We start from the raw sequence: 52,963 nt of genomic DNA, 5'->3' as shown, positions 1-52,963 counted from the left end.
ACCGGCGGAGCGGCCTGATCCGATGCCGTTGTCGTTCGGGCAGCAGCGGATGTGGTTCCTGCACAGCTTGGAAGGGCCGAGTCCGACCAACAACATTCCCCTCGCTATTCGTCTGACCGGGGAATTGAACGTCGCGGCGTTGGAGGCGGCCTGGGGCGATGTGGTGGGGCGGCACGAAACCCTGCGCACCCGCTACCCCGACGACGGCGGCAGCGCCCACCAGGAAATCCTGGCCGCCGTACCAGCACGGATCGAAACGGCCGCTGTCAGTGACGATGCGCTGGACGCCGCCATGGCCGCCGAAGCCGCCCGCGGTTTCCGTCTCGAAACGGAACTGCCCTGGCGGGCCACGCTTTACGAGATATCACCGACCGAGCATGTGCTGCTGATCATCGTGCACCACATCGCCGCCGACGGCTGGTCCATGGGCGTCCTCATGCGTGACCTGTCGGCCGCCTACACGGCGCGGGCCGAGGACCGTGCGCCCGACTGGGCGCCGCTGCCCGTCCAGTACGCCGACTTCACCCTCTGGCAGCGCGACCTCCTCGCCCAGGACACCGAGGACGGCCTCTTCGGCCGGCAGCTCGACTTCTGGACCCGTACCCTCGCCGGCCTGCCGGAACAGCTGGAGCTGCCCTTCGACCGGCCCCGGCCCGCGGCCGCCAGCCACCGGGGAGCGATGCTGCCGTTCACCGTGGACGCCGCCGTGCACCGGCGGTTCCAGGAGATCGCGCGGGAGTGCGACGCGACACTGTTCATGGTCGCGCAGGCCGCCGTCGTCGCGCTGCTGTCCCGGCTCGCCGGCGCGGAGGACATACCGCTGGGCACGCCCATCGCGGGCCGTACGGACGAGACGCTGGACGGGCTGGTCGGCAACTTCCTCAACACGCTGGTGCTGCGCACCGACGCCGGGGGCAACCCCTCCTTCACCGAGCTGGTCCGGCGGGTACGCGAGGCCGATCTCGCCGCCTACGCCCACCAGGACCTGCCGTTCGAGCACCTGGTGGACGTACTGAACCCGGTCCGCTCGCTGGCCCGGCACCCGCTGTTCCAGGTCGCCTTCGCCCTCCAGAACGCGCCGGGCACCGACTTCGCGGCCCCCGGCCTGGGCGCCGAGGTCGTCCCGGTGGGGCTGACCAGCTCGAAGTTCGACCTGTCGGTGGTGCTGCGCGAGCGGCCGGACGGCGGCGGCCTCGACGGGCTGCTGGAGTTCGCCACCGACCTGTTCGACCCGGCCACCGCGCAGGCGCTGACCGAGCGCCTGGTGGCGGTGTTCGGCCGGTTCGCCGACGACGCGCGGGCCCGGGTGGGAGACCTCGACCTCCTGCTGGACGGTGAGCGGGAGCGGCTGGTGTCCGGGGTGAACGTCGGTCCGTCCGGCGCCGGTGCCGCGGGACGGACGGTGCCCGGCCTGTTCGAGCAGGCCGCGGCCCGTCACCCGGACGCGGCGGCCGTGGTGTCCGGCGCGCTGACTCTCACGTACGGGGAACTCGACGCGCGGGCGAACCGGTTCGCGCACCACCTGCACGCCCAGGGGGTCGGCGCGGGGGACCGGGTGGCGGTGCTGCTGCCCAGGACCGCCGAGCTGGTGACCGTCCTGCTCGGGATCGCCAAGGCGGGCGCCGTGTTCGTGCCGGTGGACACCGCGTATCCGGCCGAGCGGGTGCGGTACCTGCTGGAGGACGCCGCCCCCGCGCTGGTGGTGACCGAGGTGCCGGCGGCGGACGTGCTCGACGGCTTCCCCGCGTCGCCGCCCCCGGTACGGGTGTCCCCGGACTCCGGCCTGTACGTGATGTACACCTCCGGCTCGACCGGAACGCCCAAGGGCGTCATGGTCACCCACGGCGGTGCGGCGGCGCTCGCGCGCGACGCGTGCTGGGGGGACATCGGAACGGGCCGGGTGCTGTTCCACGCGCCGCACGCCTTCGACGCGTCGGCCTTCGAACTGTGGGTGCCGCTGCTCGGCGGCGGCTGCGTCGTGGTCGCGCCCGCCGTGGACATGGACGGCGGGACGCTCGCCGGACTCGTCGCGGAGCACGAGATCACGGCGGTGCATGTCACGGCCGGACTGTTCCGGGCGCTGGCGCAGGAGACGCCCGAGTGCTTCGCGGGCCTGCGGCACGTGCTGACCGGCGGCGACGTGGTGCCGCCCGAGGCGGTCGCCCGGGTCGCCGAGGCGTGCTCCGGCGTCACGCTGCACCACCTGTACGGACCGACCGAAACCACCCTCTGCGCCACCACCCACACCCTCCCGCCCGGCGCGGAAGCCCCGCCCGTCCTGCCGATCGGCCGTCCGCGCGACGGCACCCGGGTCTACGCCCTGGACCGGTTCCTGCGCCCCGTCCCGGTGGGCATGCCCGGCGAGCTGTACATCGCCGGGACCGCCGAACGGTTCGTGGCCTGCCCGTACGGCGGCGGGCGCATGTACCGCACCGGGGACCTGGTGCGCTGGGACCGGGACGGGAACCTCGTCTTCCTGGGCCGCGCCGACGACCAGGTGAAGGTCCGGGGCTTCCGGATCGAGCTCGCGGAGGTCGAGGCGGTGCTCGCGCGCTGCCCGGGCGTCGAGCAGGTGGCGGTGCTGGCGCGGGAGGACCGGCCGGGCGACAAGCGGCTGGTGGCGTACGTGGTCGGGAACTCCGTACACATACGGGACTTCGCGGCCGAGCGGCTGCCGGACTACATGGTGCCGTCGGCGACGGTGGTGCTGGACGAGCTGCCGCTGACCGTCAACAGCAAGGTCGACCGGGCCGCCCTGCCGGCTCCCGACTACGCGGCGGCGTCGGCGGGGCGGGCTCCGCGCACCCCGCTGGAGACGCTGTTCTGCCACCTCTTCGCGGAACTCCTCGGCATCGGGACGCCGGACGACGCCACGCAACCGTCCGTTCCCGTCGCCGCGGACGCGAGCTTCTTCGAGCTCGGCGGCGACAGCATCATCTCCCTGCTGCTCGTCGCCCGCGCCGCCAAGGCCGGATACCGGATCACCGCGGCCGAGGTCTTCCAGCACAAGACACCGGAAGCGCTCGCCCTGGTCGCCCGGCCCGTCACGGAGGACGACATCCGGCACGACGACGGCCACGGTGTCGTCCCCCTCACCCCGATCATGCGGGAGCTGGCGGCGCGCGGCGGACCGGAGGTGCTGGCCGCCCGCTTCGCACAGTGGACCGTCGTACGGGTCCCCGCGCGGGCCGGGCTCGACCGGCTGACCCGGGCCGTCGAGAAGGCCGTGGACCACCACGCCATGCTGCGGGCCCGCCTGGTCGTTCCGGACGGTGCGGAACCGTACCTCGAAGTCGGCGACGCGGCACCCGTACCGGACCGGGTCCGGCGCGTCGATGCCACGGGACTGACGGGCGAGGCGTTCGAGGACCTGATCGACGCCGAGGCACGGGCCACGTCCGGCCGGCTCGACCCGCGTACCGGCACCACCCTGCGAGCGGTCTGGTTCGACCGGGGGAGCGGGCGGTCCGGACGGCTCGTGATCGTCGTGCACCACCTGGTCTTCGACGCGGTTTCCTGGCGCATCCTGCTGCCGGACCTCGCGGCGGCCTGGGCCGAGCCGGACGCGGAACTCGCGCCGGTCGCGGCCGCGTTCCGTACGTACGCCGGTCAAGCGGCGGCGGCCTACCGGCCACGGCCCGCCGGGCCGCTCCAGGGCACCGAAGGGCAGATGCGGCAGCGCACGTTCACCGTGCCCGCGCGGACGGCCGAAGCGGTGCTGACCACCGTGCCCGCCGCCTTCCACGCCACCACCGGCGACGTGCTGCTCGCCGCGCTCACCGCGGCCCTCACCGAGGACCGGCCCGGCCCGGTCGTCCTGGACGTGGAAGGGCACGGCCGCGACGGCGACCTGGACCTGTCGCGGACGGTGGGCTGGTTCACCACCCTGCGCCCGGTCCGCCTGGACGCGGGCGTCACCGACTTCGACGAGGTGCGCGCGGGCGGCCCGGCCGCTGGCCGGCTGCTCAAACGCGTCAAGGAACAGGCCGCGCAGGCATCCGGAGACCTGCCCACCCCCGCGGCCGGATTCAACTACCTGGGCCGGTTCGCCGTCGCCGGCCCGGACACCGGTGACTGGCAGCCGGCCGGCCCCCGCGCCATGGGCGCCGACGCCGACCCGGAGCTGCCCGCCCTGCACGCGCTGGAGTTCGGCGGCCTGGTCCGCGACGGCGACACCGGCCCCGAGCTGGTGCTGCTGGTGTCGTGGCTGGACGGGGCCCTGACCGAGAACGGGGCCGAGCACCTGGCGGACCGCTGGACCGCCCTGCTGGCCGGGCTGGCCGCGCTCGGCGAGGCCCCGCACGCGGGCGGCCTGACCCCCTCGGACCTGCCGCTGGTCGACCTGACGCTCGGCCAGCTGGAGGCCCTGGAGGACGACTTCAATGAAATACCCGGTACGGGAGGTATGCCGTGGAACGCCGCATAGAAGATGTGTGGCCGCTGACGCCGCTCCAGGAGGGACTGCTCTTCCACTCCCTCTTCGACGAGCGGGCCGAGGACGCCTACGTGGTCCAGGACGCCGTGGACATCGAAGGGAACCTCGACGCGGCCGCGCTGCGCGCCTCCTGGCAGGCGCTGGTGGCCCGGCACGCCACCCTGCGGGCCTGCTTCCGCCAGCCGCCGGGCCTCGAACAGCCCGTCCAGGTCATCCCGGCCCGCGTGGAGCTGCCCTGGCGGGACGTCGACCTCAGTGACCGGTCGCCCGAAGCCGCCCTCGCGGAGGCGGAACGGCTGGCCCACGAGGACCGCGTACGGCGCTTCGACCTGGCCGTACCGCCGCTGCTCCGGCTGATGCTGCTGCGCCTCGGACCGGACCGGCACCGGCTGATCTGCACGAACCACCACATCCTGATGGACGGCTGGTCACTGCCCACGCTCCAGCACGAACTGTGGACCCTCTACGAGGCGGGTGGGGACCCGTCCGGCCTGCCGCCCGTACCGCCCTACCGCGACTACCTCGGATGGCTGGCCGCCCAGGACAAGGAAGCCTCCCGCGCCGCGTGGCGGGCCGACCTCGCCGGGCTGCGCGAACCGACGCTGCTGGCACCGTCGGCGAGCCGCCCGGCGCCCTCCGCCGGACACGAACAGATCTCCGCGAAGCTCGACCGGGCCGCCACCGAAGCGCTCACCGAACTGGCCCGCCGATCCGGCCTGACCCCCAACACCTTCGTCCAGGGCGCCTGGGCGCTCCTCCTCGGCCGCCTGCTGGGCCGGGACGACGTGGTGTTCGGCGCGACGGTCGCGGCCCGCCCCGCCGAACTGCGCGGCGTGGAGAGCATGCTCGGGCTGTTCATCAACACCATTCCCGTACGGGTGCCCCTGACGGCCGACCGGCCGGTGGCCGAACTTCTCACCGGCGTGCAGACCCGGCAGGGCGCCCTCATCTCCCACCAGTACCTGGGGCTGAGCGAAATCCAGCGCGCGGGCGGGCCAGGAGCCGAGTTCGACAGCCTGCTGGTCTACGAGAGCTTCCCGCGCGGTCCCCTGGCGGAGGAGGAGGGACCGCCGCTGAAGCTCACTCCCGTACGCGCCCACAACGTCAGCCACTACCCGCTCAGCCTGGCCGCCTTCCCGGGCCCCGAGCTGCTGTTCCTGCTCACCCACCGCCCGGAGCTGATCGACCGCCGCAGTGCGGAACTCCTGGCCGCCCGATTCGTCGGCATTCTTGGCCAGCTCGCGGCCGATCCGGACATCAAGGCCGGTGACATCGACATCCTCGTCGACGGCGAGGCCGACCGGCTCCTGCACGGCGTCAACACCGGCGCCGCGGGCCCCGCGCCCACGACCGTCCCGGAACTGTTCGCGCGGGCCGTACGACAGCACGCCGACGACATCGCGCTGGTGTCCGGCGAGACGACCCTGACGTACGCCTGCCTGGACGCGCGGGCCAACCAGGTCGCCCGCCACCTGCACGCCGCCGGCACCCGGCCGGGAGACCGGGTGGTGGTCACCCTCGCCCGCTCGCCCGAACTCGTCGTCGCGCTGCTGGGCGCGGCCAAGGCCGGGGCGGTGGCCGTACCGGTGGACACCGCCCTGCCCGCCAAGCGGGTACGGGCCCTGCTCGACGACGCCGCGCCCGCCGCCGTCCTGACGGAGACCGACGTCGAGGACGCCCTGCGGACCCGCGCCGACACCCCGTTCACGACCACCGTCACGCCGGACTCCGGCCTGTACGTGATGTACACCTCCGGCTCGACCGGCGAGCCCAAGGGCGTCGTCGCCACCCACGGCAACATCACCGCCCTCGCCCTCGACGCCTGCTGGGACGGCATCGCCACCGGACGCGTCCTCTTCCACGCCCCGCACACCTTCGACGCCTCCACCCTCGAACTGTGGGTCCCGCTCCTCAACGGCGGGCGGGTGGTGATCGCGCCACCGGACGACCTCACCGCGAAGGCGCTGGCCCGCCTGGTCACCGACCACGAGCTGACGGCCGTGCACCTGACGGCCGGGCTCTTCCGCGTCCTCGCGCAGGAGACGCCCGAGTGCTTCGCCGGTCTGCGGCACGTCCTGACCGGCGGCGACGCGGTACCGGCCGAGGCCGTCGCGAGCGTCCGGGACGCCTGCCCCGGACTCACCGTCAGCCACCTGTACGGGCCGACGGAAACCACCCTGTGCGCCACCACCTTCGCCGTCGGCCCCGGCGCACCGGCCCCGGCCGTCCTCCCGATCGGCGGCCCGCGCGACGCGGTACGGGTCTACGTGCTGGACGCCGCGCTCCGGCCGGTCCCGCCCGAGGTCACGGGGGAGCTGTACATCGCCGGGCAGGGCGTCGCCCGCGGCTACCTCGGCCGTCCGGCGCCGACCGCCGAACGGTTCGTGGCGTGCCCGTACGAGGGCGGCGCCCGGATGTACCGCACCGGCGACCTGGTCCGCTGGGACCACGACGGGCAACTGGTCTTCCTGGGGCGCGCCGACGACCAGGTGAAGATCCGGGGGTTCCGGATCGAGCCGGCCGAGATCGAGGCCGTCCTCGCCCGCTGCCCCGGGGTGACGCAGGTCGCGGTGCTGGCCAGGGAGGACAGGCCGGGCGACAAACGGCTGGTCGCGTACGTCGTGGGAGACGCGGCGGGCGTACGCAACTTCGCGGCCGAGCGGCTGCCCGACTACATGGTGCCGTCGGCGACGGTGGCCCTGGACGCGCTGCCGCTGACCGCCAACAGCAAGGTCGACCGGGCCGCCCTGCCCGCCCCGGACCTCCCGGCCGGATACCGCGGCCGCGGCCCGAACTCGCCGGTGGAGGAGATCCTGTGCTCCCTGTTCGCCGAGATCCTGGGCGTCGCCCGGGTCGGCGCCGAGGACGGGTTCTTCGATCTCGGCGGCGACTCGCTGCTGGCGGTCCGGCTCGCCGGACGCGTGCAGGCCGTCCTCGGCAAGGACCTGGAAGTGCGCGAGCTGTTCGAGGCGCCGTCCCCGGCCGACCTGGCCGCCCGCCTGGCCGACACCGCCGAGCAGCCCGTACCGGACGCGGGACCGCGCCCCGACACCATCCCGCTGACACCCGGTCAGCGCTCCATGCTCTCCGGCGAGAGCCGGTACAACATCCCGCTGACGGTACGGCTCGGCGGTCCGCTGCGGCCGCACGCCCTGGAAGCGGCCTGGAACGACGTACTCGCCCGCCACGAATCCCTGCGCACCCGCTTCACCGAGACGGCCGGGCAGGTGATCACCGAGCCCGCCCCGGTGGCCCTTCCCGTCGTACCCGTGACCGAGGACGAGCTGACCGCCGCCCTGGACACGGCCCACGCCCGTCCCTTCGACCTCGCCGCCGGACCGCCCTGCCGGGCCACCCTCTTGGCTCTCGCACCCGACGACCACGTGCTCCAGATCGTGGTGCACCACATCGCCGCGGACGGCTGGTCCACCGGGCTGATCGCCCGTGACCTGTCCACCGCGTACGCCGCACGCGCGGCCGGCGGCGAACCCGGGTGGGCGCCGCTGCCCCTTCAGTACGCCGACTTCGCCGTACGGCAGCACGAGCAGCTGGCCCGCCTCGACGACCCGGACAGCCCGTTCGGCCGCCGCCTCGCGTACTGGACCCGCGTCCTCGCCGATCTGCCGCAGCAACCTCTGCTGGCCCCGGACCGGACACCGCCGGACCCGCCCACCGGCGAGGGCGGCCAGGTCACCTTCGTGGTGGACGAGGCCGGGCACCGGGCCCTGCTGGAGACCGCGCGGCGCGAGCGGGCCACCCTGTTCATGGTGCTGCGGGCGGCCGTCGCCGCCCTGTGGGCGCGGCGCGGCGCCGAGAGCGTCCCGATGGGCACCGTCTCCGCCGGACGTGCCGACGACGCGACGAGCGACGTGGTCGGCCTGTTCGCCAACCATCTGGTGCTGCGCGCCGACGCGGGCGGCGACCCGGCGTTCGCCGAACTCGTCCGCCGGGTACGCAAGGCCGACCTCGCCGCGTACGCGCACGAGGACCTGCCGTCCCAGCCCGTTGAGGAACGCCTCGGACACCGGCCCTTCCAGATGATCATCGGGATGGAGAACCTGCCGGAAGCGCCCTGGGACCTGCCCGGCCTCACGGCCCGGCCGCTTCGGCCCGCCCACCGCAACCGCGGCGCGGCACGCAGCGAACTGGCCGTCACCCTACGGGAGTTGAGGTCGGACGGCGGCAGTCCGGCCGGCGTCGAGGGCGTCATCTGGTACAGCGCCGACCTGTATGAACGGCCGACCGTGGAAGCGCTGGCCGCCCAGCTGACCCGCGTACTGCGACAGGTCGCAGCGGAACCCGGGGCGAAACTCGGCCGCCTCCGGATCGACCCGCCCACGGCGGCGGACGGCCGCCCGCACCGGGACGCGAGCCCGGCGCCATGACCCATTCCACCGCAACACGTCCCGCACCGAGCGGGCGGCGACAACAGGAAGGTGCCCGGATGTCCGGCAATCTGGCGATCCACGCCGACGGCCTGCAGAAGAGCTATCCAGGGCCGGGCGGCGCGGTGGAGGCCGTGCGCGGCCTCTCCCTGAGCGTGCCGAAAGGAGAGTTCTTCGGACTGCTCGGCCCCAACGGCGCCGGCAAGTCCACCACCATCGGCATGCTCACGACCATGATCCGCCCCTCGGCGGGCCACGCCGGGATCTGCGGCCTGGACATGGCCGCCGACCCGGTGGCGGTCAAACGGCGCATCGGCGTGGTGGCGCAGGACAACACCCTCGACATCGAGCTGACCGTGGCCGAGAACCTGGAGTTCCGCGGCCGGTACTTCGGCCTCGGCCGCCGCGCCGCCCGCGCCAGGGCACAGGACCTCCTCGCGCTCTTCGGCCTGACCGACCGCGGCCGGGCCCGCGTCTTCGAACTCTCCGGCGGGCAGCTCAAACGCGTCATGATCGCGCGGGCCCTGGTCCACCGCCCCGACGTGCTCTTCCTCGACGAACCGACGGCCGGCCTCGACCCGCAGTCCCGCCTCCACCTGTGGGACATCCTGCGCGGCCTCCAGGCCGACGGGCAGACGATCCTGCTCACGACGCACCACATGGAAGAGGCCGAGACACTGTGCGACCGGCTGGCCGTGATCGACCACGGCCGGGTGCTGGCCTGCGACAGCGCCAAGGCGCTGCGCGACTCGATCGGCGCGGAGACCGTCGTCACCATCGTCCACGAAGGCGGCGACTTCGACCTCGCCGCGGTGCGCGCGATGGCGCGCGCCGACCGGGTGGAGGCAGCGGACGGACAGGTACGGGTCTTCGCCAAGGACGCCGACGGCGTGCTCAGCGACCTGGTCGCGCTGGCCACCAAGGCCGGGCTCACCGTCCTCGACGCGTCCCAGATCAGCCCCAGCCTGGAAACCGTGTTCCTGACGCTGACCGGACGGGAGTTCCGCGAATGACCACCACCGTACTGACCAAGGCACCCGCCGTCCGCAGCCGGACCCTGCACACCTTCGCGGCCATGATGGCGCGTGACGCCCGGGTGCTGCGCCGCAACTTCGTGATGAGCGCCGTACGCATCGTCATCCAGCCGCTGCTGTTCGTCTTCGTCTTCGCCTATGTGCTGCCGAAGGTGGGCGGCGGCGGGGCCGGACCCGGGGGAGAGGCGTTCTCCACCATCATGGTGCCCGGCCTGGTGGGCTCCTCCATGGTCCTCCAGGCGATGGCCGCGGTGACCTTCCCCCTGGTCATGGAGCTGTCCGGGCCCGGCGCCATCGAGGACCGGGCGCTCGCGCCGGTCCCGGTCCGGGTGCTCGGGCTCCAGAAGATCCTCTCCGCCGTCGTCGAGGGCCTGGTGGCGGGCGTCCTCGTCTTCCCCGTCGTGCTGCTGGTGCACGCCCAGGGACAGGGCCCCGCGGTATCGGTCGCCAACTGGCCGATGCTCGTCTTCGTCCTGCTCGCGGGCGCGGTGCTGGCCGCCGCGATCGGCATGTACCTGGCCACCCGGATCGACCCGCGCCAGATCCAGGTGCTGTTCACCCTGGTGATGTTCCCCGCGATGATGCTCGGCTGCGTCTACTTCCCGTGGTCGTCGCTGGACGGCACGCCCTGGCTGCAGATCGCCGTGCTCTTCAACCCGATGGTCTACATGAACGAGGGACTGCGCGCCGTCCTCACACCCCAGGTCGGCCACATGCCGACGTGGGCCTTCCTCACCGCCCTGGCCGTGGGCGCGGCCGGGTTCGTATGGCTCGCCATGCGCTCGTTCGCCCGCCGCGTCACGCAGTGACGCGGACACCACCGGCAGAGGCGCCTTTCCCGGCGCCACATATCCGGTACCGGCAATTCCCTCCCGCAACCGAAAAGGAGAACACCATGTCCGCTTCCCACGAGAACCACACACCCGAGGCCCGCGTTCCGGCTCCGCCCCAGCCGGCCGCACCCGAGGCCCCCGCCCCGCCGCCGGCCCCTTCGGTACCCGGCACCCCGGTCGCGCCGTCGGCTCCCGCCGCGCCGCGGCCGGCCCGCCCGAAGTCCTCGACGGCCGAGGAGCCGCCGCCGTTCGACGCCCCCGAAGCCCCGCCGGCTCCCGAGGCGCCCGCCCCGCCGGAGATCCGACACCCGTAACCGGTACGGGATTCATGCGGACCGCGGGTCGTCGCCCGCCGCCGTCCACTGCGCCGAATGGGACCCCGTGAACCGGGAACCCGGCCGGCATGGGATTGCTCACGCGCATGGAGAAGACGGTGGAGCACTGGGAAAGTGCGCTGGTCGACAAGGTGCTCGGGAACGACCCGGTCGAGCTGTGCGACGACCTGCGACGCGAGTGCGACGACCACGCCGTGGTGGCCGCCCACGACCGGGTGCTCGTCCCCAACGCCTACAAAGTGGAACTCGCCCCCGCCGTACACGAACAGCTCGGCGAGCGGGAAGCGCAGATCGGCCAGGAGCTGACCGACGTACTGGCCCGGCACGCCGCGGAGCACCACTACGAATGGGCCGGCCCGCTCACCGTCCACGTGACCCGGGCCGGGAAACCCCTCGACGGCCGCTACCGCATATCCAGCCAGGCCATGCCCAACATTCCGGCGGACGCGTTCAGCGGGACGCCTCCGGCGGCACCGCGGACGACAGCGCCCGGGACGTGAAGTCGACAGGAGGGGACGGACCTGCGCAGAGATTTGCCATGATCTGTCCAACTCGACGGCTCTTGCGGCCAATGCCCCAACACGCCGCCCAGCCTCCCGCCTTGGCTTGAACCCGGTGTCACGTCCGTCACCTGCGACGACTGTTTTTGATCTGTGAGGAATGACCGGTGCCGTTCGGGGAACCCGGTCCTACGCATCGTCGTCGACACTCAGGAAAGGGCGAGTCATGACAACGGCAGCAGTGCGGACTGTGGAGCTCGACCAGGCGACCGGCACCGACCGGCCGTCGGGCGGGGCAGCGGGCGTTGCCGAGGGACTGCCGTGGGTCGAGGACGCGGGCAAGATCGCCCCCAAGGACGCACGCGAGCTGTCGAAGCTGTTCTTCGACCGGCTCCAGGTCCTCGAAGAGGGCACACACGAATACCAATACGCGCGCAATACGCTCATCGAAATGAATCTGTCGCTGGTGCGGTTCGCCGCCGGCCGGTTCCGCAACCGCGGAAGCGGCGAGATGGAAGACATCATCCAGGTCGGCACGATCGGCCTCATCAAGGCCATCGACCGCTTCGACCTCTCCCGCGAGGTGGAATTCACCTCCTTCGCCGTCCCGTACATCGTCGGTGAGATCAAGCGCTTCTTCCGCGACACCAGCTGGGCGGTGCACGTGCCGCGCCGCCTCCAGGAACTGCGGGTCGAAATCGCCAAGGCCAAGGAACAGCTCGCCGGCACCCTCGACCGCGACCCCACGGTCAAGGACCTGGCCACCCATTTGAAGATCACCGAGGAAGAGGTCCTGGACGGCCTCATCGCCGCCAACGGCTACGCCGCCGGCTCCCTGGACTCGCCCAACGAGCAGTCCGACGACGGCCCGGCCAACGGCAAGGCCCGTACCGTCGCCGACACCATGGGCGACACGGACCCGGCCATGGAAACCGTCGAGAACCTGCACGCGCTCGCCCCGCTCATCCAGCAACTGGACGACCGGGAGCGCCAGATCATCGAAATGCGCTTCGGCCAGGAAATGACGCAGTCGAAGATAGGGGAGGCGCTCGGCATTTCCCAGATGCACGTTTCCCGGCTGCTGGCCCGTACCCTGCGCAAGTTGCGTACCGGCCTGTGCGTCGAAGCCTGACGCTTTTCCCGTTGCCGATATTCCTACGACGAGGAGAGGACAACACGTGCTGATGGCCCACCCCGCGGTCCTGCGGGATCTTGTCGAGCGTTACGAGACGGCGCGGGCCCACCACGCGGAGCAGGGCACCGACGCATCGCGCCGGCGGCTGGAGGACGTGACCTACACGCTGTGCGTCTCCACCGGGACCCGCAGACCCGAGGACGCCCTCGCCGCCGCCCGGCAGCAGCTCGCGACCGCGCCCCGTGTGGCGGACGCCACGCACCGGGTGAAGGACGCGGCACCGGCGTCCGGTGCCGACGTACAGCTGACCGCCTGAGCACGACGATGGCCCCGCTCCCCCTTCCGGGCCGCCGGGAGGGGGAGCGGCGTTTCGGCCGGTCAGAAGAGCTTGTCGTAGATCTGCCAGCCGCCCCCGACCAGCTCGCTGCGTTCCTCGGGGATCACCATGCCTTGGCTGCGCTCGCCTTGGTGCAGCCACAGCCGGCCGCCCCCCGACCCGCGGGCGACCATGTCGGCCAGGTTGTCGCCGTCCACGTCCCGGACACCGGTGATGTCGTGGTAGCTGCCCCAGCCCTCGCTCACCCGGACACGCGGATAGAACGGCTCCTCGTAGGAGGGGGACCCGGTGGCCTTGTAGGCCCACAGGACGCCGTCGAAATCGCGGGCCAGGACGCCGTCGCTGTAAGTGACCACATTCTTATAGGCGTTCCAGCCGCCGCCGACCTTCACCGGCGGCCTGAAAGGCTCGGTGGGCTCGCCCGTACCTGCGTAGAACCACAGCACGCCGTTGCGGTCGCGGGCCACCAGGTCGTTCTTTCCGTCGTGGTTGGTATCACTGGCACCGGCGATGCGGGAGTACCGGTCCCAGCCGAGTCCGATCTGGATGCGCGGTTCGAAGGGCTGGGAGGGGTCACCGCTGCCCTTGTAGAAGAACATCATTCCCGTCTTGTCGACGGCCACGACATCCCCCTTGCCGTCGGCGGTCGTGCCGTTGAGCGACGTGATGTCGGCATGGGCGTCCCACCCGCCGCCGATCTGCCGCCGGGGCTTGAACGGCGTGTACGAGTAACCGGTGCCCTCGTACTGCCACAGCTCGCCGTCGTGATCACGGGCGTACAGGGTCGGGCGCTCGGACGCGGGCCGTTCCTGCGCCTGTGCCGGGTGCGCCGCGGGCGCGGAGACGGGCGCGCCGGGCGTGGTGGCGGTGGCGGAGGCCGCCGGCAGCAGGGCCGCGGCGACGGCGACGGCCGCGACCGCCGCCGGACGGGAACGGCGGCGCGCTCGCTTCGTTCGGAACACAGATCCTCCCTATCGATGTGCCGCCTTTCCGGCAGGGCCGGAAAAGAGCGGCGTATTTCGTCTTCCGTGCGGGGGAGCGGTGTGCCCGCGACCGCGCGGCTTCACTGCCGGGGTTGTTGCCGGAAGGCGGTCGCTTTCCGCTGTCGCTGTACGCGTTCACCGACGTGGTGAGCGCCGGCCTCCGAGGCTCCCCCGGGTGGCATCCCCCCAGTACCACCCGCCTCATGAGGCCGGCCTGTGACAGCTCAGTCGATCAGTGGCCGGAGGGCCAGGGTTTCCCTGTTTCCTCCGCGGACCCGAGAGCGGGAAACAGCCTCCGACGTGCGGCTGCGCACCACAACCGACCGCCGCGGCAGTGCCTTCGCGGCAGCGGAACCTGCTCGTCCGCCCTACGGGCACGGTCCGCCAGGGCGCGAAGGGTGGGCCGGAATGTGCCGTTGTCCTGCCTCTGCGGGGCTGAAATGATCTTCGTGGGTGCCGGTCGGTGCCGATGCCCGTCCGGTCATACGAGAAGGGAACAGCCAGTGGGGGCCAAGTCCCTGAGCCCGGCACTTCGTACGGCGAGGCTCTGATGTCGCGACATGGCCGGCAGCTACGCCGGTTACGGCTGGAACGCGGTGTGTCATTGGTCCGGCTGGCCGGGCTCGCCTTTTACAGCAAGGGATATCTGAGCAAGGTCGAAAACGGTGAGAAACCCCTGACATGGGAGCTCGCCCGGGCTTGTGACCAAGCCCTGGACACCGGCGGAACACTGGAGCTGATGGTCAGGCCCCCCGGGAGAACCGATGGGGGAACCCGGTCGGAGAACCAGGAGGAATGCCCCTATCAGGGCCTGGCCGCTTTCGGCCCGGGAGATGCGGGTTGGTTCTTCGGACGCGACGAGGCCGCGGCCGGTCTGGTCACTCAGCTGACGGAGCGGCTTCGCCAGCCGGGTGTTCTGCTGGTCACGGCCCCGTCCGGGGCGGGGAAATCCTCGCTTCTGCGGGCCGGGCTGTTACCCGCGCTGGCCCGCGGCGCTTTACCCGTGAGCGGTTCCCGGGACTGGCCCGTCGTGGTATTCACCCCCGGTGAGCATCCGCTGGAGAAATTCCCGACGGAAGTGGCAAGGGTGACGGGAACCCCGCAGCATCTGCTCGCCGAGGCATTGCACGAAGGAGCGGAAGCCTTCGCGGTCGCGGTGGCCGCCGCCGCGGACGGATTCCGGTCGGCCGAGGCCGCGAAGGGTGAGGGAACGGCCGCGGTGGAAGGCGACAGCGACACCGGCAGGACGCGGACTGCCGCGCTCGTGCTGGTGGTCGACCAGTTCGAGGAGACGTTCACCCTCTGCCGGAGCGAACACGAGCGGACCGCCTTCGTGGAGACGCTTCTCGCCCTGACCGCGGCGCGGCCGCATGCCGGACTGCCGTACGCCCCCGTCGTACTCGGAGTACGCGCCGACTTCTACGACCGATGTCTGGCGTATCCCGGACTCAGGGCCGCCTTGCAGCGCGGGCATGTCGCCCTGGGTCCCATGACCGAGGCACAACTGCGGGAAACCATCACCAGGCCCGCCCGGCGAGCCGGTCTGGAGATGGAGCCGGGGCTCGTCGAAATCCTGGTACGCGACGCCGGCGTGAGCCCCGGTATCACGGCAGACCCGGGCCCCGCACGCGCCGGAGTCCTCCCCTTGCTCTCCTGAGTACCTGGCAGCATCGGCACAACGGTGTACTGACGGTGTCCGGCTACCAACTGACAGGCGGCATCTCGGGAGCCGTGGCCACCACCGCCGAGCGTGCCTTCGCCTCCCTGCCCCCGGACCGGCACATGCTGGCCCGGCAGCTGCTGTTACGTCTGGTCGTCATCGGCGAGGAACACGACACCAGCCGCCGCACCCTCCGCGAGAACCTGCTCGGCAGCGGCCCGGAGCGGGAGACGGCCCGAGCCGTCCTGGAGGTGTTCACCCGGGCGCGCATTCTGACCGCCGACACGGACCACATCGAGCTGGCGCACGAGATTCTCCTCCGCGCCTGGCCCCGCCTGCGCCAGTGGCTCGATGAAGACCGCGCCGCACTGCGGGCCCGGCAGCTCCTCACGGAAACCGCGTCGATGTGGGAGCGGGAGGGCCGGGACGAGAGCCTGCTGTACCGGGGAGCCCGGCTGGCCGCCACCCGCGGCCGGCTCACCGATCCCGGCGAGAAGGCGGCCCTCGGCCCTGCGACGCGAGCGTTCCTCGAAGCGAGCGCCGACCTGGAGGCCACGGAACGGCGCACCGAGCAGCGCCGTGTACGACGCCTGCGCATCCTTGCCCACAGCCTTGCCGTGCTGCTCGTCCTGTCCCTCCTGGCGGTGGCCGTCGTCGTACAACAGAGCCGGGCCGCGCTGGGCCAGCGCCGGGCCGCCCTCTCCCGGGAACTCGCCGCCCGGGCCGACGCGCTGATCCGTGACCGGCCGGAGGAAGCCGTACTCACCGCGCTCAACGCCTACCACCGGGACCCCACACCCCAGGCCCGGAGCAGCCTGCTCAGCGCCTACTCCGCATTCAGCCCGAACCCACTGGGCGGCCACACCGGCACGGTGACGGACATCGCGTATGCGCCGGACGGGCGCGTCCTGGCCACCGCGAGCACGGACCACACCGTCAAGGTGTGGAACACGTCCACACACCGGATGCCGGCCACCCTCGCCGGCCATGCGTCCGTGGTGCGCAGCGTCGCCTGTTCCCCCAACGGCCGGATGCTCGCCTCGGGCGGTGACGATTCCACCGTGAAGCTCTGGGACGCCGCCACTCACCGCGAAGTCGCCACCCTCACCGGGCACTCGGCCGCCGTCCGGTCGGTGGCCTTCAGTCCCGACGGCCGTACGCTGGCCACTGCGAGCAGCGACCACACGGCCCGCCTGTGGGACGTCGGCTCACACCGGCAGATCGCGGTGCTCTCCGGACATACGGGCGTGGTGCACCACCTCGCCTTCGCTCCGGACGGCCGTACGCTGGCCACCGCGGGCGCGGACAGAACGGTACGTCTGTGGCAGATGCGTACGCACCGCCCACTCGCCACTCTTGGCGCCGGAAACACCGGTGCCGTCAAAGCAGTCGCCTTCAGCCCCGACGGACGGACCCTCATCAGCGCCAACACCCGTGTGCATTCATGGGACACGGCAACCCATCGGCATACGGTCATCTTCGCCGACCATCCTGCTGCCGTGGCCGACCTGGCATTTTCCCCGGACGGCCGGCACCTGGCCATGGCGGGTGACGACCGCGCCATTCGCCTCTGGAACACGGCGACCCACCAGATCGATGCCACGCTGACCGGCCGTGGCGATATCACGAACGCTGTGGCCTTCGCCCCCGACGGGCACCGTCTCGCCAGTGGCGGCGACAGCCACGCCACACGCATGTGGGAACTCGATCCACGCGAGGTCATCGACCGGATGTGCCGTCTGAACGCCACGCGTCACTGGCCACAGCTCTCGGTCGGCGGGGCGTGCCCGTGAAATCTGTCGGCGGGCGGGTTTTCGCAGGGCGCGATGCCCGGGGCGGGCGCGACAGGAAGAGCATACGGCCCACCCTCCTTTGGGCCTTCGCCGTCTGGTCGTGCACCGGTTTCCTCATCACCTACGGTCTGGCCTGGCTCGGAGCGCATGCCGGCGCGATGGACGAGGAATGCGCCCTCGGCTTCTTCGGGCACAGCGCACCGCTTCAGGAGATCCGGGTAAAAGAGTGGCCGCCGGAAACCACCTGTATTTTCGCGGACGGCTCCATCGAAACCACGGCCGGTCCTTTCTGGTTCACCGTACTGTTCCACTGCTGCGCCGGTGGGACACTCGTGAGTTTGCTCGGAGCGGGAGTGCTGAAGGTGGTCCGGGCCCGCGACGGCCGTCGCCTGCACGGCGAGGACTGACGTGGCCGGTATGCGGCCGACCAGCAGGCGACGGCGTCACACCGCCATGCCCGGCATCGCACGGCCGCAGGGGGCATTTCCCGGAGAGGGGTGAGGACGGAGGGCCTTTTCGATGGCTGCGCCGAACTCGGCGGAATGCGTGGTCAGGCCGATGTGCCCGCCGGGGAAATGCCGGAGCTCCGTACCGAAGCGCTCGGCCATGAGCGCGGCCGGGCGGTAGGGCAGCTCGCCGCGCGAGTCCTGCCCGCAGGCCAGTACGAGCCGGTCCGACAGCGACGCGAGCCGGTCGAGGTCCGGGACGTACGACATGAAGGCGGGCACGATGCGGCTGACGAAGAACGGCAGGCCGGCCAGTGTTTGCTCGGCGCGCGCCGCCGCCTCCGGCGGGAGTTCGGGCGCGGGCGCGGGCTCGGCGGTGTCACCGTCCTTCTTCAGGCCCGCGGCGAACACCGCCATGGCCGGCATCGGCCCCTGCGTACGGAATGTCTCCTGTACGCGCGCGATGAGCGCGCGGTGCTCGGACGCGTCCGGCAGGACCTCCACCACCGGCGGCTCGTGCGCCACGACGCGTTCGACGCGCTCGGGGTGGGCGGTGAGCAGGTGCAGGGCGGCGATCGCGCCCGAACTGGAACCGAAGACCCGGGCGGGCTCACCCGGCGACAGCAACTCCAGCAGCCGGAACGCGTCCTCCGCGTGTTCCGCCACCCGCTGCTCGGCATCGGCGTCGTCCAGCGGGCTCCGGGACAGGCCGCGCGGATCGTAGGCCGCGACGGTGTACGTGGCGGCCAGCTCGTCGGCGATGCCGTCGAAGGATGCCGCGCCGCCCGTGCCGCCGGGGATCAGCAGCAGGAGCGGGCCCCGGCCGCGCACTTCGTAGTGCAGGGTCGCGCCGTTCACGCGCAGACTGCCGATGGTCGGACCGGTCATGAGGAGTCTCCTTCTCGGGACGAGGGCCAGTGCTCCAGGAGGGCGTGCAGGGCGTCGAGGGCGCGGTCCCAGGAACGCTGCGGCGAGCGCGCGTGCGCGAAACCGCCGGCGGCCTCCAGGGCGACAAAGCCGTGGAACGTGCTGCGCAACAGCCGCACCGCGTCGGTCAGGTCCGGCTCGGCCAGGCCGTAGCCGCGCAGCATGCCGTACGTCAGCTCGACCGCGCGCCGCGGGCCGGGCGCCTTCGCGGCCAGCTCGGGATCGATGTCGATCGGGATCTGCGTCGCCGTGTAGCGGCCCGGGTGCTGGTGGGCGTACTCCCGCCAGGCGTTGGCGAACGCGACGAGCGCCTCCTTGCCCGCGCGCCCGGCGGTCGCCTCCGCGATGCGGATGGTCTTCTCGTCCGCCGCCAGCAGCGCGATCCGCCCGCGCAGATCCTCCAGCCCGCGGACGTGCGAGTACAGGCTCGCGTCCTTCACACCGAGCCGCCGCGCCAGCCGCGACATGCTCAGCTGGTCGAGCCCGACCTCGTCCGCCAGCTCGGCCCCCGCCCGCGTCACCCGCTCCGCCGTCAGCCCGGCCCGCGCCATGTGTCCTCCGTACGTTCCTGTCTGCCTAGGGGTATTAGTTTTAGCCTAGGGGTCCTAGGAATAGCAAACAAAAAAGCGCCGCACTCCACCAAGGAGGCGGAATGCGGCGTCCAGAACGAAGAAAGTGCCCTCTAGGCGGGGACCGGCTGCGGCGTGCCGCGGTTGGCGCCTTCCTTGAGGACGAGGTCGAGCAGTCCGGGGAAGCGGCGCTCCAACTCCTGCGCGCGCAGGGAGTTGACCCGGCGGGTGCCTTCGTCCCGCTGGCTGATGACGCCCGCCTCGCGCAGCACGCGCAGATGGCGGCTGAGCGCGGACTTGGCGATGGGCAGGTCGAAGGTGCCGCAGGGCACCGCCGACTCGTCGGCGAGCCTGAGGACGATGCTCAGCCGGACCGGGTCGGTGAGCGCGTTCATGACGGCGAACAGGTCGAAGTCCCGCTCGTCGGGGTGGAGCAGCGGGGAGGACGTACGGCTGGCCATGCGCCCAGTATCCCTCACCCGCGGGCGGCGCCGAAGAAGCCCATGTTCACTTTCACGCGAACATGGGCTACTGTCGTGATCGCTCGCCCGGCGCGGCAGGCGGCCCGCCGCCGCGCCACCCACCACCTGCCATCACCGCCGAAAGGACTTCGTCATGCCTTCCCGCACCTCCTCCGCCCCCATCGGCGTCGGCATCATCGGCCTCAGCGCCTCCCGCGGCTGGGCCGCCCGCGCCCACCTGCCCGCGCTCGCCGCCGTACCGGGATTCGAGCTCCGCGCCCTGTCCGCCAGCACGCCGGGGTCGGCACGGGCCGCAGGGGAGAAGTACGGCATCCCGCTCGCCTTCGGCAGCGCCGAGGAACTCGTACGGCGCGACGAGGTGGACCTCGTGGTCGTCAACGTCAAGGTTCCGCACCACCGCGAACTGGCCCTGACCGCCCTGGAGGCCGGGAAGATGGTGCTCAGCGAATGGCCGCTGGGCAACGGCCTCGCGGAGGCCGAGGAACTGGCCGCCGTCGCCGAGGCCAAGGGCATCCGCACCTTCGTCGGCCTCCAGGCCCGCTCCGCGCCACAGATCCGGTACGCACGGGACCTGATCGCGGACGGGTACGTGGGCGAGGTTCTGTCCACCAGCGTCATCGCCTCCGGCCGCGGCTGGGGAGCGGAGTTCGAGCCGGGCAGCGCCTACCTCCTCGACCGCACCAACGGCGCCTCCCTGCTCACCATTCCCTTCGGCCACACCATCGACGCCGTGACCATGGCGCTCGGCGAGTTCACCGACCTCGACGCCACGCTGGCGACCCGCCGCCCGAAGGTGCGCAACGAGGTGACCGGGGAAGCCGCGCGGATGGACGTGCCGGACCAGATCGCCGTCAGCGGCGTACTCGAAGGCGGCGCGGTGGCCTCGGTCCACTTCCGCGGCGGCCTGTCCCGCGCCACCAACTTCCACTGGGAGATCAACGGCACCGACGGCGACCTGCTGCTCACCGGCGACTCCGGCCACCTGCAGTTCGGCCAGGTGACCGTGCACGGCGCCCGCGGCGAGGACACCGCGCTCGCCGAACTGCCGGTCCCCGCCGCGTACTCCACGCTGCCCGCGCTCGCCGGCCGCGGCACGGAGATGGCGTACACCGTGGCCCACGCCTACGAGCAGATCCGCACCGATCTCGCGGACGGCACCCACCACGCGCCGGACTTCGCCCACGCCGTACGCCGCCACCGGCTGCTCGACCGCATCGAGCGGGCCGCCGGATTCTGAGGACGGCCCTGCGGAGTGCGGCCGCGATCAGCGGCTCTCCAGCCTCCACCACTGACCCGCACGGTCCCGGTCCTCCCACTGCCGGACGTTGGCCCCCGGCTCCGCGCTGTCGTCCGCGACCTCCAGCAGCAGCCCGCTGGCGTAGTTGGTCAGCGTGAAGGTGCCGGGCGCGTCCACGTGCTGCTCCAGCAGCCATTCCTGCGCGCCGTAGTTGTTGGCCTTCCACTGCTGGACGTTGGCGCCGTTCTCGGTGGAGGCGCCGGTGACATCCAGGCGCTTGCCGCTGCCCACGTTGGTCAGATGCCGCAGCCCGCTGCCCGGGTGGACCTCGGTGATCCGCCACAACTGCCCCGGCGAGCCGTCGTCCTTCCCCTGCCGCACGTTCGCCCCACTGCCCTTGCGGCCGTCCTCGACCTCCAGCAGCAGCCCGCTGCCCACATTCCGCACCACATACGCCCCTTCAGCAACCGCCGCGAGCCCCTCCGCGCCACTCACGCCCCGCCCCTTCACCCGTCGAGGCGGCTCCACCGCCGCCAAGTCGCTCAAGTGTACGAAAAGCACTGTGGCGGCCGTGGCTGACGCGCCGAAAGACGAGTCGTGCGGCGATGTGCGCCGCAGCTCCGGGGCCCTCCGGCAAGACCGCTCGAAAACGGTCATGGCACAGCCCCTGCGTTGACTGGCCCGGAGCCAATATACTCGGCAGGGCTTCGGGAGCCCGTCCCGCACGGGACGGCCCCCGGTCGAGGCTGCCTGGGTCGGGTGATGCGGGGGATCGCCCGACCCGGGCCGGCCGCGATCCGGCCGCTCCTCCCGGCCCGCGTACGCGGGTGGTGGGGGGAAGGGAGGAGCGGCAGGCGGAAACGGCGCCGGGTCTGGGGGGCTTGGCGCCGTTTTCCTTGCGTTCGTGCGGGCCGTGCCGTGGCGTCGTCACCCGTCGAGCGCGATCGCATTCTTCGCCGCGTCGAGGGCCGCCTCTCCGGCGGCGCCGGACATATGCTCCGTGGCCAGGGCCTGATTGCGGGCCACGTACGGCCGCATCCGCTGCTCGTAGCGGGCGAACGCCGCGCCGTGGCCGCCGTCCGCCCGGCCCAGTTCCGCCGCCAGAACGTACGCGCCCACCAGCGCGAGACTGGTGCCCTGGCCGGACAGCGGGGAAGCGCAGTACCCCGCGTCGCCGACCAGCGTGACTCTGCCGTCCGCCCAGCGGTCCAGATGGATCTGGGCCATCGCGTCGCAGTGGAAGTCGGGCGCCTCGCGCATGGCCTTCAGCAGACGGGGTGTCTCCCAGCCCAGGTGGGCCAGCCGCTCGGTCATGACCGCCTGCTGCCGGGCGGTGTCCCGGTGGTCGAGGCCGATGGGCTCCGACCGGAATCCGACGGTGGCCCGGAGCTCGGTGTTGCCGCGCGCCGGATAGACGCACAGGCTCGCGCGGTCGTCGTCCTGGACCCATATCTGCCAGTCGTCCAGGCCGAGGAAGTTGTCCGTCGCAAACACGGCGACATACGCCCCGAGATGGCGGATGAACCGCTCTTCGGGCCCGAAGGCCAGAGTGCGCACCTTCGAGTGCAGTCCGTCGGCCCCGACCACCAGGTCGAAGTCCCGGGGTTCGGCGCGTTCGAAGGTCACACGGACGCCGTCCGGACGCTGGTCGAGGGCAGTGATCGAGTCCCCGAAGACATACTCGACCCCGTCCCGGGTCCGCTCGTACAACAGCCCCGTCAGATCGTCACGGAGCAGTTCGATGTCGTCACCGTCCAGCCGGCCCCCGCTGAGCGTCATCTCCGTCGAGCGCCACAGCTCGTTTCCGCCCGCGTCGAGCATCGACATCCCGCGCATCCGGGTGCGCGCCGCACGCGCTGCCGCCAGCAGGCCCATGCGGTCCAGAACGTCGAGCGCCGCGCCGCGCACGTCGATCGCCTGCCCGCCCGGCCGTATGGCCGGGGCCCGCTCGATCACCGTCGGCCTATGGCCGTGGCGGCGCAGCCAGTGGGCGAGGGCGAGCCCGGCGACGCTCGCGCCGGAGACGAGCACGGTCCGGGCGTGCGCGGGGTGGGTGGGAACGGTCTGCATCGCGACTCCTCTGTGCGGTGTACGCGCTGAATGTACGCCGTACGCGCAGCCTCGCCAAGTGGCGGACCTGGAGCTTTAGTTGCAGCTGTACTAGCTCAGCAATAGCTGCTCGCGGCCTCCTCCCTGCTAGCGTCTGTACTAGTACAGCTGGGATGTGCAGCTGGACATACAGCCGTGTAAGGAGGCACACACCGGTGACCGCACACCGCACCCCGCCCTACCAGCGCATCGTCAACGACATCCGGCAGCGCATCACCGAGGGCGAGCTGACCCCCGGGGACCGGATTCCGTCGACCCGGCAGATCGCCCGGGAGTGGAACGTCGCCCTCGCCACCGCGACCAAGGCGCTGACCGTCCTGCGGCAGGAGGGGACGGTGCGCACCCGAGCGCGCGTCGGCACCGTGGTGGCGCCCGTCCGGGGGCGCTCCGGTACGGCGGCCCGGCATACGGACAAGGGGCCCGCACCGGAGCGCGAGTTGAGCCGTGACGGCGTGGTGCGCGCGGCCATCGCCATCGCCGACGCGGAAGGGCTCGCCGCGCTGTCCATGCGGGGCGTCGCCGCGCGCCTGGGGACCGCCGCGATGTCGCCGTACCGCTATGTGAACGGCAAGGACGACCTGGTGCTGCTGATGGCCGACACGGCGTTCGGGGAACTGCCGCGTCCGGCCGAGGCCCCGGCCGACTGGCGGGCCCGGCTGGAGGCCGGCGCCCGGGCCTTGTGGGCGCTGCACCGGGCGCATCCCTGGCTGGCCCAGACCGGGTCGCTCACCAGGCCGCTGCTGCTGCCCAACATGCTCGCCTACTCCGAGTGGATGCTCAGCGCCCTCGACGGAAACGGCCTCGACCCGGCGACCATGCTCAACGTCAACGTGCTGCTGTACGGGCATGTACAGGGCCTGGCCGTCCACCTGGAACGCGAGGCGCAGGCCCTGGGCGCCACGGGACTGTCGGACGAGCAGTGGCTCGACACCCAGACCGCCGCGCTCACCCGGCTGATCGATTCCGGCGCCTACCCGACCTTCGCCCGGGTCATCGAGGGCTGCGGCGCGGACGGGTACGACCTGGACCTCGACGCCCTCTTCGAATTCGGGCTGCGGTCACACCTCGACGGCCTGTCGGTGCTCATCGAAACCGGCCGCACCAACCGCCGTCTCACCCCGTAACAGCCCCCACCACACACCCCGCCCCCTCAAGGCGCAGCAGCTGTTCCTTGCGCTGCAGCCCGCCCGCGTAGCCGGTGAGGGTGCCGTTGGCGCCGATGACGCGGTGGCAGGGGCGGATGATCAGGAGGGGGTTGCGGCCGATGGCGGTGCCCACGGCGCGGACCGCGGCGCGGGGGGCGCCGATGTGGGTGGCGATGTCGCCGTAGGTGAAGGTCTCGCCGTACGGGATCGTCTCCAGGGCCTGCCAGACGCGCTGCTGGAAGGGGGTGCCGCCGGGCACGTACTCGATGTCGAAGCGGGTGCGTGTGCCCTCGAAGTAGGCGGTGAGCTGGGCGGCGATCTCCGTGAAGGCCGCCGGGGCGTGGATCTGGCCCGGGCCGACCGTGGCGCCGCCCTTCTGGTCCGGTACGGACAGGGAGGCCAGTGCCGTGCCGCCGGGCGCGGTGGCGGACGGCTCACCCACCAGCAGCAGGTCGCCGAGCGGGCTGGCGAGTGTGGTGTGGACCGTCGTGGCCGTCATGGTCCGGCCCCTTTCTCTGTGCTCTCGTGCCGTTCACCGGCTCATCCGTCACCTTCCACTGTGTGGCCGCGCGGGCGCCGCGGCTGGCGGGAATCGGACGTCGCGTCCCCGCCGGTGCCGCGGGCCCCGCAGCGTACCCCGGTGGGGGGACGGGACGCCTGGTGCCCCGGTCCGCCGCCCGTTTCCGCTGTTCGCGGGCGCCATGAGCGGCTGCCGTCCTGGGCAGGATGACCAGGGAGGACTTCGGCCGGCCGGGCCGCGGCGCGCCGGGGGAGGCCGGGCGCGACCGGGTGGGGGACCGGTCGAGGGGCTCCGGCGCAGCCGTTACGATCGGCGGCATCGTGGCCGTCGCCGGGAGGAAGAGATGGGCCTGTTCCGCCGTGGACCGAAGCGGGATCCGCGCGAAGCCCCGCGCGACGGGGAGTTCTCCTTCTTCTCCGAGCGGGAGGGCGGCGTTTTCCGGTCACAGGTCCGCCAGGCGTTCGCCGAGCGCGGCCTGGAGGTCACGGTGTACGCCGGTGTGGTCGCCGATTCCGCAGGACGGCAGTTCGGGCTCGGCAACCTCGCCGCGGTCTGCCACCGCGACCGGCGCGGCGAGCGGGTGTGGCCCACCATGATCCGCGAACACGTGGGCAAGGTGCTGCGCACGATGGACGGACCGCAGCCGATGGAAACCCTGTCGGAGGACGAGATCAGGGCCCGGCTGTTCCCGCGGGTGGTCGCCGAGGAGACGCTGCCGCCCGCGGACTCCTTCCGGTACGGGCGCGCGCCCGCCCCCGGGCTGCGCGAGGTGCTCGCCCTGGACCTGCCCGAGGCGGTGCAGATGCTCAGCGAGGACTCGCTGACGGACCTCGGCGAGGTGGCCGAGCTGCGGATCAGGGCGCTGAACAACCTGCGCGCGCTGCCGGTCGAGGGCCACGAGACGGTACGGCGCGGCGACGGCTCGTCCTTCGAGGTGGTGCTGGGCGACTCGTTCTTCACCGCCAGCCGGGTGCTGGTCCTGGAGGACCTGGTGCAGCGGGTCATGGGTACGCCGCTGACCGCGGACGGCGCGCTGGTCGCCCTTCCCTTCCGCCACCAGCTGGCCTTCCACCGTATCCATGACTCGCAGGTCGTTCCGGCCCTCCAGGCGATGGCGCAGTTCGCCGCGGCCGGGCACGAGGACGCGGCGGGGGCGATCAGCCCCAACGTGTTCTGGTGGCGGCGCGGCGAGATGACGCGGCTGAGCGAGCCGGACGGCGACGGGCTGCGGGTGGTCGTGGACGTGGAGTTCCAGGACATGCTGGAACGGCTGGTGGACGACGAGGCGTGAGGAGGGGGAGGAACCGGGGGTGCGGCCGGGGCCGGGCCGGAGAGCGGCGTCGTGCGCCCGCGGAAAAATATTCGGGAAATTCCGCCCCGGTGGGGAACCCCGGGCCCCCTCCGCTCGTTCAACTGGATGAGGCCCCGCGTCATCCCCCGTGCGCGGGGCCTCACCAGCTACCTGGGCAACGTGCCCCGGCCGTGCCTCACTCGCCCAGCCGCGCCCGCTCCTCCTCGGTGAACAGCCGCGAGCGGATCAGGAAGCGCACGCCCTCCGGCGCTTCGAGCGAGAAGCCCCCGCCGCGTCCCGGCACGACATCCACCGTCAGATGCGTGTGCCGCCAGCGCGCGAACTGGTCCGCCGACATCCAGAAGTCCACCGCCTCCGCGACGCCGTCCACCGGCAGCCGCCCGAGCAGCACGTCCGACGCGCCCGTACGGAACTCGCCCGCCGGGTAGCACATCGGCGAGCTGCCGTCGCAGCAGCCGCCCGACTGGTGGAACATCAGCGGACCGTGCGCGGCGCGCAGCGTGCGGATCAGCTCCTCGGCCGCCGGCGTGAGCGCGATGCGCCCGGTGACGGGTTCCCGGCGGCCGGCGTGCGTGGTGTCCATGGCGTCCATCAGGAGGGTCCCGCCTTCCCGGGCGTGCGGCTGTCCATGTGCCACTCCTTTGCCGTCGGCCGTGGTCCTCACCGTACGCGCCGGGTCAGTGGACGGACAGGCCGCCGTCCACGAACAGCGACTGCCCGGTGACGTACGCCGAGGCGCGGCTCGCCAGGAAGACCGCGGCGCCCGCGAAGTCCCCGGCCAGGCCGTTGCGCCCGGCCATGGTGCGGGCGGCCAGCGCCGCCACCTGCTCCGGGTCGGACGACAGGCGGGTGTTCAGAGGGGTGGGGACGAAGCCGGGCACGAGCGTGTTGCAGGTGACGCCGTACGGGGACCACGCCTCGGCCTGGGAGCGGGCCAGCGACTCCAGCGCGCCCTTGGACACCCCGTACGCGCCGCTCCGGACGAACGCCCGGTGCGCCTGCTGGGACGTGACGTGGATGATCCGCCCGAAACCCCGCTCGGCCATGCCGGGGCCGAACCGCTGCCCGAGCACGAAGGGCGCCTCCAGGTTCACCGCCATCGTGGTGTCCCACACCGCGTCGTCCAGCTCGCTCATCGGCGGTCGCAGGTTGACCCCGGCGGAGTTGACGAGGATGTCGGGCTCGCCGAATATTGCGGCCGCCTCCTCGGCCGCCGCGCGCGTGGCCTCCCGGGTGCCGAGATCGGCGCTCACCCAGGCGGCCCGGCCGCCGTCGACCGTCAATTCGTCGACGGTGGCGGTGAGTTCGGCCTCCCTGCGGGCCACGATCACCACGCTCGCGCCGGCGCCGGTGAGGGCGCCGGCGATGGCCCGGCCGATGCCGGAGCTGCCGCCGGTCACCACGGCGACCAGTCCGTCCAGCGAGAACAGGGACGAGAGATAGCTTTCCGAAGTCATTTCCGCACCCTAAACGGCAGGTCACGGGCGGAGGCGACCGGGGGAGGGGGTGGTTATGAGGTGCCCGCCGGATCAGGGGGTGCCGCCTTCCGGAAGTGCCCGCCGTGGTCCCACGAGCGCGGCCAATCCGTCCAGTACGCGTCCGAGTCCGAACGTGAACGCGTGCTCCGGGTCGTACCCGCTCTGATGCGTCTCACCTGCGGCGCTGCCGATGCGGGCCGCGCGCGGGTAGCGGGACGGGTCGGAAACCGTGGCCAGGACCGGGGCGTGGGCGGCCCACCACTGATCGTCGGTCAGGGCGCTGTCCCGGGCCGCGGCGCGTGCGTGGAATTCCGCGCGGGCGACGGAGTCCACGAAGCCGAGCAGGTAGGTGAGCGCGGCGTCCGTCGTCACGTCGTCCAGGCCGAGCCCGTCGAAGGCGGCCAGTTCGTGTTCGTACTTGGCCATGACCCCGGGGCCGAGCGGCGGGCGGGAGACCGGCCGTTCCGCCACCCAGGGATGCCGCCGGTACAGCGCGCGGTTCTCGCGCGCGACCGTCTCCAGCCGGGCCCGCCACGGCACGCCGTCGTGCGCCTCGCGCGGCATCCGCAGATACGCGGCGTCCAGCATCAGGTCGAGGAGCGCCGACTTGCCCGGTACGTACGTGTAGAGCGTCATCGGCGTGACGCCGAGCCGCTGCGCCACGCTGCGCATGGTCAGCCCGTCCAGCCCGTCCGCGTCGGCGAGCGCGGTGGCAGCCTCGATGACGGCGTCGATGCTCAGCGCCTGTCTGGGGCCGCGCCGGGACGGTCCGCTGCCGGGCTCCCGCCACAGCAGACGCAGGGTGCGGGCCGCGTCGACTCCCGGTTCCTTGGCCACGTGTCCGTCCTGTTCCGTGTGCGGGCGCCCGGTCCGTCCGTCCGGCCGCCATCAACTCTGTACAACGTATAGAGTACGCCGTACGCGGAAAGTGTGGCAGAGTACGGGGACGTCGCCGGGGCCCGTGGCCGCCGCCCGCCCCGCCGCCGCTCCGTTTCCCGCCCGGCCGTCGCCGCCGGGCCGCCGTACGCGAGGAGAAGGAATCCGTATGCCCGCCGACCTCTCCGGCTTCCAGCCGTCCGCCGCGGACCTGCACCACGTCATCGAGGTACGCGGCGCGCGGGAGAACAACCTGGCCGACGTCTCCCTGGACCTGCCCAAGCGGCGGCTCACCGTCTTCACCGGGGTCTCCGGATCGGGCAAGTCCTCCCTCGTCTTCGGGACCATCGCCGCCGAGGCACAGCGGCTGATCAACGAGACGTACACCGCGTTCATCCAGTCGTTCATGCCCAGCATGGGCCGCCCGGACGTGGACGCGCTGCGCAACCTGAGCGCCGCGATCATCGTCGACCAGGAGCGGATGGGCGCCAACTCCCGCTCCACCGTGGGCACCGCGACCGACGCGTACACCATGCTGCGCATCGTCTTCAGCCGCCTCGGCACCCCGCACATCGGCACCTCCTCCGCCTTCAGCTTCAACAGCGCCGAGGGCATGTGCCCCGCGTGCGAGGGCCTGGGCCAGGTCTCGGAGATCGACGTGGACCAGCTCGTGGACCGCGAACGTTCCCTGGAGGAGGGCGCCATCACGGTGCCCAACTTCGCCATTGGCTCCTGGTACTGGCAGGTCATGGCGGGCTCCGGCTTCTTCCCCGCGGACAAGAAGCTCAAGGACTTCACCGAGCGGGAATGGCAGGACTTCCTGCACAAACCCGCGACCAAGGTGAAGGAGGCCACGCTCAACACGACGTACGAAGGGCTCGTCACCAAGGTCCAGCGGCTGTTCCTGAGCAAGGACCGGGACGCGCTCCAGCCGCACATCCGGGCCTTCGTCGACCGGGCCGTCGCCTTCACCGAATGCCGGGCCTGCGACGGCACCCGGCTGAGCGCCGCGGCCCGCTCCTCCACCATCGACGGCGTCAACATCGCTCAGTGCTCGGCGATGCAGATCAGCGACCTCGCCGCGTTCCTGCGCCGGGTCGAGGACCCCTCCGTGGCGCCGCTGCTCGCCAACCTGCGGCACCTGCTCGACTCCCTCGTGGAGATCGGCCTCGGCTACCTCTCGCTCGACCGCCCCGCGGGCACGCTGTCCGGTGGCGAGGCGCAGCGCGTGAAGATGGTGCGCCACCTCGGCTCCAGCCTCAGCGACGTCACGTACGTCTTCGACGAGCCGACCGTCGGACTGCATCCGCACGACATCCAGCGCATGAACGACCTGCTGCTGCGGCTGCGCGACAAGGGCAACACGGTCCTCGTCGTCGAGCACAAGCCCGAGGTCATCACCATCGCGGACCACGTGGTCGACCTGGGGCCGGGCGCCGGTACGGACGGCGGGCGGATCTGCTACTCGGGCGACGTGGACGGCCTTCGTACGTCCGGCACGCTGACCGGGCGCTACCTGGGACACCGCGCGCGACTGCGCGAGCAGGTGCGCACACCGCGCGGCACCCTGGCGATCGAAGGCGCGGACCGGCACAACCTGCGCGACGTGAGCGTGGACATACCCCTCGGTGTGCTGACCGTCGTCACCGGCGTCGCGGGCTCCGGGAAGAGTTCGCTCATCCACGGGTACGTCGCCGGGCGCGAGGGCGTCGCCGTCGCCGACCAGTCGCCGATCCGCGGCTCGCGCCGCTCCAACCCGGCCACCTACACCGGACTGCTCGGCCCGGTCCGCACCGCCTTCGCCAAGGCCAACGGCGTCAAGGCGGCCCTCTTCAGCGCCAATTCGGAAGGCGCCTGCCCGCACTGCAACGGCATCGGGCTGGTCTACACCGACCTCGCGATGATGGCCGGGGTGGCGTCGGTGTGCGAGGAGTGCGAGGGCAAGCGCTTCACGCCGAAGGTGCTCACGTACAAGCTGCGCGGCAAGGACATCAGCGAGGTGCTGGCGATGTCCGTGGCGCAGGCGTACGACTTCTTCCCGTCCGGTCGGGCACACGCCATCCTCGGGCGGCTCGGCGACGTGGGGCTGGGCTACCTGCGCCTGGGCCAGCCGCTCAACACCCTCTCGGGCGGCGAGCGGCAGCGCCTCAAGCTGGCCATCCACATGAACGAGAAGGCCACGACGTACGTCCTGGACGAGCCGACCACCGGGCTGCACATGGCCGACGTGGACCAGCTGCTCGCCCTGCTGGACCACCTGGTGGACGACGGCAACACGGTCGTCGTCATCGAGCACCACCAGGCGGTCATGGCGCACGCGGACTGGATCGTGGACCTCGGGCCCGGCGCCGGACACGACGGCGGCCGGGTGGTCTTCACCGGCACACCCGCCGAACTGGTCGCCAAGGGGGAGACGCTTACGGCCCGGCATTTGCGGGAGTACGTCGGGGGGTGAATTCCCGGGCCGGCGATCCGCGGGCCCGCGGCCGATGCGTGAACGGAACACGGAAAAGAACCAGTTGGACGCCACTGATGCCTCATCCGTGGCGTCCAACTGGTTGCGGTTGACCCGGTACTCGGGCAATCGCAGAGTGAACGAACGGTCCGGAAATCACGGAACATCAGCTGGTCGTATTCCGAGCCGGGCAAAGGGGCGGTAGCCGTCGTGCGCATCGGCGGGACGTTTACCGGGCGTTCCGGCGGCTTCTTGAATTCCGTACCCCATGCCGCTCCGTATCCATTGCCGGCGCTCATACACGCGCGTCATGCCGGCGGCCGCGCGCCGCCGACCGAAGGGGGAAAGGATGAACGGCCAGGTGTATTCGAGTCCGCCTTTCCCCGGCCCCGGCACCATTTCCCCGGCCCCTGTCCGCATATCTCTCCGCCCGTACACCACGGGCCGAACCGACCCGGCGCCGGCCAACGGCCTCCCTCCGTCCGAGGCCGGCGCCGTCCCAGAGGTGAACGGCCACCTCCTGCCCGCCGCCGTCGCCGCGCTCCGCCAGGGCGGCGGCCCGCAGCCGACGACGGAGAAAGGGATGCCGCGATGACGCAGCCGGACACCAGGACGAACCAGCCGGACACCGGTCCGGCCGGACCCGGGCAGACACCCACCCATCTGCGGCGGGACCGTTTCGATCCGGTCCCCGAACTCCTGCGGCAGGTCCGGGAGGCGCCGTTCGTGGTGGCCGATGTCGAGTTCGGGATCTTCGGCCGGGTGAAGTGGGTGGCCACCGGCGAGGCCGAGGTACGGGAGGTGCTGGGCGACCTGAAACGTTTCAGCAACCGGCTGCCCGACGACGAGGGGGACAAGTCCGGAACCCCCGCCGCACCCGGCAACCTCCTGCAGTGCGACCCGCCCGACCACACCCGCCTCCGGCGCATGGTGGCACCGGAGTTCACGGCGCGGCGGACCCGGCGGCTGGAGCCGCGCATCACCGCGATCGTCCAAGAGAGCCTGGACATCATGGAGCGCGTCGGGCCGCCGGCCGACTTCATGCGGAACTTCGCCTGGCCCGTGGCGGGGCTGATCACCTGCGAGCTGCTGGGCATTCCCCGCGACGACCGGGCGGAATTGGCCCGCTACCTCGACATCTCCCAGGACGAGTCCGCGCCCCCGGAACAGCAGGCGGCCGTCGGCAAGGCGTACTGGGCGTACATGACGCGGCTCGCCCAGCGGCAGCGGCGCAGCCCCGGCGACGGCCTCTTCGGCCACGTGGTGCGCGAACACGGCGCGGACATCAGCGACGACGAACTGGCCGGTGTCGGCGCGACCTTCGTGTCCGACGGCTTCCTCCAGGTCTCCAGCATGCTGGGGCTGGGCGCGCTGGCGCTGCTGGACCACCCCGGCCAGCTCCGGCTGCTGCGGGAGCGGCCGGAGCTGATCGACCGGGCCGTGGAGGAACTGCTGCGCTACGTCACCGTCATCCACACCGTCTCACCCCGCACCGCCCTGGAGGACGTGGCCATCGGGGACCAGGTCATCAAGGCGGGCGAGATGGTCGCCTGCTCGCTGTTCGCCGTCAACCGGGCGCAGGGCGGGCGCGAGGCGGACGCGTTCGACATCACCCGCGAGTCCGCCCCGCACATGGCCTTCGGCCACGGCATGCACCACTGCGTCGCCGCGCCGCTGGTCAAGCTGGAGATGCGCATCGCCTACCCGGCGCTGCTGCGCCGGTTCCCCGAGCTGCGGACCGCGGTGGCGCCGGACGGCATCCGCTTCCGTTCCGCGCAGACGCGGCAGTTCAGCCTGGACGTGCTGCCCGTCGCCTGGTGAGGGGTTCCGGCTGCGGAAGGTCCCGGCCGGTGACGATCGAGGAGACGACATGCCGCAGGACACCTCGCGCCGGTTCGAGCGAGCGCCCAGGGCCGCCTTCGGTCCCGACGCCTACACCCGCGAGCTGCACGGGAAAGCACCGATCAGCAAGGTCGACATGGGCCCCATCCAGGACTCGGACGCCGGCCGCGCCGCGGTCTGGCTGGTCACGGGCTACCACGAGGTACGCCAGGTCCTCGGCGACCACGCACGGTTCGCCAACGGCTTCGCCTCCGGCCCGGTGTACGGGACCGCGAGCCGCTTCCGGCCCCCGGAGGTCGTCGGGCATCTGATGGACTACGACCCGCCCGAGCACACCCGGCTGCGCCGGATGCTGACCCCGGCGTTCACGGTCCGGCGCATGCGGCAGCTGGAGCCCCGTATCGAAGAGGTCGTGGCGCGGTGCCTGGACGGCGTGGCGAAGGCCGGGCAGCCCGCCGACCTGGTGGAACGGTTCGCCCGCCCGGTGTCGGGCGAGGCGCTGTGCGAACTGCTCGGAGTGCCGCGCGACGACCGTGCGGGCTTCGTGCGCCGCGTCCAGTGGCAGCTGGAGCAGGACCGGCCGCGCAGGCAGCGGGCCGACGCGGGCGAGTCGTACCTGCGCTACCTCGGCGCGATGGTGCGCCGCCGTCGCGAGGACCCCGACGACAGCTTCATCGGCACGCTCGTACGCGAACACGGTGACAACATCACCGACGAGGAACTGCGCGGCGTCTGCGGCCTGATGATGCTCGCCGGGCTCGACAATGTCTCCGGCATGATCAGCCTGGGCATCCTCGTCCTGCTCCAGCACCCGGACCAGCTCGCCGCGCTGCGCGCCGGCACCGCGTCCGCGGACCGCGTGGTCGACGAGCTGCTGCGCTATCTGTCGGTGGCGCACGCGCCGCAGCGGCGGATCGCCCTGGAGGACGTCACCGTGGCGGGCCAGGTGATCAAAAAGGGCGAGCAGGTCATGTGCTCCCTCCAGATGGCCAACCGCGACCCGGCCTTCCTCCCGCACCCCGACCGCTTCGACGCCACCCGCGACCCCGCACCCCACGTCGCCTTCGGCCACGGCATCCACCACTGCATCGGCGCCGCGATGTCCAGGATGGAACTGCGCATCGCCTACCGCGCCCTGTGGCGCCGCTTCCCCGGGCTGCGGCTGGCCGTCCCCGTGGAGGAGATCGCATATCGGACCAATGCGGTGGCGGACGGGGTGGTGAGGCTGCCGGTGGTGTGGTGACGTGTGCTTGCGGCCAGTGTGTCGGCGGGGTCCGGTGCGTGCGGCCCCGCCCCGCCGCTACTCCTCCCGCTCCGCCGTTCGCCGGCGGGCCCGGAATCTCGCCCGCGCCCGCCGTAGCGTGGCGCTGATCGGCTGCGGGGGCGGTGGTCCGGCCGCGCCGGCGACCACGGCCGCGGCGACCTCGCGGAGTGTGATGTCGGTGTGCTGCGAGGTGTAGCGGAGCATGCCCCACGCCTGGGCGGCGGTGCACGCCTCGTCGGCCGTCAGGATGCCCCGGGCCCGGTCGATCTGCGGGCGGCTCGCCATCGCCTCGCGCAGTTGCGCGTTCTCGGCCCGCAGCCGCCGCACCTCGACCGGGGTGTCCGGGGCGGGGGCCCGGTCGTGGCGGGAGATGGCTGTCGTACGGCGGGGGCGGCGGATCACCGGCCGGTCCGGGAAACGCATGGTGGTCAACTCCTCTCCGGGCCGGTACAGCACTGCCGCGCTCCCGCGACAAGGTCTGCCACAGGACTGCCTGCCGGTTCCGTGCTCCCCGCCCGCCGCTCCCCGGCCGCAGGCCAGGTGACCCGCGTCTCACCTGTCCGGGGCCGCTTGTCTATGCAACTCGTTGCATAGCAGGATCAGGGCATGGCGCTCGAACACGCGATCCTCGTCTCCCTGCTGGAGAAACCGGGCTCCGGCTACGAGCTGGCCCGGCGGTTCGAGCGGTCCATCGGCTACTTCTGGACCGCCACCCACCAGCAGATCTACCGCGTCCTCAAGCGCATGGAGAGCGACGGATGGGTGGACGTCCGCGAGGTGCCGCAGCAGGCGCGGCCGGACAAGAAGGAGTACTCCGTCGCCGCCCTCGGCCGCGCCGCCCTGTCCCGGTGGCTGCACGAGCCGATCGAGCCCGAGAGCGTACGGCACGACCTCGCGGTCAAGATCCGCGGCGCGGCCTTCGACGACCCGGCCGCGCTGATCCGCGAGGTCGAACGGCACCATCGGGCGCACACCGACCGGCTCGCCCACTACCTCGCGGGGGAGCGGCGCGACTTCACGGGCCCCGAAGCGCCCGCGGCGCCCGACGCCGGGCAGCAGCTCCAGCACGTCGTCCTGCGCGGCGGCATCGCGTACGAGCGGATGACGATCGCCTGGCTGGAGGACGTGCTCGCCACGCTCCGCCGCCTGCGAAGCGAGAGGTGAGGGGCGGACCGTCCGCGCCGGCCGGCCACATATGCCGGCGCGCGCCCGATGATCCACCCCCGCCCCCGTAGCCGTACACCAACCCTCACCCGACCCCGAAAGGCGCGTCTCATGGCCGACCCGCTGCTCTTCAACCCCCGCACCTACGACCCGGCGCACTTCGACCCCGAGACCCGCAGGCTGCTGCGCGCCACCGTCGACTGGTTCGAAAGCCGCGGCAAGCGCAGGCTGATCGAGGACTACCGCTCCCGGGCCTGGCTGGCGGACTTCCTCGCGTTCGCGGCGAAGGAGAAGCTGTTCGCGACCTTCCTCACCCCGGCCTCCGCCGCCGGGGAGCAGCCCGCCAGCCAGCAGGCCGACGGCCACGCGGACAAGCGCTGGGACACCGCCCGGATCGCCGCCCTCAACGAGATCTTCGGCTTCTACGGTCTCGACTACTGGTACGCCTGGCAGGTCACCATCCTCGGCCTCGGCCCGGTCTGGCAGAGCGACAACGCCGCCGCCCGCGCCCGTGCGGCCGAACTCCTCGACCAGGGCGAGGTGTTCGCGTTCGGGCTCTCCGAGAAGACGCACGGCGCCGACATCTACAGCACCGACATGCTGCTGGAGCCCGACGGCGACGGCGGCTTCCGCGCGAGCGGTGCCAAGTACTACATCGGCAACGGCAACGCCGCCGGACTCGTCTCCGTCTTCGGCCGCCGCACCGACATCGAGGGCCCGGACGGCTACGTCTTCTTCGCCGCCGACAGCCGTCACCCGGCGTACCACCTGGTGAAGAACGTCGTCGACTCCTCCAAGTACGTCAGCGAGTTCCGCCTCGACGACTACCCCGTCGGCCCGGACGACATCCTGCACACCGGCCGCGCCGCCTTCGACGCCGCGCTCAACACCGTCAACGTCGGCAAGTTCAACCTCTGCACCGCCTCCATCGGCATCTGCGAACACGCCATGTACGAGGCCGTCACCCACGCCCACAACCGCATCCTGTACGGCCGCCCCGTCACCGCCTTCCCGCACGTGCGCCGCGAGCTGACCGACGCCTACGTACGCCTGGCCGGGATGAAGCTGTTCAGCGACCGCGCCGTGGACTACTTCCGCTGCGCCGGCCCCGACGACCGCCGCTACCTGCTCTTCAACCCGATGACGAAGATGAAGGTGACCACCGAGGGAGAGAAGGTCATCGACCTCATGTGGGACGTCATCGCTGCCAAGGGCTTCGAGAAGGACACCTACTTCGCCCAGGCCGCCACCGAGATCCGGGGGCTGCCGAAGCTGGAGGGCACGGTCCACGTCAACCTCGCCCTGATCCTCAAGTTCATGGGCAACCACCTGCTGAACCCGGCCGCGTACGAGCCCGTGCCCACCCGCCTGGACGCGGCCGACGACGCCTTCCTCTTCCGCCAGGGCCCGGCCCGCGGCCTGGGCTCCGTACGGTTCCACGACTGGCGCCCCGCCTTCGACGCGTACGCCGCGCTGCCCAACGTCGCACGCTTCCGCGAACAGGCGGACGCCCTGTGCGAGTTCGTCACCACCGCCGCGCCCGACGAGAAGCAGAGCCGCGACCTCGACCTGCTGCTCGCCGTCGGCCAGCTCTTCGCGCTGGTCGTGCACGGTCAGCTCATCCTGGAACAGGCCCGCCTGACCGGCCTGGACGAGGATGTCCTCGACGAGCTGTTCGCCGTCCTCGTACGGGACTTCTCCGCGTACGCCGTCGAACTGCACGGCAAGGACTCCGCCACCGACGCCCAGCAGCGCTGGGCCCTGGCCGCGGTCCGCCGCCCCGTCGTCGACGAGGCCCGTTCCGCCCGGGTCTGGGAGCGTGTGGAGGCGCTGTCCGGGACGTACGAGATGGCGCCGTAGGACCCAAGGGGAACGGCCCCGCCCGTACGTCGGATACTCGGCGTGGGCGGGGCCGACGGGCATCCGTGACCAGGGGAGGTGAACGATCGTGGCCGAGGCGATCAGAGGGTGGATCCTGACCTACCGCGCGCGACCGTTCCTGGAGCTGCTGTCGCGCTATGCCGGGTACGACTTCGACGACACGGACTGGTCCGCCGTCGAGGCCGGCGTGAAGGCCACCGACGCCGCGGACGCCGACGGCTGGTACTCGTACCCCCTCGTCGGCCGCGGCGACACGCTGGAAGTGCGGCTGGCGAACGCCGTCGGCGGCGACGAGCTGTCGGTGGTCATCGTGGGGGCGGGGACGTACGAGATGTGTCTGCGCGCCGACACGCTGCTGTCGGCGTTCGCCACGGACTGATGTGGGGGCGTCGCGCGGACGGCGCGGGGCATGAGCCCCGCGGTGGCGATTTTTGGTCAGATGTTTCCCTGACCCCGCGTTTCCCGTAGGTATACGGCAAGCTCAGGTTCATCCGGGCGGCCGTACGGGACGCCCGCAGAGCAAGGGGGAATACGAGTGAGCCCATTGAAGAAGCGCGCCAGAATCGCCGCGGCCGTCGCCGCACCGCTCCTCCTGTCGGGCGCCACGCTCACCGCGACGGCGCCCGCTGCCAGCGCCGCGCCCACCGGTGCCGACGCGTGTACCCACCCCAGCTGGTCGAACAAGTCGCCCGGCAAGGGCACGGCCAAGGGCAGCGACGCCAAGGTCCGCACCGGCCCCAGCGAGGACTGCGGGGTCACCGCCACGGTCGGCACCTCCGTCGTGCTCCAGTACCACTGCTGGGTGAAGAACTCAGCGGGCAACAAGTGGACGCACGTCCGCATCGACGGTACGCAGATCAACGGCTGGGTCTACAACGGCAACCTGGACGACGGCGGGTCCGTACACCCGGACAACAAGTGCTGAGCGACATCTGACCGAGGCACACCGCCCACCCGCCCACCCGTCCGCATGGCCTCAGGAGCGAGCCCGCCTTCACGGCCCGCTCCTGAGGCTGCGGTCGTGGCCGGTCCCGGTCGCGGGTGTCGCGTCGGGGTCTCGTTGGGGAGTCGCGCAGGGGTGCGACGCGGTCCCGGTCGCCACTCGATCCGTCCGTAGTATCAACTGTCGAACCATTGCGCGGAATATCGTCTGATCGGTTGTGATGGCATGGTCGGACTGCGAGGGAGTGCGGGCGAAAACGGTCAACGGGCGATCGGAAGCGGTCATTCGCGGAAGTTTCATTGATGCATGAACCTTCTGCTTCGTCTGCGCCGGTGGGATCCGTAAGCTGCCAGCAGTCCCCGCCGCGTGCCCGCCGTGCGGGCCGCGCCACCCGCTAGCAGCAGCCGAGGAGTTGACCGCCATGAACACCCGGTGCCCGGAGCAGAAGGAGGGCTGCCGGGTCGTTCGTCCGGTGGGCGAACTCGACCTGGCGACGGCGACGGCGCTCCGCGAAGAGCTGAGAGGGAACGATGCTGCACTCTCGGCCTGCGTCGTTGCCGACCTGCGGCGCGTGACCTTCATCGACAGCAGCGGGCTGCAGGAACTGCGCGCCGCGCAGACGCGGTGCGAGGCGGTCGGCGGCTGGCTGCGCCTGGTCTACGACCACCGTTCCATCGAGCTGCTGCTGCAACTGACGGGACTCTCCCAGCAGTTCCCCCGGTACGCCGACGTCGACGACGCCCAGCGCGGCAACCCCGCGCTGCCCGGTACTTCCGGCGCCCCGGGAGTCGGCGGCTGACCCGGACGAGATGCCGGGCGCGCCGGCCCGTTCACTTTCCGGGCGGCCCCGTGCTCACCGGATACGTCGGCGGCCAGGCGGGGCGGTGCGCGACGGGCAGGCTGGCCAGGGCCCGGGTGACGGTGGGGAAGACGGCCAGCACCTCCCTGCTTCCGGTGTTGTCCAGCATCCACAGCACCCGGCGGCCCACGGCCGCCAGCAGGAGACGGCCGCCCCGGCGGCTCAGCAGCCAGTGCAGCCCGAGCAGGCAGTTCAGGCCGCGGGAGTTGCAGTAGACCAGTGCTGAGCAGTCCAGGACCACGTACCAGTAGCCGGCGTCGACATGGCCGCCCATCGTCGTACGGAAGTACTGCTCCCCGATGTGGTCGAGGGCCCCGCTGACGCGCACCACCGCGCACGCGTCGCAGTCGGCGACCATATTGACCTGCAACCCGTCAGCGTGCGGCATCTCGCACCTCCGAGCAGCTCCGCTCCAACACCCCATGAGCCGGGCAGAACACGCTATCCGTAGGCGGGCAGGGGTACCAGGCACGGCTGTCCCGGAGACCGGCCCTTGCGCTACCCCGGGCCGGCCGTCGCGTACACCGCCGGGGCCCCTCAGGCGCCGTGCGGTCGCGTGGTCCCGTACGCGGCGCTCCGGCGGCGGGTGGCGAGGCGACGGGCACCGCCGCGGGACGAGCGGCCGCCGGTCGCCGCGCGGGTGGCGCCGGGTCCGGGCGGGGGCAGCAGCGCGAAGGGCCGCGTCAGCGGCACCAGCTGCAACACGCGGTACACGCACCGGGGCGGCTGGCGCAGATAGGTTTCCCCGCCGTGTGCGGCCACACGGGACCGTACCTCGCACAGCCACTGCAAGCCGCTGCAGTCGAAGAAGGTGACCTCGCTCAGATCCAGCACCACCGTGCGTACGGCGGGCGAGGACACCTGGGACAGGGCGGGACCGAGGCGCTGGGCCAGCTCCAGGTCGAGATCGCCGCGAATCCACAGCAGCAGCGTCTCCCCGTCCCGCCGCGCGCGCCAGCACGGCCCGTCGCCCCGGCGGTACGCGCCGGTGACCCACCCGCGCTGCCCGCGGTCCTGCCGCCACCAGCGGCGTCCTGAGCGCACGAGACGGCGCGCGGGCGTGCCGCGGCCACGGAAGTAGCGTGAGCAGAGACCGGTCACAGGCGTCTCCTCCGTCGGTGGACATACCCCGGCGATGTGCGGGGACGGCCGGGCAGCCGCGGCCGAACGCAGTGGGCGGGCCGACGCCTCACAGGGCGTCGCGTCGGCCCCGTCCGTCGGCCTCATCCGGTGTGATGCCCCCGATCCCGCACGGACAAGCACCCGCCACGGAGCTGTCCCACCGGAGGCATCCGTAACCCGGACAACTGAACGGCGGCGCAGCCACTGTGCGAGGTGGGTGTGGGGTGGGTGTCCGGGTGGCCTGGGCCGAAGCCGGTACCGGCACGGGAAGCGGTACCGGCGCTACCGGTGCGCGTGGCCGCCGGCGCGGCCGGACGTACCCGAGCGGCGGTGGGGACTTCCGGGGACGGAATCCGACTTCCGTGCGTGGCTGTCACTCGAACCGGGCATGAGTGGTACAGACCAACCGCTACGATCCGGCCACCGAGGTGTGACCAAGGGGGCCGACCGGCCCTTGGGGGGAGTGAGCCGAACGTTGCGTACTCGTCGTGCCCGCGTCCGGACCACACGTGCCGAATACCTGTTACCCCACGCCCAGGAAACGGTTCTCTGGGCCCGCCGGCTGACCGCCGCCTTCCTGACCCGGGTGATCGCCGGCGCGACCGCGCCCGCCGACCCGGCCGACGCCTACCTGATCGTCACCGAACTGGTCGCCAACGTCACCCGCCACACCCGCAGCAGCTGCCGGCTGCGGCTGTGCGTCGCGGCCGACACCCTGACGGTCGAGGTGAGCGACGACTGCCCGGACCGCCCCCGCTTCCGCCCGCCCGCCCCCGGCGACGAGAGCGGACGCGGCCTCCTCATCGTCTGCGCCCTCGCCCACACCCTCGACGTCCTGGACACCCCCACGGGCGGCAAGACGATCCGCGCCACGTTGAGCGGGGTGTGATCGCGGTCTGACCGCGGGGGACCGGCCTCGTACGCCCGGCCTTGTACCCCGACCGCCGTCACCCGGCCGTGGCGCGCGACACTCTTGCGGTGATCACCATGCAACCGGTCCTCGAACTCCATTTCCCGGGCGACTTCACCCTCTGGCCCGTCATCGACTTCGAGCCGTACACCTTTCTGCGGCTCGGCGGTGGGATGGAGACGGCCGAGGTCGGTACGGCAGTGGCGCAGATCGCCTTCACCAACGCCGTCGGCCCCGAGGACGACGCCTCACCGCCGCCCTCCGACCCGTACGGCGCCTTCCTCCACGCGCTGCTGACGAGCGAGCACCCCATAGCGGCCGGTGGCTTGCAGGTCCACGACGCCGTCACGGGCGTCACCGTGCTGCCCGGCTGCTGCGACGGCCTGGAGGAGTGGCGCGAGTGGCACCGGGTGTTCGACGGGGCCGGCTTCGTCGGCTTCGGCCACGACCCGTCCCCGACCGCCGAACGCCGCGGCGACACCGTCCGCCTGACCGTGGACGCCTGGCAGGAGGGCAGCCCGGTGATCGACCTCCCCGTCACCGAACTGCGCCACCTGCTCACAGACGCGGAACGCGACCTGGACGCCTTCCTGGCCCTGGCCGCATCCTGGACCGCTCACCACGTGCCCGCCCACGCGGCATCCGTCACCGCGGCCCTCGCCCGGTGTCTCGACGTGCGTGCGCCGGGGATGCCGTAAGCATGCAGGCACCCCCGGGCAGGATCAGACGCAGGAGGTGAACGTGGGGCTGGAGTTGGTGATGTACATCGTCGCGCCGCCGCTCGGGTCGTCCTTGAGGGGAACGGTGACGGTGTCCTCCGCGGTCCAGGGGAAGCCGTGCGCGTCGAACGTCCAGGTGCCGGTCACCTTCTTGGCCAGGACCGACAGGGTCACCCAGCCGTAGTGTCCGGCGGGCACGGGCATCGTGACGCTGTTGTTGACGCTCTGCGAACCCGACCAGACGTGGGACGCCTCCAGCGTCGAGCCGACCATCGCGGAGAGCTGTTCGAGGGCGCCGACGGTGAGCTGGGTGGACATGTTGACGCCGATGCTGTTCTGCCAGCCGGTCGTGTTGTCCACGGTGAACGTCTGCGAGATGGGCTCGCGGGTGTTGTTGTACCAGACCGCCGACGCGCACACCTTCGGCAGCGGCGCCGCCGGGGCGGTGCTCTTGACCGCCCACGAACAGGTGGAGGTGTTCTTCTGGCACACCTTCGCGGCGTGGTCCACGGCCAGGTTCCGGACCTCCGCCGTCGTGGTCCAGCGCTGGTTCGCGCCGCCGTGGCACTTGGACTGCCCGGTCCACGCATCGTCGTACTGCGCGCCGGCCAGCAGGTCGAGGCACGAGTTGTCGCTCTCGTTACGGATCATGAACGCGTTGGCGGCGCCCGCCACCGGCTGCGCGTACCACTTCTGGCTCTGCTGTCCACGGCAGGTCTGCTGGCGCAGGGCGGGCCAGGCAAGGTCGATGCATTTGCCGGTCGCGTTGTTCACGATGGCGAAGGATGCGTCCTTCGTATCGATGTCCAGCCGCCACGACTGGTGGTGCCCGGGCGCCGAGTTGGTGACGATGAAGGCCCCGTCGTCCCGTGACCCGTTCTGTACGTCGAGCAGGCGACCGTTGCTCAGCGAAGTGAAGCCCACGCACTGGAACGGAGAGCTACAGGCACCGTCCGCGCGTGCCTCGGACGTCAGGGGCGGCGCGGCCGTGATCCCCAGGGCGACGCAGCAGGTCACCAGGGCGGCGGCGAGTAAGCGGAGAACGGCGGCCGGGTTTCTTCGGTGGTGGCTCGGGGTCGGCGTCACAAGTGGTTCCTCTCTGGTCAGTTTCTGGTTCGTGTCTGGTGCGTGGCTGGTCCGTTCTTGTCGGTGTCCCGGCGGTGGTGGGCCGGGTTTTCGCGCGCCGACGACGGACAAGGTGAGTGTGGCGCAGGAGACGGCAGGTGAAGAGGGTTTTCCGGAAGAAGATTCGGGATTCGAGTGCTGCTCCGGGAGCGGGTGATGCCCGTGTGGTTTCTTTTGGTGTCCGCGACCGGCCGGTCCGGGGCGGCACCAGATGCGCCCCGGTGGGCTCAGCGCCACGCTCCCGACAGGCGCCGGGTGACGACCGCGCTGAGCGTGCGCACGCCCCGCGTCGAGCCGGGGTCGATGCCGGTGAGTTCCCGTACCCGGCGGAGGCGGTAGTCCAGGGTGCGGGTGTGGACATGGAGAGCGGTCGCCGTGGCGCCGCGGTGCATGTCGTGGCGGTAGTACGCGTCGAGGGTGACGAGCAGGTCCGGGCCGGAGTCCAGTCTTCGGGCCACGTCGCGCAGCCATGTGTCGACGAACGGCATGTCCACGACGGCGAGTTCGACGAACACATCGGCCAGGGTGTGCGGCCGGAGCCGGGCGGAGGACCGGCGCATCGGGGCCGCCCGGCTGATCCGCCGGGCCCGGTCGAGGGCGTCGGCCAGTTCGGGCAGCGGCGCGGTGGCGGTGCCGACGGCGCAGGGCCGACCGAGGGCCTGGGCGAAGTCCCGTACGAGCTCGGGCAAGTGGGCGGGGGCGAGCTCGGGCAAGAGGTCGAGAACGGTGTGCGGCGGTACGGATTCCGCCCCCGCCGTGCCGGAGAACAAAGGAACCAGGGCGATCAGCTCACCGCTTCCGTCGCCATCCTCAGGGCCCCACACCACGGGCACCCGGTGGCTCTTCACCAGTGTCTCGATCTCGTATTCCAGGAAAGAATCATCGGCGGGGCGGTCCGGGATCCGGAACACCGTCACCGCCCAGTAATCCGGCAGTTCCATGTCGACGGCCGTGGCGAGTTCCGCCGATATGGGATCTCCGTTCAGCAGCGACCGGGCCAGCAGGGCGACCTGCTCGACATACTGCATCCGGCGGCGCAGTACCCGTACGTACCCCTGGCAGTAAGCGCTGATGCCACGCTCACCCTGCGGGGCGAACCAGTTCATCATGCGCATGATTTCCTCGACGCCGCCGCCGCGCTGAGCCTCGGCCGCCTCGTTGATCTCGCGCAGCATAAGCGCGGTGTGCAGCCACAGGACCCGCTGCCGCACTTCGAGCGACATTCCCGCTCCGGCACGCAGCTCTCCCATCGATGCGATGTGGCCGAGGTCTTCATCGGTCAACTCGCTGCATTCCGGTGAAAGTTCGACGGTTCGACGCCGAAGCCACAGCGAGTGCTCCAGCGTCTCGGTCCGTGCCCCGGGGCCCTTGTCCAAGAACTCGAACTCCGGGATCTCGCGCGTGTACGTCTCGACCTCCCGGCGGGCGTTGGCCGACGCTCGCCGGGCCAGTTCGACGAAGAGGCTCCCCACGACGCAAGCATGCCATTCCGAACGACCCGGCCGACAGGCTGAATCCGGACGGCGTTCATCACTGCGCATAAATCGGCGGCAAGTATACGACCGATCCTTTTGTCACAGCGCACAAAATTTCTGGATCGAGGATTTCTCGTCACCCCTTTCGCTTGTGCGGGAGCCATGAAGCGGCCTTAATGAGAACGGCGTACACGCCCGTGGAGGGGGCGCTGCGGCAGTCATTCCGGGCCTGCCCCCGGTAATCAGTACGGGCGGATGTACGGGAATTCTCAGTCAGGCGCCGCATCATGGCGCCTGCCCAACCGGAGGAATGCTTCGATGAGAGCAGGCACGAAAAGGAAGATCATGTCGGTGGTCGCGGCCACGGTCACGTCGACGGCGCTCATGCTCGGCACGCCGGGCACCGGTTCGGCCGCGCCCGACGCCGCCCCCGGCCTGCGTGCGTTCGGGATCACCGGCGACGGCACCCTGATGGCCACGTTCACGACCAACCGGCCGGACGTACTCGACTGGGTCCGGGCCGTCACCGGCCTCAGCGGCGACACGAGCCTGATAGGAATCGACTTCCGCGTGCAGGACGGCCTGCTGTACGGCGTCGGCAACAAGGGCGGCATCTACACGATCAAGACCCCGCCGGCCACCGCGGACGTGGTGGTCACCAAGGTGTCCCAGCTTCAGTACGACCTGCGCGGCACGACGTTCGGCGTCGACTTCAACCCGGCGGCCGACCGGCTCCGTGTGATCAGCGACACCGGCCAGAACCTGCGGCACAACCTCAACGACCACTCGACCATCCAGGACCTGAACCTCACCACCCCGCCGATCGAGGGCACGACCAAGGGCGTCACCGCCGCCGCGTACACGAACAACGACCTCAGCGCGGCCACTGCGACCAGCCTGATCGACATCAATACGACCAGCGACCAGGTCGTCCTCCAGTCTCCGGCCAACAACGGCACGCTCGCACCGACCGGCAGTCTCGGCATCGACGCCGGGCTCAAGGCCGGCATGGACATCTACAGCACCCTGTCCAACGGGAAGGCGGTCGACAACGCCGCCTTCGCCTCGCTCACCCCGGCCGGCGCCGGCACCCCGTCGCTCTACAGCGTCAACGTCTTCACCGGCCAGGTCACCTCCATCGCCCAGTTCCCGCTGAACATCACCGACCTGGCCATCGCCCTCACCGGCAGCTGATCCCGTCGGTCATGCCCGCGCCGCGGCCGGCCACCACCGGACCGCGGCGCGTCCCGCTATGGGCACGTGGCCTTGTGCGGCGGCCCCGGCGCGTAACCCTGTCACTGCCGGCGGGACAGACCAGTTACGTTGATGACGTGGGTCACGCCGCCCGGATCGGCGGAGTTCTTCCAGCGCGTGCGTCAACTTGCGCACATCGGCTGTCGTCAGGTTGTCCGTAGCGGCGATGGCATCGCCCTCGTGCCCCGGCACATCAGGGGATCCGGGCCTCGATGTGGGCGAGTTGGGCGGTCAGGATTTCTTCGAATGCGGCGCGGCGGTCTGCTCCGAGGGGGCGGATGTCGCGGGCGAAGCGGGCCAGGGCGGGGAAGCGTTCGGGGTCGGCGCCGAGCACCGCGACGCGGAACTGCTCCATGCCCTGTTCGTACTCCTTGGGGGTGAGGGTGCCGATACCGGCCTCGGAGGTGATCAGTGCGGCGAGGAGGACCACGATGCGGTGGTATCGCACCGGGATCTCCTCGTCGGACAGGCCGGACGTGCGCAGAGCCTGCAGCACCTCCTCCATGATCAATCGGGATCCGGTGCCGCCTGACCCATAGCGTCCCCACACCGCGGCGAGTTGGGGCTGCTCGCCGAAGGCCGCGCGCAGGCGCAGGGCGAGGGCGGTGACGCGCTGCTTCCAGTCGCCCTCGGGACGGTAGCCGTCCATGGCGGCCAGCAGGATCCGGTCGGCAGCCGCGCGCAGCAGTTCAGTTTTGTTGCGGAAGTGCCGGTAGAGGCTGGAGGAGTCGGTCCCGAGCGCTGCGGCGAGCTTGCGCACGCTGAACGACTCGGCGTCGCTCGCGTGCAGCAGTTGCACCGCCGTGTCCAGGATCTCGTCGGTCGACCAACGCCTTCGGCCAGTCATCTCGCCCCTCTCGTCCGGACTCAGCCTAAACCATGCACTTGCTGTTGCACGCACCGCGTGCATAATGAGGACGGCGCACTGTCCGGCCACAACGACGCACCCGGCACCCGGCCGGGAGGAGAGAAGGACACATGAGCCAGACCACCACCGCGGCACGGCCGCCGGAGCCGGATTTCTCGGCGATGACGGCAGAGGAACTGCGCACCTACCGCGAAGCGGAGAACCGTTTCCGGGCTTCCCGCGCGGCGCGGGCGGTCCTCGGGGAGCCGGACACCGGCGCCGCGATCGACTGGCAGAAGATCGCGCTGCCCGGCCGCGACCTTCCGGTCCGGGTCCACCGGCCGGCGCCGACGGGAGACGGCGAAGCCGCAGCCCGGACCGGCCTGCCTCTCGTGATCCATGTCCACGGAGGCGGTTTCGTGGGCACGGCGGTGCAGTCCGACTGGATCAACAGCCACCTCGCCGTGGGACTGCCCGCCGTCGTGGTCTCGGTCGAGCACCGCCTCCTCGCCCCGGACAGCCCGCTCGCCTACGCCGCCGACGATGGCTGGGACGCACTCGACCACGTGGTGCGGCACGCCGCGCAGTGGGGCGTCGACCCGGCGCGCGCGGCCGTCTTCGGTGAGAGCTGCGGCGCGCTGATCAGCGCGCTGACGGCCATCCGGGCCAGGGAGGCCGACCTGGAGCTCAAGGCGCAGGTGCTGGTCAACCCCGCGGTCGATGTGACCAGGACGGCATTCGACCACCCCTCGGTCACCGAGTACGCGTACAGCCCGAGCCGGGCCCTGCCGCAACTGCAGCTCTTCCAACGGCTCGCCGTCCCGCAGGGAGCCGACGCCCGCACATTCTCGCCGCTGTACGCGGACGACCTGAGCGGGCTTGCCCCGGCGCTCGTGGTGGTGCCCACCCAGGACGCGGTCGCCGACCACGGCCGCCGCTACGCCGAGGAACTGCGCGAGGCAGGGACCCCCGTACGGCTTTCCGAATACCCGGGCGCGAAGCACGCGTTCCTCTCCATGCCCGGCCTGGAACCGCAGGCCGAGGCCGCCCGGGCGGAGATCCTCGCGTTCCTCCGCGCAGCCCTGGCGAAGTGACGGCGAAACGATGCGGCCCGTCCTTGGACCCGGCGGCCAAGCGGTCTCCGGACTCGGCTACAGCCTGAGCATGTTCGGCGTCTATGGGCCCACCGAGACCCGCACGAGGCCGCGGCCACTGTGCTGGAGGCTCTCGATTCGGGCGTCATCGTGTTCGACACCGGCGACTTTTACGGCGACGGGGCAAACGGGGGACTCCTCGGCCGTACCCTCGCACCGCACCGCGATCGCGCCGTGTCGGCTACCAGGGCCGGAGTTCACCGCATCGCCGAGGGCCTGGTCCTCGCCGGCTCACGCAGGGATTGCGGCGTGCCTGCGAAACGTTGTTGTGCCGGTTGCGCACCGATCACGTCGACCGGTACTACCTCGCCCGCATCGCCCTCGCCGTCCCCGTCGAGGATTCCGCCGGAGCCCTGGCCGACTTGGTCGGCCAGGGCAAGGTGGGACAGATCGGCCTGTACAAAGTCTCTGCCGCCCCCTCCGTCGTGCCCACGCCATCCATCCGATCAGCGCCGTCCAGGCCGAGTACTCGCTGCGGGAAGGCCATGTCGAAATCGACATCCTGCCCATGATTTGCAGCCTTGGCGCCACCCCGATCGCCTACAGCTCTCTCGGCCGCGGCCTGCTCACCGGGCCGCCCACGCCATCACCCACTCGCCGCCGCCAGAAGGGCCACCCCCGTCCAGGTCGCATTCGCCTGGCTCCTCACCCGCGGCAGCGATGTCATTCCCATCCCCGGCAGTTCCCGCCACCTCCACTTGCGCGACGACCTGGCCGTCCTCGGCCTGCACCTGACCGCCGCCGTCCCCGACGCCGGGGCCCAGTCGCCCGATACAGCAACCACGGCATCGCCCTGATCGACCGACGAGGAGAGAAGCATGTCGATGACGACCCAGCCTGTGCCCGAGGATTGCCCGGAGCGATGTACGCGGGCCTTGCGCTCGCTGTCTCGCGACGATCGCCACGTTGCTCGACCGCGGCACCGCCCGTCTCCCGGCCGACCACGCCCGGGTCGCCTGCCCCAGCCGCCCCAGGCGCGGGTTGACCCGGCCGTCACCACTTACCCGGTCGTGTCATCCGTCATCGGAGCGCTCGGCCTCCTTGCCTGGTTCATGACAGCCTGGGGTGTCGAGGCAGGCAAGCGGTGCCGCACGCGAGGAGCCGACGGCAACCCCCGCGTCCGTACAGATCCGCACCAACACAGGTCACGACCACCACACACCATGGAGGAAGACACAGTGCAGCGCATCGGCATCATCGGAGTGGGCGAGATCGGCCGGGCCATCGTCGAGGGCCTGCGCAACGGGGGCGGTGCGTCGCCAGACGTCTTCCTCTCTCCCCGGGGGGCCCGCACCGCCGCCGAACTGTCCGAGCGCTTCGAGGGGGTCCATGTGTGCGCCGACAACCAGGAGGTGCTGGACTGGTCCGAGGTGGTGATCATCGCCGTGCGCCGCCAGGACCAGCACGAGGCATTCGCCGGGCTGAAGGTGGACGACGACAAGACCGTGGTCAACCTGATGGCCGGCGTCGCCACCGACGACCTGCGCCGAACCCTCGCCACCAGTGCCCCGATCGTTCGCGCCATCCCGCTGCCGGCCGTGCGCGAGCGCCGCTCCGTCACGGTGACCTGCCCTGCGCACCCGGTGGTGGACGCTCTCTTCGAACGGTTGGGCGGAGTGCTCCCCGTCGCGGACGAGGGCGCCTTCAACGTCTTCTCCGCACTGACCGGGACGCTCACCGCCCACTACGCCTACCTCGCCACGCTCACCTCGTGGGCCACCGGCCACGGCATCGCCGCCGACGCCGCCGACCGGTACGTGCGAGGTCTCTTCCAGAACGTCGGCCGATCCCTGAGCGATGAGACCCGCCCTCTGCGCCAACTCGCCGCCGACCACGAAACGCCCAAGGGGAACAACGAGCGCATCCGTACCAACTGGTTCGATCCGGCCAACGCGGCAGCCCTCAAGAAGGCTCTGGATGGCCTCCTTGCCGATCTGGAGTAAGAATTCCGGTGCTTCTCGGGTGAGCCGAACTTTTCCCAGTGCTGCCATGCGTGTTCCAGTTCGCCGGCCGGGCGTCGGGGGCCGCCCTGGGACGTCGGTGTGCCGACGCGGACCTCGTGCCATCGGCGACTCCATGGCCGACCGCAGTGGGCCGCGCTTCCATTGAGGGGTTCACGCGGAACCAGTATTCATTCGGCTACTGTCTGTGCCGAGTCGTCGAATGGGCCGAGGCTGACCGCCGTGAACCGGTCAGCCCCCGGAAAGGAGATTGCCGTGGCAGGCGGCAAGCGCATTCTCATTACCGGCGCGGGTTCCGGCTTCGGCCGTGACGCTGCCCTGCGTCTCGCCGAACGCGGTCACCATGTCATCGCGGCGGCCGAGAACCGCCCGCAGATGACCGGGCTGATCGAGGAAGCGGACCGGCGCGGTATCCGGCTCCAGGTGGAGAACCTCGACGTCACCGATGCGCTGCACCGCAGCCAGGCACACGCCTGGGACGTGGACGTGCTGTTCAACAATGCGGCCGTCGGAGAAATGGGCCCGCTGACCGAGATTCCCCTGGAACTGGTCCGGCGGGTCTTCGAGGTGAATGTGTTCGGCCATCTCGCCCTGGCCCAGGGATTCGCCCGGCAGATGGTGGAACGCGGTAACGGCCGCATCGTCTGGCTGTCGTCCATCGCGGGCCTGACGACCAATCCGTATCTCGGCCCGTACTGCGCGTCGAAGTACGCCATCGAGTCGATCGCCCAGGCGATGCACGACGAGCTGAAACCACTGGGCGTCCAGGTGTGCACCATCAACCCGGGCCCGTACCGGACCGGTTTCAACGACCGGATGGGCGACGCGCTACGCGTCTGGTTCGAGCGTGAGAAGTCCATCAGCGCCGAGCACTTCACCACCGATCTCGGTGTCGAGGTCCGGCTCGCCGACGACTACGGCGAGATGACCGGGGAGAGCCAGAAGGACCCCGAGGAGATCGTCGAACTCTTCGTGAAAGTCGCGGAGGGGGAGTCCGGCCTCTTCCGCAATTTCCTCCCGGCAGACCGTATCGAAGAGGTGAAGCGGCAACAGGCCGCGATCTGGGACCTCCGGCAATAGAGCCGGAACAGGCCGGGCGCCGGACCAGCCGTCCGTTATGGGGCGGGTGCCTCCATGAAAGCGCTGGTACGCACCGATCACCTCGGGGATAGTGCGGTTGGATGCGGCCGACACCCGGGCGCCCTTACACGGAGCGGTCCGCGATGACGGCGCCTCGTGCCGCGGGCAGCCAGGGGCAGCCAGGTGCAGTAGCGGCGCAAGGCCCGTCGCTGCTGGAACTGCTCGGAGTTCTTCCTCCTCTGCGGGAGCGGCCCGGTCCGCCCAGGCCGTTTCCGGCTCGGACAGTCGGCGGAGCCGGACCAGGGCGTCGGTGCCGACGCTGCCGGGTTCCGCGCTGTAGACGGACAGGTGCTGTCCGGGGGCGCTGGTGACGGCGAGTGCCTCGAAGTGCAGGCGGATCTCTCCCACCTGCGGGTGCCGGAAGTGCTTGTCCTCGTGCGTACGGGGTCGGACCTCGTAGCGCGCCCACAGGCCGATGAACGCGGGGCTGCGCACGCTCAGTTCGCCGACGATCCGCTCGATCCGCTCGTCCTTGGGGAACTGTGATGAGGACGCCCGCAGGTTGTCCACCGCGATCCGCGCCGCGCGGTCCCAGTCGGCGTAGAACTCGCGCGCGTAGGGGGCGAGGAAGATCATCCGCAGCAGGTTGTCGTACCGGGCGAAACCGTCGTACAACTCTCTCGCCATCGCGTTGGCCGCCAGTACGTCCTGTGCCGCCCCGACCACGAAGGCCGGCACCTCGCGCATGCCGTCCATCAGCCTCAGCAACTCCGGAGCCACGGCCGTCGCGGCAGCCGCCGTTCCGAAGACGGACCTGCCCAGCCGGAACAGATGGGCGGCCGCCGCGTCGTCCAGCCGCAGTGTCCCGGCGGATGCCGGTCTGCCCGATGACGGGTCCCGGCGGGTGCCGGGGCTGCGGCGCGACGAGGTGGCGTTTCTGGCCGGGGTGAGCACGGACTACTACGTCCGCCTGGAGCAGGGCCGTGAGCGGCACCCGTCCGAGCAGGTGCTGCGGGCGCGCCGGGCGCGCAGGTAGTCACCCAGCTCGTTCTCGCGTTCCATGGCCGTCACACTGAAGTCCTCGCGTAGCTCAGGGCGTGGGTGCGCTGCCGGGGCCGTCAGCCCCGCACTCCGGGTGGGCGCAGCGCACCCTCCCGCACCTGCGGCCGCCCTCGTAGCGTCGGCGCCATGATCGGTCGCGCCGCCGACCGCACACCGGTGCCCATGCCGTCCTCGTACGGCCGGGTCGGGGGCGGCGGGGGAGACGGAGGCCAGACCCCAGTAGTCGGCGCCACGTTCGGCCACCGCTGAACACAGCAGCATCCGACGGCCACCGATGGTTTCCAGCCACTCCGCCCGGGGCAAGTAGCCGGGCTCGCCGTCCGCCTCGAACCGTACGACGCGGGCGAAGCAACGGCCGAGGACTACTTCCCCGTCAACGGCTACCGCCGCTCGCCGAAGGGCCTCCAACCCTCGGGTGACGGACGGCCGGGACCGCGGAGAGGCGGGACCGGACGCACCCGGCTCCGCCTCCCGGCGCCCCGCCGTCACCGTCCAACGCCTACGGGCGGTCGTACCACCGGTCGAACTCCTCGGCCGTCGTGACTCCGCCGTCCAGCACCGCTCGGTAGACTTCGTAACTGGGCACCCGCCCGTCGCCGTCGGGCCGCTGGGCCAGTGCCTGTTTGATCCGCAGGATGCGTGCCCGATGGGCGTCCGTGAGTCGTGGCGGCAGGGTACGGACATGTGCCAGGTCGGGCTGGCGGTCGGGCTCGTCCACGAACCAGATGTCGAGGGTCCACCCCCGTCCGGCCGCGGAGCGGCAGTCGACCTTGAGGTACAGCCCGTCCAGATAGCCGGGATCGGTGTTCCAGTGCCCGGTGTCGTCGCGGAAGCACACCTGCCGCACGCGGTCGTGCACGGCCAATTGGGCCCCGATCCCGGCCACCGCCCGTTTCGTGCGGTCCGTCAGCTCCGGGCAGATCACCGTGATGTCGAGATCCGGCACCACCATCAGCCCCAGCGCCGCGCTCCCCACCCGGACGGCCTCCCCCTGCTCCGACAACAGCCGCACCAGCCCCAGATCGGCACTCACCGCATCGGCCTCGGCCTGCAACTCGGCCTGCCGTACCGCCAGTTGTTCATCGCTCAGCTCACTGCCACTGCCCGCCGACGCGCTCACGCTCATCCTCTCCCCGATACCTCTCGGTGCCTCTACTGGTGATCTGAGGGTGGGAACGCCCCTACGCCGCCGCGCTACTCCGCCCGCAGGGCGACGGGCAGGCTGGTGATGCCGCTGAGCAGGTTGGAGTAGTTGCGGCGGGTGTCTCCGCGCAGTTCCACCGAGGCGACCAGGTCGCGCAGTGCGGTGAGCATG

Annotated in this window: 45 protein-coding genes and 4 pseudogenes; 31 read left to right on the top strand and 18 right to left on the bottom strand. The window is 71.4% G+C overall.

Features of this window, described 5'->3' with window-relative positions:
* The first annotated feature begins 22 nt into the window (after positions 1-22).
* The 8 genes from ADK86_RS29480 to ADK86_RS29445 all read left to right on the top strand — a co-directional run bounded on the left by ADK86_RS29480 (position 23) and on the right by ADK86_RS29445 (position 12,973).
* A complete protein-coding gene (locus ADK86_RS29480; protein WP_078952344.1) occupies positions 23-4,426 on the top strand; it encodes a non-ribosomal peptide synthetase in 4,404 nt (1,467 codons plus the stop codon).
* A complete protein-coding gene (locus ADK86_RS29475; protein WP_078952343.1) occupies positions 4,411-8,820 on the top strand; it encodes a non-ribosomal peptide synthetase in 4,410 nt (1,469 codons plus the stop codon). The genes ADK86_RS29480 and ADK86_RS29475 overlap by 16 nt, the downstream gene beginning before the upstream one ends.
* Positions 8,821-8,879: 59 nt before the next feature.
* Entirely contained in the window at positions 8,880-9,833 is a 954-nt protein-coding gene (locus ADK86_RS29470) for an ABC transporter ATP-binding protein (protein WP_053699354.1), read from the top strand.
* Complete coding sequence (locus tag ADK86_RS29465; RefSeq protein ID WP_053699353.1) at positions 9,830-10,663, top strand: ABC transporter permease; 834 nt, start codon at positions 9,830-9,832, stop codon at positions 10,661-10,663. Before ADK86_RS29470 ends, ADK86_RS29465 begins: the two co-directional genes overlap by 4 nt.
* An 86-nt stretch (positions 10,664-10,749) precedes the next feature.
* Positions 10,750-11,001, top strand: a complete 252-nt coding sequence (locus ADK86_RS29460) for a hypothetical protein (RefSeq protein ID WP_053699352.1) — start codon at positions 10,750-10,752, stop codon at positions 10,999-11,001.
* A gap of 89 nt (positions 11,002-11,090) precedes the next feature.
* Complete coding sequence (locus ADK86_RS29455; protein ID WP_053699351.1) at positions 11,091-11,522, top strand: DUF3662 domain-containing protein; 432 nt, start codon at positions 11,091-11,093, stop codon at positions 11,520-11,522.
* A 226-nt stretch (positions 11,523-11,748) separates the two neighbouring features.
* Positions 11,749-12,654, top strand: a complete 906-nt coding sequence (locus ADK86_RS29450) for an RNA polymerase sigma factor SigF (protein WP_050506586.1) — start codon at positions 11,749-11,751, stop codon at positions 12,652-12,654.
* A 46-nt stretch (positions 12,655-12,700) separates the two neighbouring features.
* Positions 12,701-12,973: a DUF5133 domain-containing protein gene (locus ADK86_RS29445; RefSeq protein WP_053699350.1), complete on the top strand. Its 273-nt coding sequence runs from the start codon at positions 12,701-12,703 to the stop codon at positions 12,971-12,973.
* A gap of 62 nt (positions 12,974-13,035) precedes the next feature.
* Here ADK86_RS29445 and ADK86_RS29440 read toward each other — a convergent pair whose 3' ends face one another.
* Positions 13,036-13,956, bottom strand: a complete 921-nt coding sequence (locus ADK86_RS29440; protein ID WP_053699349.1) for a hypothetical protein — start codon at positions 13,954-13,956, stop codon at positions 13,036-13,038.
* Between the two features lie 490 nt (positions 13,957-14,446).
* Here ADK86_RS29440 and ADK86_RS41530 point away from each other — a divergent pair.
* The 3 genes and pseudogenes from ADK86_RS41530 to ADK86_RS29425 form a co-directional block, all read left to right on the top strand.
* A pseudogene (locus tag ADK86_RS41530) lies at positions 14,447-16,008 on the top strand (helix-turn-helix domain-containing protein); the annotation flags it as partial.
* A gap of 33 nt (positions 16,009-16,041) precedes the next feature.
* Positions 16,042-17,430, top strand: a complete 1,389-nt coding sequence (locus ADK86_RS29430) for a WD40 repeat domain-containing protein (protein ID WP_324611425.1) — start codon at positions 16,042-16,044, stop codon at positions 17,428-17,430.
* Positions 17,427-17,837: a hypothetical protein gene (locus ADK86_RS29425; protein ID WP_159393991.1), complete on the top strand. Its 411-nt coding sequence runs from the start codon at positions 17,427-17,429 to the stop codon at positions 17,835-17,837. Before ADK86_RS29430 ends, ADK86_RS29425 begins: the two co-directional genes overlap by 4 nt.
* 36 nt (positions 17,838-17,873) lie before the next feature.
* Here ADK86_RS29425 and ADK86_RS29420 read toward each other — a convergent pair whose 3' ends face one another.
* The 3 genes from ADK86_RS29420 to ADK86_RS29410 form a co-directional block, all read right to left on the bottom strand.
* Positions 17,874-18,764: an alpha/beta fold hydrolase gene (locus ADK86_RS29420; RefSeq protein WP_053699345.1), complete on the bottom strand. Its 891-nt coding sequence runs from the start codon at positions 18,762-18,764 to the stop codon at positions 17,874-17,876.
* Positions 18,761-19,354 carry a TetR/AcrR family transcriptional regulator gene (locus ADK86_RS29415; protein ID WP_053699344.1) on the bottom strand — a complete coding sequence of 198 codons (594 nt, stop codon included), beginning with the start codon at positions 19,352-19,354 and terminating at the stop codon, positions 18,761-18,763. The genes ADK86_RS29420 and ADK86_RS29415 overlap by 4 nt, the downstream gene beginning before the upstream one ends.
* Positions 19,355-19,485: 131 nt before the next feature.
* The gene (locus tag ADK86_RS29410) at positions 19,486-19,833 is read right to left on the bottom strand and encodes an ArsR/SmtB family transcription factor (RefSeq protein WP_030592038.1); all 348 of its coding nucleotides are present in this window, start codon (positions 19,831-19,833) and stop codon (positions 19,486-19,488) included.
* Between the two features lie 154 nt (positions 19,834-19,987).
* Between ADK86_RS29410 and ADK86_RS29405 the strand changes: the two genes are divergently transcribed.
* Positions 19,988-21,091, top strand: a complete 1,104-nt coding sequence (locus ADK86_RS29405; protein ID WP_053699343.1) for a Gfo/Idh/MocA family protein — start codon at positions 19,988-19,990, stop codon at positions 21,089-21,091.
* Positions 21,092-21,118: 27 nt separating this feature from the next.
* Here ADK86_RS29405 and ADK86_RS29400 read toward each other — a convergent pair whose 3' ends face one another.
* The gene (locus ADK86_RS29400) at positions 21,119-21,586 is read right to left on the bottom strand and encodes an RICIN domain-containing protein (RefSeq protein WP_053699358.1); all 468 of its coding nucleotides are present in this window, start codon (positions 21,584-21,586) and stop codon (positions 21,119-21,121) included.
* 432 nt (positions 21,587-22,018) lie between these two features.
* Positions 22,019-23,161: an FAD-dependent monooxygenase gene (locus ADK86_RS29395; protein ID WP_053699342.1), complete on the bottom strand. Its 1,143-nt coding sequence runs from the start codon at positions 23,159-23,161 to the stop codon at positions 22,019-22,021.
* A 194-nt stretch (positions 23,162-23,355) separates the two neighbouring features.
* On the opposite strand from ADK86_RS29395, the gene ADK86_RS29390 reads away from it, so the two are divergent.
* Positions 23,356-24,324: a TetR/AcrR family transcriptional regulator C-terminal domain-containing protein gene (locus ADK86_RS29390; RefSeq protein WP_078952341.1), complete on the top strand. Its 969-nt coding sequence runs from the start codon at positions 23,356-23,358 to the stop codon at positions 24,322-24,324.
* Here the strand turns inward: ADK86_RS29390 and ADK86_RS29385 are convergent.
* Positions 24,314-24,844 (bottom strand): methylated-DNA--[protein]-cysteine S-methyltransferase, encoded by a 531-nt coding sequence (locus tag ADK86_RS29385; protein WP_053699340.1) that lies wholly within the window; start codon positions 24,842-24,844, stop codon positions 24,314-24,316. The two genes, ADK86_RS29390 and ADK86_RS29385, sit on opposite strands and share 11 nt — an antisense overlap.
* Before the next feature lie 364 nt (positions 24,845-25,208).
* On the opposite strand from ADK86_RS29385, the gene ADK86_RS29380 reads away from it, so the two are divergent.
* Positions 25,209-26,156: a hypothetical protein gene (locus ADK86_RS29380; protein WP_053699339.1), complete on the top strand. Its 948-nt coding sequence runs from the start codon at positions 25,209-25,211 to the stop codon at positions 26,154-26,156.
* Positions 26,157-26,352: 196 nt separating this feature from the next.
* Here the strand turns inward: ADK86_RS29380 and ADK86_RS29375 are convergent, their stop codons facing one another.
* The 3 genes from ADK86_RS29375 to ADK86_RS29365 all read right to left on the bottom strand — a co-directional run bounded on the left by ADK86_RS29375 (position 26,353) and on the right by ADK86_RS29365 (position 28,492).
* The gene (locus ADK86_RS29375) at positions 26,353-26,769 is read right to left on the bottom strand and encodes a DUF779 domain-containing protein (protein ID WP_053699338.1); all 417 of its coding nucleotides are present in this window, start codon (positions 26,767-26,769) and stop codon (positions 26,353-26,355) included.
* 85 nt (positions 26,770-26,854) lie between these two features.
* Positions 26,855-27,634 (bottom strand): SDR family NAD(P)-dependent oxidoreductase, encoded by a 780-nt coding sequence (locus tag ADK86_RS29370; RefSeq protein ID WP_053699337.1) that lies wholly within the window; start codon positions 27,632-27,634, stop codon positions 26,855-26,857.
* Positions 27,635-27,706: 72 nt separating this feature from the next.
* Positions 27,707-28,492, bottom strand: a complete 786-nt coding sequence (locus tag ADK86_RS29365) for a TetR/AcrR family transcriptional regulator C-terminal domain-containing protein (protein WP_053699336.1) — start codon at positions 28,490-28,492, stop codon at positions 27,707-27,709.
* A gap of 208 nt (positions 28,493-28,700) precedes the next feature.
* Between ADK86_RS29365 and ADK86_RS29360 the strand changes: the two genes are divergently transcribed.
* The 3 genes from ADK86_RS29360 to ADK86_RS29350 all read left to right on the top strand — a co-directional run bounded on the left by ADK86_RS29360 (position 28,701) and on the right by ADK86_RS29350 (position 34,071).
* Positions 28,701-30,986, top strand: a complete 2,286-nt coding sequence (locus ADK86_RS29360) for an ATP-binding cassette domain-containing protein (RefSeq protein ID WP_053699335.1) — start codon at positions 28,701-28,703, stop codon at positions 30,984-30,986.
* 591 nt (positions 30,987-31,577) lie between these two features.
* Positions 31,578-32,807, top strand: a complete 1,230-nt coding sequence (locus ADK86_RS29355) for a cytochrome P450 (RefSeq protein WP_053699334.1) — start codon at positions 31,578-31,580, stop codon at positions 32,805-32,807.
* Positions 32,808-32,856: 49 nt separating this feature from the next.
* Entirely contained in the window at positions 32,857-34,071 is a 1,215-nt protein-coding gene (locus tag ADK86_RS29350; RefSeq protein ID WP_053699333.1) for a cytochrome P450, read from the top strand.
* Positions 34,072-34,128: 57 nt separating this feature from the next.
* Here the strand turns inward: ADK86_RS29350 and ADK86_RS29345 are convergent, their stop codons facing one another.
* Entirely contained in the window at positions 34,129-34,515 is a 387-nt protein-coding gene (locus tag ADK86_RS29345) for an ANTAR domain-containing protein (protein WP_078952345.1), read from the bottom strand.
* A gap of 183 nt (positions 34,516-34,698) precedes the next feature.
* Here ADK86_RS29345 and ADK86_RS29340 point away from each other — a divergent pair, with 183 nt between their 5' ends.
* The 5 genes from ADK86_RS29340 to ADK86_RS29320 all read left to right on the top strand — a co-directional run bounded on the left by ADK86_RS29340 (position 34,699) and on the right by ADK86_RS29320 (position 38,879).
* Entirely contained in the window at positions 34,699-35,256 is a 558-nt protein-coding gene (locus tag ADK86_RS29340; RefSeq protein ID WP_053699331.1) for a PadR family transcriptional regulator, read from the top strand.
* Between the two features lie 111 nt (positions 35,257-35,367).
* Positions 35,368-37,116, top strand: a complete 1,749-nt coding sequence (locus ADK86_RS29335; protein WP_053699330.1) for an acyl-CoA dehydrogenase family protein — start codon at positions 35,368-35,370, stop codon at positions 37,114-37,116.
* Between the two features lie 88 nt (positions 37,117-37,204).
* The gene (locus ADK86_RS29330) at positions 37,205-37,516 is read left to right on the top strand and encodes a hypothetical protein (RefSeq protein ID WP_053699329.1); all 312 of its coding nucleotides are present in this window, start codon (positions 37,205-37,207) and stop codon (positions 37,514-37,516) included.
* Positions 37,517-37,672: 156 nt separating this feature from the next.
* A complete protein-coding gene (locus ADK86_RS29325) occupies positions 37,673-38,062 on the top strand; it encodes an SH3 domain-containing protein (RefSeq protein WP_234346082.1) in 390 nt (129 codons plus the stop codon).
* 439 nt (positions 38,063-38,501) lie between these two features.
* On the top strand, positions 38,502-38,879 hold the full coding sequence (locus tag ADK86_RS29320) for an STAS domain-containing protein (RefSeq protein ID WP_053699327.1): 378 nt from the start codon (positions 38,502-38,504) through the stop codon (positions 38,877-38,879).
* A gap of 31 nt (positions 38,880-38,910) precedes the next feature.
* Here ADK86_RS29320 and ADK86_RS29315 read toward each other — a convergent pair whose 3' ends face one another.
* On the bottom strand, positions 38,911-39,327 hold the full coding sequence (locus tag ADK86_RS29315) for an STAS domain-containing protein (RefSeq protein ID WP_063789115.1): 417 nt from the start codon (positions 39,325-39,327) through the stop codon (positions 38,911-38,913).
* Positions 39,328-39,476: 149 nt separating this feature from the next.
* Positions 39,477-40,040 carry an STAS domain-containing protein gene (locus ADK86_RS29310; RefSeq protein WP_053699325.1) on the bottom strand — a complete coding sequence of 188 codons (564 nt, stop codon included), beginning with the start codon at positions 40,038-40,040 and terminating at the stop codon, positions 39,477-39,479.
* 496 nt (positions 40,041-40,536) lie between these two features.
* Here ADK86_RS29310 and ADK86_RS29305 point away from each other — a divergent pair, with 496 nt between their 5' ends.
* Both ADK86_RS29305 and ADK86_RS29300 read left to right on the top strand, forming a co-directional pair.
* The gene (locus ADK86_RS29305) at positions 40,537-40,950 is read left to right on the top strand and encodes an ATP-binding protein (RefSeq protein WP_199834495.1); all 414 of its coding nucleotides are present in this window, start codon (positions 40,537-40,539) and stop codon (positions 40,948-40,950) included.
* Between the two features lie 98 nt (positions 40,951-41,048).
* Positions 41,049-41,669 (top strand): hypothetical protein, encoded by a 621-nt coding sequence (locus ADK86_RS29300; protein ID WP_324611424.1) that lies wholly within the window; start codon positions 41,049-41,051, stop codon positions 41,667-41,669.
* 24 nt (positions 41,670-41,693) lie between these two features.
* Here the strand turns inward: ADK86_RS29300 and ADK86_RS29295 are convergent, their stop codons facing one another.
* Complete coding sequence (locus ADK86_RS29295; protein WP_159393990.1) at positions 41,694-42,614, bottom strand: RICIN domain-containing protein; 921 nt, start codon at positions 42,612-42,614, stop codon at positions 41,694-41,696.
* A gap of 428 nt (positions 42,615-43,042) precedes the next feature.
* Positions 43,043-44,287, bottom strand: coding sequence for a PucR family transcriptional regulator (locus ADK86_RS29290; RefSeq protein ID WP_053699322.1), 1,245 nt, complete (start codon positions 44,285-44,287; stop codon positions 43,043-43,045).
* A gap of 348 nt (positions 44,288-44,635) precedes the next feature.
* Here ADK86_RS29290 and ADK86_RS29285 point away from each other — a divergent pair, with 348 nt between their 5' ends.
* Complete coding sequence (locus tag ADK86_RS29285; protein ID WP_053699321.1) at positions 44,636-45,484, top strand: DUF4394 domain-containing protein; 849 nt, start codon at positions 44,636-44,638, stop codon at positions 45,482-45,484.
* Between the two features lie 253 nt (positions 45,485-45,737).
* Here the strand turns inward: ADK86_RS29285 and ADK86_RS29280 are convergent, their stop codons facing one another.
* Positions 45,738-46,391, bottom strand: coding sequence for a TetR/AcrR family transcriptional regulator (locus ADK86_RS29280; protein ID WP_053699320.1), 654 nt, complete (start codon positions 46,389-46,391; stop codon positions 45,738-45,740).
* Positions 46,392-46,522: 131 nt separating this feature from the next.
* On the opposite strand from ADK86_RS29280, the gene ADK86_RS29275 reads away from it, so the two are divergent.
* The 5 genes and pseudogenes from ADK86_RS29275 (at position 46,523) to ADK86_RS29260 (ending at position 50,586) form a co-directional block, all read left to right on the top strand.
* A complete protein-coding gene (locus tag ADK86_RS29275; RefSeq protein ID WP_053699319.1) occupies positions 46,523-47,485 on the top strand; it encodes an alpha/beta hydrolase in 963 nt (320 codons plus the stop codon).
* Between the two features lie 120 nt (positions 47,486-47,605).
* Positions 47,606-47,677, top strand: a pseudogene (locus ADK86_RS45480) (hypothetical protein); the annotation flags it as partial.
* A gap of 110 nt (positions 47,678-47,787) precedes the next feature.
* Entirely contained in the window at positions 47,788-48,057 is a 270-nt protein-coding gene (locus ADK86_RS45475) for an aldo/keto reductase (RefSeq protein ID WP_324611423.1), read from the top strand.
* A gap of 651 nt (positions 48,058-48,708) precedes the next feature.
* Positions 48,709-49,488, top strand: a complete 780-nt coding sequence (locus ADK86_RS29265; protein WP_053699317.1) for an NAD(P)-binding domain-containing protein — start codon at positions 48,709-48,711, stop codon at positions 49,486-49,488.
* A 273-nt stretch (positions 49,489-49,761) separates the two neighbouring features.
* Positions 49,762-50,586: an SDR family oxidoreductase gene (locus ADK86_RS29260; RefSeq protein WP_053699316.1), complete on the top strand. Its 825-nt coding sequence runs from the start codon at positions 49,762-49,764 to the stop codon at positions 50,584-50,586.
* 354 nt (positions 50,587-50,940) lie between these two features.
* Here the strand turns inward: ADK86_RS29260 and ADK86_RS42615 are convergent.
* Positions 50,941-51,333, bottom strand: a pseudogene (locus tag ADK86_RS42615) (transcriptional regulator); the annotation flags it as partial.
* A gap of 67 nt (positions 51,334-51,400) precedes the next feature.
* Between ADK86_RS42615 and ADK86_RS29250 the strand changes: the two are divergent.
* Positions 51,401-51,604, top strand: a pseudogene (locus tag ADK86_RS29250) (helix-turn-helix domain-containing protein); the annotation flags it as partial.
* Between the two features lie 543 nt (positions 51,605-52,147).
* On the opposite strand, the gene ADK86_RS29245 reads toward ADK86_RS29250, so the two are convergent.
* Positions 52,148-52,774, bottom strand: a complete 627-nt coding sequence (locus tag ADK86_RS29245; protein WP_053699313.1) for a hypothetical protein — start codon at positions 52,772-52,774, stop codon at positions 52,148-52,150.
* Positions 52,775-52,963 lie beyond the last annotated feature (189 nt).

The sequence above is a fragment of the Streptomyces sp. NRRL F-5755 genome (genome assembly GCF_001279365.1).
Taxonomy (GTDB): domain Bacteria; phylum Actinomycetota; class Actinomycetes; order Streptomycetales; family Streptomycetaceae; genus Streptomyces; species Streptomyces rimosus.
The sequence above is the reverse complement of the archived record's forward strand: the minus strand, read 5'-3'. Positions and strand labels throughout refer to the sequence as shown.

Coding starts and splice junctions, on each gene's coding strand:
- ADK86_RS29480 (WP_078952344.1), top strand. CDS start 23: ATGCCGTTGTCGTTCGGGCAGCAGCGGATGTGGTTCCTGCACAGCTTG.
- ADK86_RS29470 (WP_053699354.1), top strand. CDS start 8,880: ATGTCCGGCAATCTGGCGATCCACGCCGACGGCCTGCAGAAGAGCTAT.
- ADK86_RS29465 (WP_053699353.1), top strand. CDS start 9,830: ATGACCACCACCGTACTGACCAAGGCACCCGCCGTCCGCAGCCGGACC.
- ADK86_RS29460 (WP_053699352.1), top strand. CDS start 10,750: ATGTCCGCTTCCCACGAGAACCACACACCCGAGGCCCGCGTTCCGGCT.
- ADK86_RS29455 (WP_053699351.1), top strand. CDS start 11,091: ATGGGATTGCTCACGCGCATGGAGAAGACGGTGGAGCACTGGGAAAGT.
- ADK86_RS29450 (WP_050506586.1), top strand. CDS start 11,749: ATGACAACGGCAGCAGTGCGGACTGTGGAGCTCGACCAGGCGACCGGC.
- ADK86_RS29430 (WP_324611425.1), top strand. CDS start 16,042: ATGTGGGAGCGGGAGGGCCGGGACGAGAGCCTGCTGTACCGGGGAGCC.
- ADK86_RS29420 (WP_053699345.1), bottom strand. CDS start 18,764: ATGACCGGTCCGACCATCGGCAGTCTGCGCGTGAACGGCGCGACCCTG.
- ADK86_RS29415 (WP_053699344.1), bottom strand. CDS start 19,354: ATGGCGCGGGCCGGGCTGACGGCGGAGCGGGTGACGCGGGCGGGGGCC.
- ADK86_RS29410 (WP_030592038.1), bottom strand. CDS start 19,833: ATGGCCAGCCGTACGTCCTCCCCGCTGCTCCACCCCGACGAGCGGGAC.
- ADK86_RS29405 (WP_053699343.1), top strand. CDS start 19,988: ATGCCTTCCCGCACCTCCTCCGCCCCCATCGGCGTCGGCATCATCGGC.
- ADK86_RS29395 (WP_053699342.1), bottom strand. CDS start 23,161: ATGCAGACCGTTCCCACCCACCCCGCGCACGCCCGGACCGTGCTCGTC.
- ADK86_RS29385 (WP_053699340.1), bottom strand. CDS start 24,844: ATGACGGCCACGACGGTCCACACCACACTCGCCAGCCCGCTCGGCGAC.
- ADK86_RS29380 (WP_053699339.1), top strand. CDS start 25,209: ATGGGCCTGTTCCGCCGTGGACCGAAGCGGGATCCGCGCGAAGCCCCG.
- ADK86_RS29375 (WP_053699338.1), bottom strand. CDS start 26,769: ATGGACGCCATGGACACCACGCACGCCGGCCGCCGGGAACCCGTCACC.
- ADK86_RS29370 (WP_053699337.1), bottom strand. CDS start 27,634: ATGACTTCGGAAAGCTATCTCTCGTCCCTGTTCTCGCTGGACGGACTG.
- ADK86_RS29360 (WP_053699335.1), top strand. CDS start 28,701: ATGCCCGCCGACCTCTCCGGCTTCCAGCCGTCCGCCGCGGACCTGCAC.
- ADK86_RS29355 (WP_053699334.1), top strand. CDS start 31,578: ATGACGCAGCCGGACACCAGGACGAACCAGCCGGACACCGGTCCGGCC.
- ADK86_RS29350 (WP_053699333.1), top strand. CDS start 32,857: ATGCCGCAGGACACCTCGCGCCGGTTCGAGCGAGCGCCCAGGGCCGCC.
- ADK86_RS29345 (WP_078952345.1), bottom strand. CDS start 34,515: ATGCGTTTCCCGGACCGGCCGGTGATCCGCCGCCCCCGCCGTACGACA.
- ADK86_RS29340 (WP_053699331.1), top strand. CDS start 34,699: ATGGCGCTCGAACACGCGATCCTCGTCTCCCTGCTGGAGAAACCGGGC.
- ADK86_RS29335 (WP_053699330.1), top strand. CDS start 35,368: ATGGCCGACCCGCTGCTCTTCAACCCCCGCACCTACGACCCGGCGCAC.
- ADK86_RS29320 (WP_053699327.1), top strand. CDS start 38,502: ATGAACACCCGGTGCCCGGAGCAGAAGGAGGGCTGCCGGGTCGTTCGT.
- ADK86_RS29315 (WP_063789115.1), bottom strand. CDS start 39,327: ATGCCGCACGCTGACGGGTTGCAGGTCAATATGGTCGCCGACTGCGAC.
- ADK86_RS29300 (WP_324611424.1), top strand. CDS start 41,049: ATGCAACCGGTCCTCGAACTCCATTTCCCGGGCGACTTCACCCTCTGG.
- ADK86_RS29285 (WP_053699321.1), top strand. CDS start 44,636: ATGTCGGTGGTCGCGGCCACGGTCACGTCGACGGCGCTCATGCTCGGC.
- ADK86_RS29280 (WP_053699320.1), bottom strand. CDS start 46,391: ATGACTGGCCGAAGGCGTTGGTCGACCGACGAGATCCTGGACACGGCG.
- ADK86_RS29275 (WP_053699319.1), top strand. CDS start 46,523: ATGAGCCAGACCACCACCGCGGCACGGCCGCCGGAGCCGGATTTCTCG.
- ADK86_RS29265 (WP_053699317.1), top strand. CDS start 48,709: ATGGAGGAAGACACAGTGCAGCGCATCGGCATCATCGGAGTGGGCGAG.
- ADK86_RS29245 (WP_053699313.1), bottom strand. CDS start 52,774: ATGAGCGTGAGCGCGTCGGCGGGCAGTGGCAGTGAGCTGAGCGATGAA.